This is a genomic window from Thioalkalivibrio sp. ALJ2, from assembly GCF_000378325.1.
Lineage (GTDB): Bacteria > Pseudomonadota > Gammaproteobacteria > Ectothiorhodospirales > Ectothiorhodospiraceae > Thioalkalivibrio.
On record NZ_KB899556.1, the window covers coordinates 1 to 57671 of the forward strand.

Sequence of the window (57671 nt, forward strand, 5' to 3'; positions counted from 1 at the left end):
ATGCGAGCGCGGTTGCGGCTCAGGCGCGGCCCTTCGATGGTGAATCGGCCTGCGGAGTCGCCAGAGAAGGCCGTATCCATCCGGCTCGCGCGATCACCGTGTTCATGGACCCAGGCTGCCTCGGCGTAGGGGGCCACCCAGCCACCTGTGGTGTCGAAGGTCTGGTCGAAACGTACGCCCGCCTGGCTGCGGAGGGAGTATTCGCTTTCGCTGTCGACATCGAGATTGGCGGCTCCCGCGCCGGATTCGCTGAAGCTGCTGCGGCGCAGATACTCGTAGTCGAGGCCGCCAAAGGGGGTCACCCGCGCGACGTCCGTGACTTCGAAGACATAGCCCACTTCGATGCCGGTCCCGATGCCTCGGGCCGAGTAGTCGGCGGTGGCGGTCTCGTTCAGCGTGGCAACAGAGCGTTCGGAATCCGCCCGGTGGTATCCGACGCCCAGACTGCCGCGTGCGTACAGGGCATCCTGCTGCCAGCCACCGTAACCGGCCAGATGGAACGAATCGACGTCAAGGTCTCCGCTTGCGGTGGAGGCACGGTTGCGGGTGTATCCCATGGCCGCGCCGACGAAGACGTTGTCCGAGACCGGCGTATCGAACCCGACACTGATCCCCCCGAAATCGTAATCGGCTCCGGAGGCATTGGACGTGTCGTCGATGTCGCCTCGACCCCCCTCGGCGGTCACCCACCAACCGCGGTTGGGACCCGATTCACCCTCCACGAGGTCGCGTGCCTGCCCGGCGGAGGCCAGCTGCAGGCCCATCAATTGATCGAGGCTTGCCATTTCGCCGAACGCCGGGCCACTCGAGCGACCCGACATGCGGCCATTGAGGCCGGAGCGGAAGCGCTGGGCACCGCGCAGACCGATCTGTTGAACATGCGTATGTTCGACGCCGGACAGGTCATCCAGCGCGGCGCGTGCCTGATCTTCGTCCATCGACAAGATCGCGCTGGTGATGGTGTTGGCGCCCTGATCTTTGACTTGCGTATCCAGGGCAGTGCCGACCGCCCGCTGGTTGGGCGTGCGGGCGACGTCCCCAAGATCGGCCACCTGGGTGAGGGTGAGGAATACCGCGTCCTCGCCGTATTCCAGGGAAGGGGACAGGAAGGCGAAATCGTCGGTCACTTCGGAGAACTCGCCCTGCACCTCCTGTTCCGCGCTGAGGATGTTGTAGGTGGTCTCCGGTGCATAGGTCGATCCGTCATCGGTGCCGCTCTCCGATGTCACGTGGAGGGAAGCATCCTCGGAAATGACAATGTTTCCCTCGACCGTGACGAAGTCGTTGTTCACACCGGCCTCGTCACCACCGTCATTGACCTCTACCCGGTAGACCGATCCCCCGGCAAATTCAAGATCACCGTTGCCCACGGCGAGGCTTCCGATCGAATTACCCGGGGCCAGCATGCCCTCGACCACGGTGTCCCCGCTGACCACACCGTCGCCTCGCAGCACCCCGCCGGTGCCGACACGGATAACGTCATCGCTGGACATGAAGCCATTGACAACCGCTTCTGCAGAAGACCCCTCGTTCCGTGCAATCCAGATTCCGCTGCCGGCCTGGACTTCTGCGTCGTCGCCCACATGCAGCAGGGCATCGCCATTCAAGCCTACGGTCAGTTCGTTCGATACTGACCAACTGCTGTTTCCCCCTGACAGGCGTACCTCGCCTACGCCCCCTTCGTTGAAGCCAATCCAGCCTGAATTACTGTTAACGGCGCCACCATCCTGGATATCCAGCTCGGCCTCGCCCTCGCTTCCGATGCGGATGCTGCTAGCGGCGCTCCATCTGGAGCCAGTTCCGGCCACACTCACTGAGGCCGAGGATCCGGACTGAACGCCGGCAAAGCTTAGGCCATCGCTCTCGACGCTTCCCCCTTCTGTAATTTGGAGTTCGGCTTTGCCGGAGCGGCCGATTCGGAGGGTGTCGGTGTTCCACGACGAGCCTTCTCCGCTGACCGTTACCGAACCTGAGGAGCCATCTTCCCGTGCTACGTGACTTTCTTCCTGCACGGTTACGCTGCCGCCAGACTCGATGACCATCGAGCCTACGCCTTCCTGGCTGACGGCAAGCATATCGGTTTCCATCTCTGAATCATCTCCCGTCACGATGATCGTGCCGGTACCCGTCTCTTGAGTCCCAATGATCGTGGTGGCTTCGCCGTCATCGTCGTTTACTTCTACGGTGGCGCCGTCCTCTATGCGCATTTCTGCGCTGCCAAGCTGTCCTACTGACAGTGCTTCAGTTTCCCAGCGGGCGCCATCTTTAACCGTCACTTCGGCGCTCCCCGCTTGGCCTAAAAATGAGGAGGCGAAAACACTCTCCTCCGCGGTTACCTCGCCGTCACCCTGTACCGTCACGGTGGCTTCGCCTTGCCTCCCGACTGTCAGCTCTCCTGCGTTGGTCCACTCCCCTTCAACAGTGACCTCTGCTTCGGAGCCGTCCTCCAGGGCAAGGATGGCGAAGCCGTCATTCGTGAACGTGGCGCCACTTTCGACCTCCAGGCGCGCCAGTTTTCCTTCGCCGAATCCTGCCCCGAGGCCATCGACGTTTAGCTCGCCTTCGCTTTCAATCGTCACCGTTCCGTAGCCCTGGGTTTCTTCGAACACCGAAGTCCCGATCCGCAAGGCTTGTTCGGTTTCCAGCGTGCCTTCAACCTGGAGAGTCGTGTCCTCGTGGCCGGCAACGCCAACGGTGTCGGCCACCGCATTTTCTCCAGAGTCGGGTATGTGAACCTCGTCGGCATCGGTCAGGAGGTCAACATAGGTCTCGTTGTCCGGAACAGCCTCCGGATCCCAGTTTTCCTCAGTAAACCAATCATCATCGGTTGCTCCGGTCCAGACGGTGGTTTCCTCGTTTGCCCAAACGCCGCCGCTACCGATCACCAGGACCGCTGGTGCAATTACGCCTGCTGCGAACGACTGCCGAGGCAATGGGTTCGACCGCTGCACAGCAGTTTGAATGGCACGATGTACGGGATTACGGCGGAAAGAGGGCATCAGGGTTCTCCTTGCGAAAGCGATGGCTTGGGCAATGGTTCCGGGACCCCTCGCGGGGCGTTGCGCCTCAAGATGCCAATGGCACTGGCAGCATGCCCCCTTCAAATAGACGGGGAACACGAAAGATTCGGTGTGGAGAGCGGGGGCTAGCGGCTGTAGGACGTTGAGTAGCGATCGGTGAAGTCGCAGCGGCCTTCGGGGAGCCAGGCGGGGATAGCGTAGTAGTCGGCCAGGACCTCGCTCAGCACCTGCTCGTGGTAGGCGTCATAGCGAAAGCCGTGCCCCTCGGCGATCTCCCAGTCGATCCCGCGGATCGCCTGGCGGCGGACCACGACCTCGTCGAAGAAGGGTTCCAGGTCGTCGGGGTCGACCTCGCCGCGGGTCGCAACGTAGAGCAGGTTGGCGCCGTCCAGGGCGCGGAAGTCGGTCAGCAGATCGTCCTGGCGGCCGTAGTGCGAGCCGGAGCCGAACACCCCGACGTCGCGTCCGGCGTAGTAGGCAAGGACCGCGGAGCGTGAATAGCTGCGCGTGAACACGTGCCAGTCCGGCTCGTATTCGTTCACGGCCGCGGCCACGGATTCCGGGGCGAGGTAGTAGACCGCATCGGCGTAACGGTCGTGGTTCTCGAGCCATTCCACGGGCATCAGCGCGATCATCAGGAGCACCACCGCATGTACGCCGGCCAGGAGGGCCGAGAGCCAGGCGCTGACGTTGAGCGCGCGGGTGCTCAGGAACAGGGCGGGCAGCAGCAGGAAGGGCACGAACACCGCCAGCCAGTGCAGGCCGATGCTCTTGAACGGCGCCAGCAGGGCGAACACCGCGAGCGGGATCAGCCCGGCGCTCAGGAAGACCCCGAAGCGATGTTCACGGATGCCGGGCCCCAGTACGCGGAACTCGCGGGCGATGAACCACAGCAGCCAGGGGGTGAACACATAGACCAGCATCGCCGCGTAGGCGAGCAGGTTGGTCAGGTCGATCCCGTCGCCGCCATGCCGGTTCACGATGTTGAACATCACGTTGTACCAGCAGTTGTCCCAGTTCCAGTACAGGTTCAGGGCCACCGCCGGCACCACGCCGAGGATGATCAACAGCAGTCCGCGCCAGTGGCGCGGCGCGAACAGCAGGATGTGCAGCCCCAGCGCGATCCCGAGCAGCACCGCGAAGTACTTCGACAGGAAGGCCAGCCCCAGCGCGATCCCGGCCAGCAGGAACCAGCCCGGACGCCCGGTGCGCAGCGCGTGCCAGGTCAGGCCGGTGGCCAGCAGGCCGAACAGGAGCAGCGGCGTGTCCGTGGCGGTCAGCACCGCGATGAACAGCAGCGGCATGAACAGGGCGATCAGCGAGACCAGACGCGCCCGGACCGGGTCCTGCCGGTGCCACAGTGCAAGGATCAGCAGGGCGGGGGCCATGGATACGGCGATCCCCAGTGACCGGATCGCGAGCGGGTGGTCCGAGATCGCGAGCACCAGGCTCAGCCACCAGCCGACCATCGGGGGGTGGTCGTAGTAGCCGAGATCGGGATTCTGCCCCCAGATCAGGAAGTACGCCTCGTCGCCCGTGATCGGCAGGGTCCAGGCGATCAGGATCTTGGCGGCCAGGGCGGTCAGCAGCGCCGCACCGTAGTGGCGCGCGAGCCAGGGCGCGCCGGGAGGCAGCCGATCTGCACTCATGCCGACGACGTGCCCGTCTGGACCGGCTCGAACCGGCCGCCCCGCAGCCGATAACCCGTGGTCACCATCTGCAGCATGGGCTCGTCCCCCGCGGTGTCGCCATAGGCGGCGTAGAGATCCACAGGGGTATCCGGATCGAAGCGCCCCAGCCAGCTGGCGATCGCGGCGGGCTTGGCCGCGCCCTGGCAGTTGGTTCCGTCCAGATGCCCGCTGACGCGGCCGTGCTCGTCGACCGCCAGGCGCGAGCAGATCACGTCGGCCAGGCCATGGCGCTCGGCCCAGGGCTGCAGCCACAGATCCAGCGAGGCCGAGACCAGCACGCAGGTGTCGCCGGCCGCCTGATGGTGTTGCAGGCGTTCCATGCCGGCCGGTCGCAGCAGGCGGTCCAGCACGCGATCCGCGAAGGCATGGCCCCGGGCCTGCAGATCGTCCAGGGATGCGCCGCCGATCATCCGCTGGAGCACGGCCTCCTTGGCGACCTGGTTGGCGATGCGCCCGCGCGCGAAGCCCGCCAGTGTCGGCAGGCACCCGGGCAGGGACGCGAGAAAGCGCGGCGTACCCAGCGTGAAGCGCAGGAACGGGAACAGGCTGTCGCGTCGGGTCAGGGTCCCGTCGAAGTCGAACAGCACGATGCGTTGCGGAGCCGTCATTACAGCTTCAGGCGTTTGAACAGGTACTCGGGGATCAGGCGGATCACGGTCATGATGCCCCACCAGATCCAGGGCAGGTAGGCGACATCGCGGCCGCGGCGCATGGCCTTGACGATCCCGCGCGCGACCGTCTCGGGCTCTGCCCACAGCGCGCCGGCGCGATTGAAGCCCTCGGTCATCGGGGTGCGCACGAAACCCGGCTTGATCGTGACCACATCCACGCCGCTGAAGAACAGCCGGTTGCGCAGCCCCTGGAGATAGGTGGCCAGCATGCCCTTGGCGGTGCCGTAGACGTAGTTGCTCTGGCGCCCGCGGTCGCCGGCGACCGACCCGATGGCGGCGATCACGCCACGGCCGCGCTGTTCGAAGTCGGGCGCTATATGGGCCAGGAAGGCGATGGCGCTGGTGCCGTTCACATGGATTGCCTCCAGCGTGGTCGCGACCGACGCGTTGCACGCGTCCTGATCCGGCAGCGTGCCCCAGGCCAGCAGCACCGCATCAATGTTGTCGCCCAGCGCCTCCTGGGCCTGTGTCCACACGTCCGCGTGGGCGTCGACGTCCGCCAGGTCGGCCGTTGCGCCGAGGATGCGCGTGCAGGAGGCATCGTCGCCGCGTACGCGCAGATCCTGCAGCAGGGGCTCCAGCCGCTCGCCGTCGCGCGCGACCAGGAAGAGCCGGGCCCCGTGCTCGGCGAGTTCGCGCGCGACGGCGGTGGCGATCGCCGAGGTGGCGCCGAGGATCACGACGGATTGCAAACGGTTCATTTGGTTACCCTGCGCCAGAAGCCGGAGGAGAATTCGGGGTCGACAAAGCTAGCGAACTCCTCCCAGCGGGGAAAGCCGCTGCGGAACAGGTCGGGTGACATGCGCGCATCCTTGGCCGGGTACAGCGCGCCGCCGGCCTCCTGCACGATGTGGTCCAGGCGCCGGAACAGGTGCTCGGTCTCGTTGCCGCGTTCGGGGAAGTCCAGCGCCAGGGTCGCCCCAGGACGGGGGAATGACAGCATGCCCGGCCCCGCGCGATCCCCGAAGCGCTTGAGCACGGCGAGGAACGAGCCCTGGCCGCTGGCGGCCACGGCGTCGAGCAACGCCTGCATGCCGTCCTTTTGCGCATGCGGGGGCAGCACGCACTGGTACTGGTAAAAGCCCTTGTACCCGTAGATGCGGTTCCAGTGGCGGATCGCGTCCAGCGGAAAAAGCCAGGGCAGGTGATGGACGGCGCGGGCGGTCGGGTGTACGGATTGGCGGTAATAGAGCTGGTTGAACAGCCGCAGGGTCACCCGGTTCACCAGTGAAACCGGCGGGTCCAGCGGTATGGCACGGCGGGGCTCCCGGTATTGGCTGCGCGCCGGTGCGGTGGTGGCGTGGCGCGCCCCGCTGTAGATGCCGCGCCCGACCTCGCCGCGCGGGCCCGGGTTCAGGCAGTCGATCCAGGCGACGGTGTAGGGCCATTCGCGCTCGGCCCGGGCGTCCAGCTCCCAGAACTCGTCCAGGCTGTCGAAGCGCTGCGACCACGCGCGCATCCAGGGCGTGCGTACGGGCACGAGCTGCAGCGTGACCGTCTCGATCAGGCCCGTCAGCCCGAGCCCGCCGACGGTCGCGGCGAACCAGTCCGGGGTGTCGTCGGGGGTCACCTCGAGGCATTCGCCGTTCGAGCGGCGCAGGGTCATGGCGCGGACGTGCTCGCCGAAGCTGCCGGCATGGTGGTGGTTCTTGCCGTGCACGTCGTTGGCCACCGCGCCCCCGAGCGTTACAAAGCGCGTGCCGGGTACCACCGGCACGAACCAGCCGCGCGGGACCGCGAAGCGCAGCAAGTCGTCCAGGGTCAGGCCGGCCTCGGCGGTAATGCGGCCCGTGTCCGGGTCGAAGGCGATGAAGCGGTCGAGGTCGCGGGTATGCAGCAGGCTCCCGCCGGGATTCAGGCAGACGTCGCCGTAGCTGCGGCCGAGGCCGTAGGCCAGCAGTGGGTGTGAAGCCCCGGGCAGGGGCTGGCCGCGCCGGTTCAGCGTGACCTCGGCGGCGTGCGCGACACGCGGGATGCGGTTCCAGCTCGTGGTCATGCCGTGGCCTCCGGTTGTTCGCGGCCGCGAGCCTCGGGGTTGGTGCCCAGGGCCATCAGGCCCAGGATGACCGCGAACCACAGGGTGGTGAAGCGGATCAGCATGGTGGCGGCGACCGCATCGGCCGCGGGCATGTCGTGCAGCAGCAACAGGCCGACCATCACGGCCTCGGTCCCGCCGAGCCCGCCGGGCAGGAAGCTCAGCGCGCCGGCCAGCATCGCCAGCGCAAACACGAATGCGGCGAAGGCAAAGCTGGCCTCGAAGCCCATTGCGTTGAGGATCCACCAGAAGGCGAGCGCCTCCGCGCTCCAGGCGACCACACTCAGAATGGTCGCCCCGGCCAGCAGGGTGGGGCGGTGGCAGCGCCGGGCCTGCAGCAGGATAGTCGCCAGGTGATGAACGGTCCGCCACAGGCGCTGGCCGGGCCGGTCCGTCCACGTCTGCAGTCGTGCGAGTGGTCGGCGCCACGACAGGATGACCAGCGCGAGCGCCACCGCACTGGCCCCGGCGAGGATCAGCCAGCCACCCTGGGCCACCAGGGTGAAGCCCAGCATCGACAGCAGCACGACCGCGATCAGATCGGACAGACGCTCGCTGACGAAGGCCGCGAAGCTGTCGGTATAGGGAACATGGCGTCGCTTCAGCAATACGCCGCGCAGGGCCTCGCCGGCCTTTCCGGGTGTGGTGGTCAGGGCAAAGCCCGCCAGGTAGATGTGGGCGCTCCTGCGCAGGGGCACGTGGTGACCCAGCCGGCGCAGATAGAGCTGCCAGCGTGTGAAACGCAGCGAGTAGTTCACCAATGAGAGCGACAGGGCCAGCAGCAGGCCCCCGATCCCCACCAGCGCGAGGGCATGCCAGACCTCGGCGGCCCCCGCCCACAGCGCAACCCCGAGATACAGCACAACGGCCGCGATGACGGATAGCATCACGGCCCGCATGCGCCAGCCGGACAGCAGGACCGCACTCATGCGAGTACGGCGATGGTGACGCCCAGCCAGACGGCAACCGTTGCGAGCAGGTGCGGGTCGGTGACCAGGTCGCGCGAGGTGTCGTTGCCGCCACCACGGGCGTGCAGCAGGAACAGGTAGCGGAAGATGCCGTAGATCACGAACGGCAGCGTGTAGATCAGTCCATCCGTGCCGTGCAGGTCGATCGTCTGGGCACTGACCGTGTAGAGCCCGTACGACAGGACTGTGCAGGCCGCGCTGATCGCGATGAACTGGTCCACCAGGCCCACGCTGTAGTCATTGAGTACGCGGCGCGGGCCTTCCCGTTCGGGAGAGCGCTCGATTGCGGTATCCGCCAGTTCCGCGCGGCGCTTGGCGAAGCCGAGAAACAGTGTGAGCATCAGGCCGCACAGCAGCAGCCACTGCGAGGGCTCGATCCCGAGCCCGAGCGTGCCGGCCAGGATGCGCAGCATGAAGCCCGCCGAGATGCTGAACACATCCAGGATGACGACATGCTTCAGCCACCAGGAGTAGGCGACGTTCAGCACCAGGTAGGCAAGCACTAGGGCGGTCACGCCGGTGCTGACCATGGCCGCCAGTATGAGGGCGACCACCACCAGTGTGGCGAAGATCGCCCAGGCCGTCCCGACCGGGATTGCCCCGCTGGCGATGGGCCGGTTGCACTTGACCGGGTGTTGGCGGTCGGCCTCGACATCGACGATGTCGTTCAGCACATACACCGCACTCGCAATCGCACAGAAGGCGATAAAGGCGACCCCCGCGGCCAGCAGCATCGCCGGTTCCCACTCGTGGGCGAATACGACGCCCAGCAGGACAAACCCGTTCTTGATGTACTGGTGCGGCCGCAGCAGTTTGATCAGTGGCTGAAGCATCGAGGGGTTCCGGGGCATTTGCTCTGGGAAACACGGACCAACGCGAGTGGGTACATGGGTCGGCGAGTCCGTGAAGTCTACTGGGGCCAGGGATGCGTTACCATCGGCGGCGTTTGCCGCGAACGACCGACCGTTCACGGCGCGCATTGTTTCACAGCCCTGGAGGAACCCCCATGAACCGACTGTCCGCACTCCTGCTCGCCGCGCTAGTGGCGACTTCCACTCTGTTCCTCGCGGCTTGCGATGGCGGTGCCAACGCCTCGGCCGACGAAGTGGCCGAAGGCGAGGCCTTCCCCGAGCGCACGCTGAATGACCAGCACGGCAACCCGCTGCAGATCCCGGGTGATGCGCGCGTGATCCTCAAGACGGTGGAGATGGCCCCGGCCGATATCGCCAACGCCGTGCTCGGCGAGATGACCGAGGAAGAGCGCAACGAGATCGGTGTGATCTACATCGCGGATATCCACCAGATGCCGCCGCACGTGATGGAGAACGTCGTGCTGCCGCGCATGCAGGCACGTGAATATCCGACGGTGGTGACCCAGTCCGAACAGGACGCGGGCTTCATGCCGCACACACCGGAAGAGGTCACCGTGATCCTGCTGGACGGTGACGGCACCGTTACCGGTATTCATAGCGCCGCGAACGAGGACCGGCTGAAGGAGTTGCTCGAACAGGCGGGTGAATAAGCCCCTGAAGCGGCGAGCGCCGGTTTCGCGGCGGCGTCGCTGATGGCCTTTTTCCTCGGACTCCTGACGGCGCTCGGGTTTGGCGCTGGGGATTTCTTTGGTGGCCTGGCCTCGCGCCGAATCCCCGCGCTCGTGGTGGCCTGCTATTCGCAGTTCCTGGCCACCGGCGCGCTGCTGCTGATCGCCGTTCCGCTTGCGGGGCTGCCGGGCCCGCAGGCGTTGATCTGGGGGGGTGCCTCCGGGCTGGCGCTGGCGCTGGGCCTTCTCGCCTATTATCGCGGGCTGGCCGAGGGCTCGATGGGCCTGGTGGCGGCGATTACTGGTGTGATCTCCGCTCTGGTGCCGCTGGGGGTGGGCCTGGCCCTTGGTGAGCGGCCGGGTGTGCTGGCGCTGGTCGGCATTGCCGCCATCGTGGTGGCCATCGGCATGATCTCGGGCGGGGCGCGCAAGGCCAGCCCGCGGCGTCTGGATCAACCCGTTCGTGGCCTGATTGCGCTGGCGCGGGGTGAGCATCCGGTCAAGGGGCTGCTGGACGCCGTGATCGCCGGGGTCTGCTTCGGCCTGGTCTTCGTGTTTCTCGATCAGGCCCAGGCCGGATCACCGTTGTGGCCCGTGGTGGCCACCTCGGCGGTCGGGGCCCTGACGCTTGCCCTTGTCATGCTGGTCTTGCGGCCCGAACGCGGGATGAGCCGCTCCACCTTCGTGCTGCTGGCGCTGGCGGGGCTGTTCCAGGCGGCAGCGACCCTGGCCTTTGTCGTGGCCGTACGCATGGGACTGCTGTCGATCATTGCGGTGGCCGGGGCGCTGTCGCCCGCGCCGACCGCGCTGATGGCCCGCCTGTTTCAGGCCGAGCGTATGTCGCGTGTGCAACTGGCAGGCTTCGTGTTCGCCCTGCTCGGGATCGTGCTGATCGTCTGGGCGGGTCCAGCGTAGGGGGGCTTGCGCCTGTCACTGGGTCAGTAGCAGAAGTGCTAGTCTCGGCGAACAGGCTCGCAATGAGCATGACCATGCCGACAGGAGGTGCAAGGTGAGCGAAGGAACACGACCGGAAGTCGAACCGAGCGATGTGAGCCGCCCCGTGCCGGGTCCGCGCAAGGAGCGCACGATGGTGACTGTGGTGTACGTACTGTATCTGGTCAGCTTTCTGACCGCGCTCACCGCGATCGCCGGTTTGATTATTGCTTACATCAAGCGCAACGACGGGGACGCGGTCAGCGACACGCATTTTACCTACCAGATTCGTACATTCTGGATTGGCTTGCTCGGCGTGATCGTAGGGGCTGTTTTGACCCCGATCGGTATTGGATTCCTGGTCTTGCTGTTCATGATCGTCTGGCTTTTGGTGCGTTGCATCAAGGGTCTGCTGGCGAATAACGAAGACCGGTCGATCGAGCAGCCGGAGACCTGGCTGTGGTGACATTGGTTAGTGATGCTCAGGAATTGTCTCGTGTTTGAGACGTAGTGTCCCCGTATCATACGGTCGGGGATTTTAAATGCATCACAAAAAGGGCCGCTCTCGAGCGGCCCTTTTTATTTTCGGGCGAATCTGGTTTCGGGAATATTAATGCCCTTCATTAAAATAAATTGTAAGTCTTTTTGGTGGTTAATTTCGCGCTCCTTGTTTAATGTTGCGATCGTTCTTTTCCCCTATATTCCGGCAGAGACAACGCTGAACTTCCAGCGATGGGTCGGTTGCGTCGAACCGGCAAGTAAATCTGGATCTGAACAATAGGGACGGGCATGGCCGGATCGCGAAGGTTGAATGGTTCCTTTTTGCGGTCGGTGGATGGCGGGACTTTCCTGCCCCGGGGGGATTCCGACGAATCGCGTTATGCACTGCAGCGCGCCTGTGCGACTGCGATGGTGCGCGAGGTGGCATGGGTAGACGGTGGCGGCGGCGCGGGGGAATCGATGCCGAGCTTCTCCGATGCCTGGACGCTGTGGCGCGTCCCGGGGCGGGGTGGGGTAACGGAGGGGACACTCAGCAAGGTGCGTGTTGGGCTTGTCGACCTGGGCAGCCCCATCCCGAACTGGGTGACCGAGTTTGTACACACTCATCAGCATGTGAAGTGGATCGCGCTCGTTCACCCGGATCTATTACTGCGCGACGACGTTCGCGAGCTGATCCGGGAGTCCTGTTACGACTTTCATACCCTGCCATTCGACCAGGCGCGCCTTGAAATCACGCTGGGACGGGCATGCGGCATGGCGGCGCTGGAAGCGCGGCCCACTCGTCCCAATCAGGATGCCGAGTCGGACCATATTCCCATCGTTGGGCATAGCCCGGCGATGCAGGGACTGGCCCGCCAGATCGAGCGCGTCGCGGGCTCCGAGGCACCGGTGCTCTTTCAGGGCGAGAGCGGCACCGGCAAGGAACTGGCTGCGCTGGCGGTGCACCGACATTCACGAAGGGCGAACGGGCCTTTTGTGGCAGTGAACTGCGGGGCATTGCCGGCGCAGCTGATCCAGTCGGAACTGTTTGGCCACGAGGCAGGCGCCTTTACCGGGGCGGGTCGACGCAAGATCGGGCAGTTCGAGCTGGCGCATGGCGGCACGCTGCTGCTGGACGAGATTGGCGATCTCAGCCTGGAGCTACAGGTCAATCTGCTGCGTTTCCTGCAAGAGGGAACGCTGGTGCGGCTCGGCGGGTTGCAGCCCATCAAGGTGGATGTGCGCGTGCTCGCGGCGACCCATGTCGCGCTGGACGAGGCCGTCGAGCGCGGTCGTTTCCGCGAGGACCTCTACTACCGCCTGAATGTCATCCAGCTGGATGTGCCCCCGTTGCGAGAGCGGGGCACGGATCTGAAAGAACTCGCGCGCTTCTATTTCGAGCAGTTCCGCAGCCAGAACCCTCGGCTGCGCGGCTTTACCCAGGCCGCGTGGCAGGCGATGTATGCCCATGCCTGGCCCGGAAACGTACGCGAGCTGGTGAACCGGGTGCGGCGGGCGGTGACGATGGCGGAGGGACGCCTGATTCGGCCGGAGGATCTGGGACTGGCCGCTTCGGGCAATGCCGAGAAGCCGCAAACGCTGGCCCAGGCGCGCTCGACCGCCGAACGGGAATTGCTGATCAAGGTGCTGGGCCAGTGCGACAACAATGTCTCGCGGGCCGCGCGCCAGTTGGGGGTGGGCCGGATGACGCTCTACCGCCTGCTCGACAAGTACGGGCTGCGTTCCAATGCGCCCTGAATCTTGTGACGGGGAAGAGAGTGGCCCTTGCGTAACAGTTCGGCCCCTGGGGCCATGGAGAACGACGGTGGACAAGCGATGGGTCAGGAGAAGTGGGTTGGGGATCGTACCGTTTTGTATCGGGCTGGCCGGGCCGGCCGTGGGCCAGGAGGCTCGCGAGGCGGTCGGGGACGCCCCGGTGGATTCGGGCCCCGAGGTGACGGTCTTCGAGGAACGTGGTGTGCTCACACCGAAGGGGCAGTGGGTAGTGGAGCCGTCGTTGTCGTACGTGCACAGCAGTTCGCTGGATGTGTCGATCGAGGGGTTCACCATCATCCCGGCCCTGGCGATCGGGCTGATTGATGTCAGCGAGACGGAGCGCGACACGCTGACCGCGGCGGTGAGCTTTCGCTATGGCCTGACCGAGCGGCTGGAGGTCGGGATGAAGATCCCGTATGTCTACCGCGAGCAGCAGGTGCGCCGGCGCGACATCCTCGAGGCGACCGCGCTGGAGCGTGTGACGGGCTCCACCGGGCAGGGACTGGGCGATATCGAGTTCGGCGTGTCTTACCAGTTCAACATGGCGGATCGAGGTCGGCCGTTCTTTATTGGCAACCTCAAGGCGAAGAGCACGACTGGTAAGGGGCCCTTCGATGTCGCCCGCCGCGAGATCCTGGACGATGAGAACAATCGCCTGGGCGAGATCTTCCTCGAGCAGCCCACCGGCTCCGGGTTCTGGAGCATCCAGCCCAGCGTGACGATGATCTATCCGACCGACCCGGCCGTGATCTTTGCGAACGTCAGCTATCTCTGGAACATCGAGCGCGATGTGGGCGATGGCTATGGCAAGGTCAATCCCGGCGACGCGGTCGGCATGAGCCTGGGGATGGCCATCAGCCTGAACGACCGCACCTCGATGAGCTTTGGCTACGACCACAGCACGGTATTCCGCACGCGGGTGGAGAACGAAAGCGGGCTGGAGCCCGTGTTCGGGCGGCGCCAGGTGGGGACCGTACTGTGGGGGATCTCGCACCGGCTGACGGACCGCACCAGTGTGAATTTCTCGCTTGGTGTCGGGGCGACCGAGGCCGCACCGGATGTGCAGGCCACGCTGCGGGTGCCGATCCGTTTTTGAGGGGCGTTGCCGTGGCGGAGGGTTCAGAAGCCTCCGCCACGCTCGAGCATGTGCTGTTCCAGTGCCCGACCCAGGTCCCCGCGCGGCATCTGCAGATTGCCCAGCTCCAGTTGCAGGATGGTCTGGTGGCGGATGTCCTGTCCGTCGAGTTCGTTCTGGATCGCAGTGACCCAGCCCATGCCCGAGGTCCAGCTTTCCGCCGGCATCGCGCCCCCGGTCTGGATGACGACCGAACGCAGGTCGGTGCCGGGCCAGTGGGAGCCGCTGGTGATATCGCTCAGGGGGCGCAGGGTGGAGTGGTTGATCACTTCGCCATTGAGTGACGTGATCTGTTCCAGCCCGATCGAGATCTCCAGACCATCGCGCCCGAAGAAGCCGCCGCGCTGGGCCTCCAGTACCGAATCCGGTACTACGCGCTCGTCGCCGAGGGGGGGCAGGACATCCAGGGCATGAGCCGTTGTAGCCCATGTCGCGCTGGCCAGGATGACGCCCAGGATGCAGCAGGGCAGGCGTTTCATCATGGCGCTCACCAGTCGCTCGCGCGGGGCAGATGCAGGGTGAAGCTCGCCAGGTCGCTGCGCACGACACCCGACTCGATCGGCGCGCGGGTCACGGCGGCCCAGGTTTCGGAGGCATTGAAGCGATGCCGGGCGAGGTCCACGTCCTCGCGAATGATGAACAGGATGTCGTTGACCCAGATCTGCTGGAACTCGTTACGGGTGTAGCTGTTGACCCCGAGAGCCGGATCTCCCACCAGTACCCGTCCGCCTTCGAGCCCCTTGATTACCACGAAGTGGCGATAGCCCCGAGTCTCGATCATCGCGATCGCCGGCACCCCGAGATTGTCGAGGTCATCCAGCCCGATGCGAAAGCCGTCGGCGGGCATGCCCTGTTCGGCCTCCAGGTAGTGCTTCATGTCGAGCATGGAGAAGCCCTGTTCGCGGATCAGGTCTTGGTCGCCGCGTCGGAACATGCTGTCGAAGGTCTCGACCTCTGTGGTGGGGCGGTCGTAGTGGTACGTGAGCAGCGTAGCCAGGGCGGCGGAGCCGCAGCTGAAGTCGTATCGCTGCGGGACGATGGAGCGAAAGCGCAGGTCTTTCAGGCTCTCCACCGGCACGTTCATGCTGCCGATCATGCCGGGGAACTGGGCCCCGCCGGCCCATGCGGACAGGGCAGGCGAAAGCATCAGCGCGGTGGTTATGACTACGCAGAGGAACCAACGGCGGATGGGCATTGGTGATTCCTCAGGGGTTGATCGTGATGTTCACGATCATCGATTCCTGTATGGCGACGTTGTTGCCGCTGTTCTGAATGACCGTGGAGATCCCGCGGGCATTGTCGAAGGCCCCGGCCGCCACGAAGTTCTTGCCGGTGGTGGAGTTCACGGCGTGGTTGTTCGCGAGGTCAATGCGCGAGTGGATCTGACCGAGCTGAATATTGGTCACGCCCTGGCGTGCCCGTTGCGCGTCCAGTGTGGCCAGATCGACCACCTCATAGGCGTCGGGAGCCGAGCCGAACAGCAGTGCATCGCCGGCCGACGGGACTTCGGCATGGGCGATGGCTGTCACCAGCAGCATGCCGGCGGACAGAAAGGCAGCAGAACCGATGCCGCCCCGGTGGGCTGACGGATTACACATGACCGGACCCTCTTGCATGGCAGGGAGAATGCGGCGGGGATGGCCCCCGCCGCACACCGTTCCGACAGCGCGTGTCGGTTAGTTGCCCAGGTTCAGGTGCGCCTGCACCGAGACCTGCTGCTGGGTCAGGCTGTTTGCGCCGCTGTTCTGCGACACCTGGGTAATCCCCGCCGGGGCTACGAAGGAATCCGAGCCGATGTAGTTGTGGCTCTCCTGGTTGGCACGACCGGCGATGTCGACGTAGTTCCCGGTCACAGTACCCGACAGTTCGTTCTGGCTGACCACGGCGTTCACCTGCAGCGACGTGTTGAAGCTGTCAGTTGCGGTGTAGTTGCCGGAATCCATGATGGCCGAGCTGTTGTCGGAGTTGTCGCTCTGATCACGGGTCACCGAGGCAGTGGAACCGTTGTTGGCGGCTGCACTGTTGTCGTCCGCGTGGGCCATGCTGTTGTCGGAGTTGTCGTTGCCCGAGTCGGAGATGTTCAGGCTGTTGTCGGAGCTGTCATTCCCGGAGTCGGAGACATTCGTGCTGTTATCGGAGCTGTCATTGCCCGAATCCGAGACATTCAGGCTGTTGTCCGAATTGTCGTTCCCCGAATCCGAGACTGTGGTGTTGCCGGAGTCGGAGATCGCGGTGCTGTTGTCGGAGCTGTCGTTGCCCGAGTCGGAGATGCTCGTGCTGTTGTCGGAGCTGTCATTGCCCGAGTCCGAGATCGCGGTGCTGTTGTCCGAGCTGTTCGACAGGTCGGAGTCATTGATTGCGAACGCCTGGGAATACTCGTTCGCCGAGGCGCCGCCGCCATCGGCCGAGGAGGTGGCGGTGGCGGTCTGATCACCGACTTCGCCTTCGGCGGTATTGGTCGGGTTGGCCAGGGCCAGGCCCGAGCTCAGGCCGAAGGCCAGGGCGATAGCGGAAGCAATCAGGGTCTTTTTGAAGTTCATGGCTTTGTCTCCATTGGCTAGCCAGCAATAGACGGTTGTCGTAGCCCCGGTGCACGTGGCCCGTGCTACGCAACAACCCAACTAGCAGGACTTGGGCCAGCGGACGGTTTGTCCGGGAGAACAATGACTTATAGAGTCAAGGGATATCGCGATCGGACCCAATCTGCGCCATCCGCGATACAGTGCGTGCGCTCGGGCGCGGCCATTCGAGGTTGAACCTATTGAAATCACGAGGGAATCGGGTTTCGCGTGAGTGACTCAACGAGGAGACACCGGGTACCCCAGCTACGGTTGCCGCGGGCTGACTTGCAGGGACGAGGAGGGTGGGTGGTGGTCGGGAAGAAGGCCGTTGCAGCGCATCGGGAGATGCAGAGGGGGGCGCCTGGCCAGGCGGATGCAGCGAGATTGTGGGGCTGCCTGGCAGCCCCATTGATGCGGACTTAGCGTTCCAGATGCTTCAGCTTGCCCTCGACGCCGTCCCACTCCTCGGCGTCTTCCGGCGGATCCTTGCGCGCGGTGATCACCGGCCAGGTGCGCGAGAGCTCGGCGTTCAGCTCGATAAACTGGAGCTGGTCTTCCGGGACATCATCCTCCGGCACAATCGCCTCGGCCGGGCACTCCGGCTCGCAGAGCGTGCAGTCGATGCACTCGTCAGGGTCGATCGCGAGGAAGTTGGGGCCTTCGTGGAAGCAGTCGACCGGGCAGACCTCGACGCAATCGGTGTACTTGCACTTGATGCAGTTCTCGAGAACGATGAACGCCATTGGTTTCTCCCTGAAATCAGTTAATTGCGGTCCCGCCTTCCGGTGGTCTGGCGAGCGCCGCCGCGCGTGCCCCCGGGGCCTGCGCATGGGCTGCAGCGCGCATTGTAACGTCAGGCGAGGGGCGAGACACGTGAATCCCCGCACCCTGCGGGATTACCCTTTGCGGCTGCCATGGGTCACGACGGACTCGATGCGCTGGGCGCGTTCCAGGTCCATGCCATCGACCTCGGCCAGTTGCTCGGCATCCGTGTTCAGCACGTCGCGCACGCTGCCGAACTGGCGCAGCAGGTCGCGGGCCAGATCGGGTTCCACACCGGGCAGGCCGCTGACAATGAACTCCGCCGCTGCACGGCGCTTTTCGGGCTTGGCGGGGCGTGCGATTGGGTCGGGGTCCACCTGGGCGTTCATGCCTAGCAGGTAGATCAGCATGCCGCTGGTGTCTTCGTCATTGGAGGGCAGCACACTGATCCCGAGCGCGATCGTCAGATGCGTCAGGGCGCGGTGGATGTCCAGCGCCTGCTGGTGGAAGCGTGGTTCGTAGAGGTCCCCCTCGACTACGTAGATCACCTTGTCGTGCGTCGCCTTAAGCTTGGCGGCGTTCTCCCACAGGGTCTGGTCCACGACGCTCAGCACCATGTCGGTGGCGGACTTGCGCTCCACGACGACCCCACCGGGGAGTTCATAGTCGCCGACATCGAGATCGACGAACTCCAATTCCACGCCCTCCAGGCGCTCGAGGCGCTGGATGATCTTGCCCTGCTCGCGGCGATCCACGCGGATCGGGAGATGCAACTGACTCATGCGGTGTACTCCATTGCAGTGAATGCGCCGAGTGTAGGGGGCTCGGGGCCGGCGCCCAAAAGGCCCGATCTTCCCCATGTCTCCGCAAACATCGTTCAGGCGTGCGAAAGCGAGCATGTCCCCTATACTCGGATGGGCATGCCGAACGATGCATGCCGGATATAACGAAAACCAAGGAGGGAGTGATGGCGATTCAGATCGCGATTGTTGGGCTGGGCCGTGTGGGGGGCCGTTTTCTGGAACTGCTGCTGGACAGCGATACGCCGGGAATGGAGATTTGCGCGGTATCGGAGCAGGGCGAAACCGAGGGCTGCAAACTGGCGCAGGCGCGCGGGATTCCGCTGGAATCGGTCGAGGACATCCTGGCCCGTGGCGATCAGGTGGATGTGATCTACGACCTCACGGGGCAGGCCGAGGTTCGCCAGCGCCTGCGCGAGGGGATGCAGCACGGGGGCAATCGCCACACCGTGGTGGCGCCCGAGGTCATGGCGCATCTGACCTGGTCGCTGCTAACGCACGAGGCCCCGCCGGATGTCCACGCGAACATGGGCTACTGACCGGGGGTTAACCAGGCGGTCGGGATTCGTTCCCGGCCGCACCGGTCTTTCCCGGTATTCAGCCGGCGACCGACCCGGAACGTCGCTTTTCCGCTACCGGAACAGGGCATGGTTCCAGGGGCTTCGGCACATGGATTCCATCAGGCTCTCGTGCGAGACGCGCTCCGCGACCGTCTTGACCCCGATCACGCGGCCAATGTGGTGGATGCTCTCGACCATCGCGCGGCTGACCCGATCCTCCGCCATGTCGCGCACAAAGCTGCCATCGATCTTCAGTGTCTTTTGAGGTAGCCGGTGGGACACGCTTGCGAGGGGCTGGTTGTAGGCGGACGCCTGGTTCCATCCCGTCAGGTGCTCGGCGACCGGGTTGAGGTAGTTGAGCCGCCCCTCGAGGTCCGTGGTGATCACGCCATCGCCAATGGCATGCGCAGCCAGCAGGGCGAGCCTCAGGCATCCAGTTGAGAGTGGACGGTGGCACGGAATTCTTCCACCGACAGCGCGGGCGAGTAGAACCATCCCTGGTACAGGTCGCAGCCTTCTCGGCGCAGGAAGGCGAGTTGCTCGGCGGTCTCCACGCCTTCGGCCACCAGCTTCAGGTGCAGGCTGTGGCCGAGGCCCATCACCGAGCGCAGGATCATCTCGGCGTCGCGGTCGTGGCCGATCCCCGCGATGAACGAGCGGTCAATCTTGATCTTGTCGATCGGCAGCGACTTCAGATAGGCGAGCGAGGAATACCCAGTACCGAAATCATCCAGCGATACGCGCACACCGAGCGCCTTGAGCCCGGAGAGGTGCTCGCGCGTCAGGGCGACATCGGCCATGGCCACGGTCTCGGTCACCTCGATCTCGAGGCGTTCGGGCGAAGCACCGGCCTCCTTCAGTGCCGCTTCGAGTCGGGAGACGAGATCCGGCTGGCGGAACTGAAGCGCCGAGACGTTGATGCAAATGGACGTGTCGACACCCTGTTGTGCCCAGTCGGCCAGTTGCTGGCAGGCGCGACGGATCACCCAGTCACCGAGTGGCAGGATCAACCCGTTGGCCTCGGCGCTGGGGATAAAGCGCGATGGTGGTACGGCACCCAGTTCCCGATCGTTCCAGCGAAGCAGGGCCTCGGCGGCGGTCACGGCCCCGGTGCGGGCATCGATCAACGGCTGGAAATGAAGTGCCAGCTGGTCATGTTCCAGCGCGTGTTTCAGGCGCTCCTGGAGCTGCTGTTCCGCCCGTACCTGGGCATCCAGGTGTTCGGAATAGAACGCGTAGGTATTGCGCCCGGAGCGCTTGGCCTCGTACATCGCCATGTCGGCATAGCGCACCAGCGTGTTCGCGTCCCGCGCATCCTGCGGGAACAGCGCGATCCCGAGACTGGCACTGGAGCTGAACTGGCGCGTGGGGCCGGTCTGAAACGGCCGGTCAAACTGCGCCAGAATCTCCTGGGCCAGCTCCCCGATCTGCAGCTCATCCGTAATCTCGGGGACCAGGATCATGAACTCGTCGCCGCCAAAACGCCCGATCGTGGCGTCGTTGCCCGCTGCGTCCTTCAGGCGTTGAGCGACTTCGCGCAGCAGTTCGTCACCCTCGTGGTGGCCGAAGGTGTCGTTGATCATCTTGAAGTGGTCGAGATCGAGCAGCATCACCGCGATGCGATGGTCGTGACGGCTGGCGTGGGCAATGCTCTGGGCAAGCCGGTCGTGCAGGAGCCAGCGGTTGGGAAGGCCGGTCAGGCTGTCGTGGGTCGCCTGGTGCTGAATGCGGGCCTCGCGGCGCTGGCGGTCGGAAATGTCCCGGATAAAGGCGGTGATGCGCCGCCCGCCCTGGTCCTCGAAGGCATTCAGGCTGATGTCGACCGGAAACTCGGTGCCGTCGAGCCGGCGTCCCCGCAGGTCGGGGGCCTGGCCCATGGTCCGTTCCGAGATGTCGTCGCTCTGCTGCTCGCGGACCGATTGGTGGTGTTCGCGCAGGCGCTCGGGGATCAGGGTCTCCACGGGCTGGCCAATCAGATGCCGTCGCGGGTAACCAAACAGGCGTTCGAGGTTGCGATTGGCCATCAGAATGGTGCCGTCGCCGTCGGTCACCAGTACCCCGTCCGGCGCCGTGTCGATCAGTTGCTCGTAGCGCTGCTGGCGGAGCTCGACATCCCGGTGGGCGGCCCGGAGTTGTGCCATGGGCGCGCGTACGCTTTCGATGAAAACCGCCCAGTAAATCAGCGCATAGGCCGCCACCTTGTAGATGTGGCCGAGCACAAAGAAGCCGTCGGACAGGTTATCGTACAGGGTGAAAAATACCTCGCTGGCCATCAGGACCATCAGCGCGGCGGCCACCAGCGGCATACCGGGGCGCTGCATGAGCTGAGGGCGCAGCAGCAGGACCAGGAGGGTGGCGGCGTGCAGCACCACCACCACGCCCTCCAGCGCGATCTTGAACGGCGTCAGTCCCTCGCCCGGGACGAACAGTGCCGGAATGCGCTGTTCGTGCCATAGCCCCACCCAGGCAAGCACTGCGACTAGCGCCAAAGCACCCACCAGCATGCCCCTGGGAACGGGTTCCTGGCTTCTTGGCATCAAGGGGAGTGCCACATACAGGAGGAGCGCCGTTGCGGCGACGAGCCGCGCGGCCAGCCAGAAGAAGATGGTCTGTTGCGAGGAATTGGGCGTGATGAAATCCGGCATCTGCGGATAGGTCATCAGGTGCAGGAAATCCAGCAGGCCTACGGCGAGAAACCCAGTGGCGAGGACCAGTGTGGCCATTACCCGACGGCGGTCGCGCACATGATAGGCGACTGCGAACACCCCGATCGCCACGACCACCGCGAACAGTTCGGTCGCGGTGTGGAATGCGGTCATATGCTCCAGCGGCACCAGCGGCGGGACCGGGATGCCGACCATCCAGAGCAGTACAGGCAGCATGAACAGTGCCAGCAGTACCAGCCACATCAGGGGCACATAGCGTGAAGCCGGGGAGCGGGGAAGGGCGTTCATCGGGGCCCCTGAGCGAAATCAGTCATGTGCACGCTCGGGATCGGAAATGGCGACCCATTGCTCGGGCGGCTGCCCCGGACGTACTCATCATCGTGCTCCTCCACAGTCGGCAACGGACGATCGAACTACCAGATGTATGCCGTAACCGTGAGGCACGCGCGTCTGACCCTGGGTGCCACACGGATCCGCATCGCTGGACCTGCGTCACCCGGCCATCCCTGGCGCGTTTATTCTTATAATCCGTGCATTATACGAGCGTTTGTGGAATCGGCCCAGAGTCTTTACCGCGTGAATCAGGTATTAAGCGAAAAAACCGCGGAGAATCACTTGCTTTCACCTTCCGACCCGGTATAGTGGCCTCACCGAACGCCCCGCCCGTCAGCGTCCGTTCACTGATCCGGAACCTTCTCGGTTCCCGTCCCCCCGATTTCGTCATACCCCGATGGGTGCCCCTCGATTGCGAGCGGCGGGTAGCCGTTGGAGTATTGCATGTCTTCTGTTTCTTCCTTTGCCGACCTTGGGTTGGCCGAATCCCTTTTGCGTGCGCTGGACCAGGCCGGCTACAAAACGCCGACCCCGATCCAGACCCAGGCGATCCCCGAAGTCCTGAAAGGCGGTGACCTGCTGGCCGCCGCCCAGACTGGGACGGGCAAGACCGCCGGTTTTACCCTGCCGATCCTGCAGCGACTGACCGATGGCCCGGCGCCCGAGCGCAAGCCGGGGCGTCCGCGGGCGCTGATCCTGACGCCGACCCGCGAGCTGGCCGCTCAGGTCCATGATTCCGTCCGTACCTACGGCCGCCACCTGTCGCTGAAGTCGATGACCATCTTTGGCGGCGTGAACATGAACCCACAGATCAAGGCGCTGCGGGGCCCGATGGATATCGTCGTGGCTACGCCGGGTCGCCTGCTGGACCATGCCAACCAGAAGACGATTGACCTCTCCGGTATCGAGATCCTGGTGCTGGACGAGGCCGATCGCATGCTGGACATGGGCTTCATCCGCGATATTCGCCGCCTGATTGGCCTGATGCCGAAAAAGCGCCAGAACCTGATGTTCTCGGCGACCTTCTCCGGCGAGATCCGCACGCTGGCGTCGAGCCTGCTGAACAAGCCGGCCGAGGTCGACGTGGCCCCGCGCAATACGGCTGCCGAGACCGTGCAGCAGACGGTACACCTGGTGGAAACCAGCCGGAAGCGTGAGCTGCTCAGTCATCTGATTCGTACCAACGACTGGGGGCAGGTGCTGGTATTTACCCGCACCAAGCACGGCGCCAACCGTCTCGCGCAGAAGTTGACGCAGGACGGCGTGCCCTCCGAGGCGATTCACGGCAACAAGAGCCAGGCGGCGCGTACCAAGGCGCTCAAGCAGTTCAAGACCGGGTCCGTGCCGGTGCTCGTTGCGACCGATATTGCGGCTCGAGGCCTGGATATCGACCAGCTGCCGCAGGTCGTCAACTTCGAGCTGCCGAACGTGCCGGAAGACTACGTGCACCGCATTGGTCGAACCGGTCGCGCCGGAGCTGCGGGTGCCGCGCTGTCGCTGGTCGATGGCGAAGAGTTGAAGCTCCTGAAGGGTATCGAGCGCCTGATCCAGCGCCCGATCGAGCGGATCGAGACCGAAGGGTTCGACGCGCCGAAGCCGGCGGCGAACGATGGCAACGGCCATCGCCGTGGCGCCAAGCCGGGCGGTGGTGCGCGTAATGGCAAGCCGCGCCAGGGTCGTGGCGGCAAGCCTGGCGGTAACCGCGGGGCTGGACAGGGTCGTGCGGCCCAGGGCAATCGGGCTGCGCGCAGCCGCTAGATTCCCGGCCGTCCTGACCGCATCCGCCCGCGTCCTCCATTGGGACGCGGGTTTTTTTGTGTCCGCGAACCCGCGTTCGACTTGATCCGGATCACCTGCTCTTGGTGACCCCTGCGCGAAGATGGGCCCGCTATCAAGAAGCGGCCACCCTGGCCGTTATAGCGGGGAAAGGAGGGACCCCATGAACCGGCTTCTGAAGATCGGCGGACTGCGCCTCAAGCTTGTGATCCTTGTGATTCTCGTCAGTACCATCCCCCTCTCGATCATGGGTGGGGTGACCTTCCACACGATGAAGGGTGACCTGGCGGCGAATGTCGACGCGGCGCTGGTCGATCAGTTGTGGTGGCTCCTTTGGGGGCTTTGGGTGGTGGCCTTTCTGGTCGCGCTGGCCATCGGCTGGTTTGCGGCCAACATGCTGGTGCGCCCGCTGGAGCGGCTGGCCTCGGGGCTGGAAGCGATCGCCTCCGGTCAGGCGGACCTTGGCCATCGGGTCGAGGTCACCACTGACGATGAGATTGGCCGCACCAGTAACGCATTCAACGCGGTCATGGACCGTCTCTCGGGCCTGATTGCACAGGTCGCGGACGCGGCCGACGGGATCGCCGCTTCCGCGCGCCAGCTGGAGGGCCGCAGCAACGAGTTGAGTCGCGAGACCGATGACCAGCGCTCGGATGTCGAGCAGGTGGTCGCCGCCATGAACCAGATGTCCGCGACCGTGCAGGAGGTCGCCAACAACACCCAGAGCACGGCGGAGAGCGCCGGGCAGGCCACCCGCGCGGCCGAAGGTGGGCGTAATGTGGTCCAGGCGACCCAGGGGTCGATCAACGCCCTGGCCAGCGAGATTCGCAAGGCCAGCACGGTGATCGACGAGCTCAAGGGTGACTCCGACAATATCGGGTCCATCCTCGAGGTGATCGAGGAGATCGCCGAGAAGACCAACCTGCTGGCGCTTAATGCCGCGATCGAGGCCGCCCGGGCGGGCGAGGCGGGGCGCGGCTTTGCCGTGGTCGCCGACGAGGTGCGCCACCTGGCGCAGCGTACCAATGACTCGACCGGCGAGATCCGCGAGATCATCCAGCGCCTGCAGGGTGCGGCCGGCAAGGCCGTGCAGGCAATGGAGGTCAGTCAGCAGCAGGCCGAGTCCTCGGTCAGCAAGGCCGGCGAGGCCGAAGAGACGCTGGAGTACATCCACGACTCCGTGACCACCATCGACGACATGACGCGCCAGGTCGCCTCGGCGACCGAGCAGCAGAGCCAGGTCGCCGAGGAGATCAACCGCAACGTACACCACATCAACGACATCGCGGTACGCAGCGCCGACGGCGCCCGCGAGATGCAGGAGGCCGTCGAGGCCCTGGAAGGCCTGGCCGAACGCCTGCAGGCCGAGGTAGCCGGCTTCCGCCAGCAACCCGCCTGACACCCGGGGCCTGCCCTCTACTAGCGTCCTTGAGGCTGGCCCTGGTTCGGCATCCGGTGTTTACGGTGGCTTCGGCCGGCCGCCTGCCTGCGCTCACTCGCGAGCGCGCCGCGAGGTGCTTTCTTGCTTGCCCAAGAAAGTACCCAAAGAAGGGCACCCGGATTCCGCCCGGGGACCTTGCTCCAGGGCCCTCGGGCCGGCGGCGCTGAAACTCGCTACGCCTTTGGCTTCGCTCAGACAGTCAGCGCCTCTCTTCCGTCCCGAGAACCCTTCCGCAAGGGGCTTCATACGGGGGGGTGGAGGTTAAAACAGAAGGTATCCCCGCGCCTGTTTCCAACTCCAGCGCCGTAGGGTGCGGTTGAGCGAAGCGAAACGCACCGTTCCGACGTCGGGGCAACCCCTGATGCGATTCGCGGCGCTCATCACATCCTACGATGGGGTCTGGCGCCCGCCAGCGGGCGCGGCACGCAGGGCCGAAGGCCGAGCGTGCCCAGGATGTCGGAATACCTAGCCTCCATCCGTGAGCACAATCGTCGGGACAGCTGTTGTCTTGACCTTCCCCCCGTTGTCGTCGCGCCGAGTGGAGAGGGTTTTCGCGGGACGATTCAAAATAGAAACGGGGGCGCTGACTGTTTGAGCGAAGCCGAAGGCGCAGCGAGTTTCAGCGCCGCCCGCGAAAACCCTCGGAGCGAGGGAAACCCCGGCCCGCCCAGCGGGCCGGGGTCGCGGCAGTCGGGCGTGTTTCTTGGGTACTTCTTTGCACGAGCAAAGAAGCCAGTTGTTGATCAAAAACGGGCGCGGTGCGCTGGCGAGACAGCGCAGGCAGGCGGCCGGACGAAGCCACCGTAGACTCCAGATGCCGAACCCGGCCCAGCCAATACGAAGTGCCGGCTAGAGCCACGAGCGCCGGAGCCCGCTAGAAACGGTTAGCCAGCCCCAAGCTCACGCGCGGTCGCCGCAGTCCAGCCAACGTAGACGTCGTCGCCACGCTCGACGACCGGGCGCTTGATCAGCGTCGGATGTTCGAGCATCAGGGCGATTGCACGCTCCTGGTCGATGGCCTCACGCGTATCCTCGGGGAGCTGGCGCCAGGTAGTACCGCGCCGGTTCACCAGGGTCTCCCAGCCAGCGGCATCCACCCAGTGGCGCAACTGCGCCTCCTCGAGCCCGTCCTTGCGAAAGTCCACAAAGCGGAAGTCCACGCCGGCCGCATCCAGCGCCCGGCGTGCCTTGCGCACGGTGTCGCAGTTGGCGATCCCGTAGAGGACGAGATCAGACATCGCGCAGCAGGGCGTTCAGCCCGACCTTGGCCTTGGTCTTCTCGTCTACGCGCTTCACGATCACCGCGCAGTACAGCGAGTACTTGCCATCCTTCGAGGGCAGGTTGCCCGGCACCACCACCGCGCCTGCCGGCACGCGGCCGTACAGGATCTCGTCGTTTTCGCGGTCGTAGATGCGGGTCGACTGGCCGAGGTACACGCCCATCGAGATCACGGCGCCTTCCTCGACGATCACGCCCTCGACCACCTCGGAGCGCGCACCGATAAAGCAGTTGTCTTCGATGATGGTCGGGGCGGCCTGCAGTGGCTCCAGCACGCCACCGATGCCGACGCCGCCGGACAGGTGCACGTTCTTGCCGATCTGCGCGCAGGAGCCGACGGTGGCCCAGGTATCGACCATCGTGCCTTCGTCGACGTAGGCGCCGATGTTCACGTAGGAGGGCATCAGCACCACGTTGGGAGCGATGTAGCTGCCGCGACGGGCGGTGGCCGGCGGCACGACGCGCACGCCGCCCTCCCGGAAGTCGCGGCTGGAGGTGTCGGCGTACTTGGACGGTACCTTGTCGTAGTAGTTGGTGAAGCCGCCCTTGATGAACTCGTTCTCGGCAATGCGGAACGACAGCAGCACGGCCTTCTTCAGCCACTCGTTGACGACCCAGTCGCCACCCTTTTTCTCGGCAACGCGGGCCTGGCCGCTGTCCAGCATCTCCATGGCCTCGTTCACGGCGTCACGCACGTTGGTTTCCACGTTGCGCGGATTGATCTCGGCGCGGCTTTCGAAGGCGGTCTCGATGATGCTCTTGATGTCCGACATGAAACAGTCCTTTTAAGTGTTTAAAAATTCGTTATTTGTATAGTTCGGCGATGCGTTCGGCCGCCTCGATGCAGGCCGCCGGTTCGGCGACCAGCGCCATGCGCACGTGTCCGGCCCCGGGATTGTGCCCGGTCTCGGGGTCGCTGCGGGAGAGGTAACGTCCGGCCAGCACCGTGACGCCGGCTTCGGCATACAGGCGACGGGCGAAGGCCTCGTCGTCGCCATCCGGCACGCGTGGCCAGAGATAGAAGCCCGCGGCGGGCGGTTCCACGTCCAGGACCTCCTGCAGGATCGGCACGACCGCGGCGAATTTTTCGGCGTACAGCGCGCGATTATCGGCGACATGGGCCTCGTCCGCCCAGGCCGCCCGACTGACCGCCTGCGTGGGCGGCGGCAGGGTGCAGCCGTGATAGGTGCGGTACAGCGCGAAGCGGTCGAGCAGCTCGGCATCGCCGGCGACGAACCCCGAGCGCAGGCCCGGCAGGTTGGAGCGCTTGGACAGGCTGTGGAACACGATACAGCGCTCGAAGCCGGTACGGCCCATGCGGGCCGCCGCGCCGAGTAGTCCGCCCGGGGGTTCGGCATCCGGGTGGTAGATCTCGGAGTAGCACTCGTCCGCCGCAATCACGAAGTCGTGCCGGTCGGCGAGGCCGATCAGCTCCTGCATTGCCGACTCGGACATGCAGGCCCCGGCCGGATTGCCCGGGTTGCAGATATAGACCAGTTGCACCGCATCCCAGGTCGCGGCATCGACCGCGGAGAAATCGGGCAGATAGCCGTTCTCCGGCGCCAGGTCGTAGAAGGCCGGCTCCGCCCCGGCCAGCAGGGCCGCACCTTCGTAGATCTGATAGAAGGGGTTCGGCATCAGCACGCGCGCCCTGGGCTTCTCTGCGACGACGGCCTGGGCGATCGCGAACAGGGCCTCGCGGGTACCGCTGACGGGTAGTACCTGCCGGTTGGCGTCCACTCCGTCCAGCTGGAACCGCCGTTGCAGCCACGCGGCGATGGTCTCGCGCAGCGCGGGCTCGCCGCGGGTGGTGGGGTAGTGGTTGTAGCCCTGGAGGGTGTCGCGCAGCACCGGTTCGACAAACCCCGGCAGCGCATGACGCGGCTCGCCGATCGACAGGGCGATCGGCTCCCGGTCGGCGGGTTGTTGCAGATCCGCGAACAGCCGGCGCAGGCGTTCAAACGGATAGGGCTGTAGCCGGTCCAGGCGCGGGTTCATGGCGGCTCGGGCGTCGTGTTCGAGGGAAACGAAAGACCGCGCAGTATACCGGAGCCAAACACCAATGGGAGATCCACTCGCTTCCTGTGCGGCCAGTGTGGATGCACTGGTTTTGCTCTCGCGCTGGCCATGCGGCAGGCTTGGCCGTTTCCGATCGGGAGCGATGCATGGCGTGCAGCCACGACCACACGACGCAGGGGAAGCGGGGCCCAAGTGCCTACCGTAAGGGATTGCATGACTTGGGGAACGGCGCCTGGGCCTATCTGCAACCCGATGGCGGCTGGGGCTGGAGCAATGCCGGGTTGATCCGCGATGGCGAAGAGGCGCTGCTGGTCGACACCTTGTTCGACGAGCGCCTGACGGCCGAGATGCTCGCGCAAATGGATGCCGCGACCGGGATCGCCGCGGGGGATATCAATCTCCTGGTCAATACGCATGCCAATGGTGACCACACCTTTGGCAACCGCCTGGTGCACCAGGCCGAGATCATTGCTTCACAGGCCAGTGCCGACGAGATGCCGGAGCTGCCGCCGGCGATGCTGGCCGGCCTGATGGCGCAAAGCGGCGCGATGGGCGAGGTAGGGCAGTACCTGCAGCGCTCGTTCGGTGCGTTCGATTTCGGTGGAGTGGAGTTGACACTCCCGACCCGCACCTTTTCCGGGCGGCTCGATCTGACGGTAGGCGACAAGGCCGTGGAGCTGATCGAGGTGGGTCCCGCTCACACCCAGGGGGATGTGCTGGTGCATGTGCCGGCTGACCGGGTCGTCTACACCGGCGATATCCTGTTCATCGAAGGGACACCCATCATGTGGGCTGGCCCGGTGGGCAACTGGATCGCCGCGATCGACCGGATCCTGGCGATGGATGTCGAGCTGATTGTGCCCGGCCACGGGCCCATCACCGACAAGGCCGGTGCCCGGCGCGTGCGTGACTATCTGGTGTACATCGATGCGCAGGCGCGGGCGCGTTTCGAAGCCGGAATGCCGGCGGAGGAGGCCGCGTTCGACATCGCGCTGGGCGACTACGCCAACTGGGGGGATGCCGAGCGGATCGCGGTCAACGTGGACACGCTGTACCGCGAGTATCGCGGCGATACCGCACCGCCGGACATCATGCGCCTGCTCACGTTAATGGCGCGTCTCGACGCCGCCCGTCGCCAGTAGCGCTCAACGGGCGCTCATCATCCCTTCGGGCGCGTGTACCAGAACCAGGCCAGCCGGCGCGAGCGCAGGCTCCAGGGCAGTAGCAGGGCCTGCAGCACCACCAGGATGTGCTGGGCGGGGCTGAACCAGTCCGCCTTGCGTCCCGAGGTCAACACGGGTGTCTCCAGCATCCGGAACCGCTGCCCGTGGTGGCGGCCCCAGCGCGCCATCGCGCGCGACAGGAACACCTCCTCGCCCGCATAAACCCGCTCGCTGAACCCCCCGACTGCCTCGAAGGCCTCGCGGGTGCAGAAGACGTAGCAGCCGGCGGCGAGTCCCAGCCGCGCCGACAGGGTGTTCCAGGCCGCCGCACCCCAGCGGTAGATGCGATGGGTCAGGTGATCGAACGCGACGCGTGCGCCGCCGCCGCAGACCTTGCCGCTGTCCAGGGCGTCGAGTGTCGTGCGGATCAGATCGGCGTCCGGCCAGGTATCGGCATCAACGAACAGCAGGTAATCGCCGCAGGCGGCCCGGGCACCCGCGTTGCGGGCGCGGCTTATGCGCCGCTCCGGCTCGAACACGACGCGACAGCCGGCTTGCTGTGCGATCTGCGGGGTGGAATCCGTGGAGGCGTTGTCGACTACGATGATCTCGGTTCGTCGATCCACGTCCGCGAGGGCTTGCTGCAGGGCTGCCAGGGTGTGCGGAAGCCACTGTGCCTCGTTCCAGGCCGGGACGATGACCGACAGCGCCGGGAGCCCGCGCACGGGGTATCAGTAGGTCGCCATATGCGGGTCGACGTCACGCGCCCAGGCGTCGATGCCGCCGGACAGATTGATCACCTTGCTGAAGCCGGCCCGCTGAAGAAACCAGCACACCTGCTGGCTGCGAACTCCGTGGTGACAGATCACCACGATCTCGTCGTCCGGGTTCAGCTCCTGGTACGCCGCCGGAATCTCGCCCATCGGGAGCAGCTTCGAGCCGTCGATGCGACAGCGCTGGTATTCCCAGGGCTCGCGTACATCCAGCAGGACCGGCGGCTGGTCCGTCTCGGCAAGGTGATCCTGCAATTCCCGGGGGGACATCTGGCGCATACGATTGACCGTCTAGTGTGTTGCGTGTGACATGAAAAGCACCGCCCCGGACGATCGGGGCGGTCGGTTCGGGACCCAGACCAGGTCCGGCGGCTCGATCAGATTGTGGCTAGGTCATATTGTAACGATGCATCTTGCGCCAGAGTGTGGTGCGGTCGATCCCCAGGGCGCGAGCGGCCCGGGTGCGGTTTCCGGAATTCGCAACCAGGGCTTCGCGCAGCCGTCGCGCTTCGGGGTGTTCCATCCGGGACGAGGGGGCAGGGGCATAGTCCTGTGCCGCTGCGTTCAGGTTGGAGGTGGCCTCCCGCATTCCGGCCAGGCCGGGGGCCAGAGGGTCGGAGAGTGGGAAGTCATGTATGACCCCATTTTTGGCGCGCAAGCACATGCACTGGAAGACATTTTCCATCTCGCGGAAGTTGCCGGGCCAGGAATAGTTCAGCAGCTTGTTGCGCAACGCGTCGGCCACAACCACCTGGTGCCTCTGCTCGAACTGGGAAATGGCTTCGGCGAGATCGAGCGGGCGTTCCCGTAGTGGCGGCAGGTACACACTGGCCACCGCCAGGCGATAGAACAGGTCGGTGCGGAACTGGTTGTTCGCGGCCATGGCCGTCAGGTCGCGATTGGATGCGGATATGACCCTGACGTTTACCGAACGCGGCTGATTCTCCCCCACACGTTCGAACGTACCGTCCTGCACCGCGCGCAGAAGCTTGGCTTGCAGCTTCGGGCTCATCTCGCCGATTTCGTCGAGAAAAAGCGTGCCCCCGTCTGCGGCTTCGAAACGCCCCACCCGGTCGCTGATGGCGCCGGAGAATGCCCCCCGAATGTGACCGAAGAGCTCGGACTCCAGGAGTTCCTCGGGGATGGCCGCACAGTTCACCTCGATGAACGGTTCGGATGCCCTCGGGCTGTGGGCATGCATCGCCCGCGCGACGTGCGTCTTGCCCGTACCCGATTCGCCCAGCAACACGACCCGCACGTCACTCGACGCCACCTTGCGGGCGAAGTGCAGGGCTTTGCGGCATTCGGGGTCCCGGGAAACCAGCGGATGCACTGGATCCACAACCGCCGACGCAGCCTCCGGGGCCTCCTCTCTGGAGGTCAGGGGTTCGCAGTTCTCGTCGGGGCGCCTGCGCAGCGGCTGAAGGGTCAACAGGCGGAGACGTTCGTCCCGTTGCATGCGGATCGACTGCGTGATCACGCGCACCGGCAGGGTTTCGCCGTGCAGTTCGAGTCGGGTGCTGAAGTCGAGGTGAGGCGGGACTTCGGTGGCGGTCATGGGCGAAGCCGCATGCAATTCGGCAAGCAGGTTGACGGGGCCCAAATGCTCCAGGGAAAGGGGTATGTCTTCGGATAGTCGGAATAGCTGGAAGAAGGCGGGATTTCCGTAAAGGACCTGATTCTGATGGTCGACGATCAGGTGGGGATCGCGGCTGTGCCGTATGCAGATCTTCGCCAACTCCGTACCGGTCATGTCTCCTCCCGCCCCGCTTTGTTTGTGCGAGGTCTTGTCTCGAGCATACGGCCAGTGAAGTAAAGGTGGCAATGGTCCCGGCAGCAAATGCAAGGCCTTTTCTGATTGCAGCAGAACGTTGCGCGTACGTTGCAGGATCGTTGCATTGCTGTTGCAACACCATGTTTAAAAAATAAGAAAATATCGATGAACTTATTGATAAATAAGTAGTTTCGTATATTGGCATAGACTCTGCTTCCTCCGCCCGGCATGAAGCGGGCCTGCTGTCGAACTGGTGCGGTGTCATCTCTCCCTGTCTCTCCAGGCGTCCAGGCCGCCAAAAGGCCCGTTTCTTCGAAATTGGGCTATTTATAAAGAACGTCGAGCTCGCCGGAGCCCCGGGGTCCGGCGTAGGAGGGAGAACGTGACAAGGTCATCGAGGGCTGCTCTTGTGGTCCTGTCCCTGCTCGCCACGATATTGGCGAGTGCCTATGGTACGGCTGCCGCCAGCAGTCAAATGGTCGAGGTCCGGGCGGCGGCTCCTGAATACCGCACGGTCAGTGGCACCGTTATTCCGTTTCGCGAGGTCACCCTGAGCGCCCAGACCGCGGGGCGGGTCGTGGAACTCACCGGTGCCGAAGGCGATCGCTTCGAGCAGGACGAGCTCCTGGCACGTATTTCCGACGACCGTCTGCTGGCCCAGCGGCGCGCGGCCATGTCCGAGATGCGGGTGGCCGAGGCCGCGATCAACGAAGCGCGCATGCAGTACGGGCGCGAGATGATCTCGCCTCAGTCGCGCAGCCTGGGGCAGATGCCCGGCATGGGTATGCCCTCGATGTTCGACCAGATGTTCACCCGGCCCATGGGGCAGTTCATGGGGTTCGGTGATCCTTCGCTGGATCGGCATACCGACCTGTACTCCCGTTACGTCGGCGTCGATCAGGCCCAGGCCCGCTGGGAGCAGGCGCGGGCGCGAGTGGAGGAACTGGATGCGGCCATTCGCGAGACGCGTTCGGAGGCCCCGTTCGACGGATTGCTGATGCGCAAGCATGTGGAACCGGGCGACACCGTTCAGCCCGGGCATCCGTTGGTCACGTTTGGCTATGTCGATTACCTGCGGATTGAAGCGCAGGTACCGGTGCGCCTGGTTGCCGCCTTTTCCGAGGGCGATGTGGTGCCCGCCCGCCTGGATGCCGGGGGCACGGTCCAGGCACGGGTGTCCCGGATCTTCCCCATGGCTGACCCGCGTCGGCATACCGTGACCGTGCAGTTCGATCTGCCACGAGGCGTCTCCGGAGGCCCGGGTATGCACGTTTCGGTCGGTCTGCCGTCAGCCGACAGCGCACCCGGCCATGCGCTGATCCCTCAGAGCGCGCTGATTCCGGGCGGGGCGCTGCCGCGCGTCGCGGTGGTCGACGGCGAAGGCCAGTCCCGGATCCGGGCCGTCCGGCTCGGTGCGGTGCGGGATGGCGAGGTGGTCGTGACCTCGGGTCTGGAGCCTGGCGAGTACGTCCTGCTGCAGGGCGAGCGTCAGCGGCCTTCTCATGCCCCTGCGACGCCTGGCGCCTCCGGCTACCACCACCCTCCCGCTACTCCGGGCCTCGCGCCCGGGGCGCAGATGTAGGTGAGGAAGGAACCGACACCGACGCATGGCTGAACACACCAACAATCCCTCCGGATCGTCGCCGGAAGACGGTGGTGACAACCACCACCATCAGCCCGGCATCGCCGGTCGCATGGCGGCCGCGTTTATCCATTCGCCGCTGTCGCCATTGCTGCTGCTGGCCAGTATCGCGATCGGGATCCTCGGGCTCATCGTCACGCCGCGACAGGAAGACCCGCAGATCTCGGTGCCGATGGTCGACATCATGGTGACCTATCCCGGCGTGCCGTCGGAGCAGGTAGCCAGCCTGGTCGCCCGGCCGCTGGAGCGCCTGATGAGCGAGCTTTCGGGCGTGGACAACGTGTACTCCGTCTCTCACCGGGGCGAGGCGATGGTCACCGTGCAGTTCGACGTCGGCGAGGATATGGAATCGTCGATCGTCAAGGTGCATGACAAGCTGCTGGCCCATCGCGATCTGACCCCTCCCGGGGCCAGCGAGCCACTGGTTCGGGCCAAGGGTGCGGATGACGTGCCGATCGTGAACCTGACCTTCTGGTCGCACGAGGTGGACGATGCATTGCTGCGGCAGATTGCGCTGGAGGCCAAACAGCAGCTGAATGAGGTCCCCGATACCAGCCAGAGCTTTGTCGTCAGCGGTCGCAAAGAGACGCTTCGGGTAGAGGTGCAGCCCGATCGCCTGACCGGGTTCGGGGTGAGCCTGGATCAGGTCGAGCAAGCGATCCAGGCGGCCAATCTGGAAGACACCGCTGGACGCATCGAGAGCGGCGGCCTCAGCACGCCGGTGTATACGGGGCGCTTTTTCACCGGGGCACAGGACCTGGAAAGACTGCTGGTGGCGGTGGACGACGGGCAGCCGGTCTACCTGCGCGACGTGGCCGAGGTGATCTACGGCCCGGGCGAGGTTGATCAGTTCGTGCGCCACTACTCCGGCGCCGCCGCCGCGGACCCGGATGCAGCGGCGAATGGTGCTGCCGCTGTGACGCTCGCGATTGCGAAGAAGCCAGGCAGTAACGGGGTAACGGTGGCGAACGGCGTACTGGAGCGCCTCGAGCAGCTCAAGGGCGACACCATCCCCGACAACGTCGAGGTCGCCGTCTCGCGCGATTATGGCAAGACCGCCAACGACAAGGTCAACGAGCTGATCTTCAAGCTCTTCATCGCGACGTTTGCGGTGACCATCCTGGTGGGGCTTTTCCTCGGGGTGCGTGCGGCCATCGTGGTGCTGGTGGTCATCCCCGTGGTCATCCTGTTCACGGTCTTCAGTGCATGGGTGCTGGGATACACCATCGACCGCGTAAGCCTGTTTGCCCTGATCTTTGCCATCGGGATCCTGGTCGACGATGCCATCGTGGTGGTGGAAAACATCTATCGCCGCTGGCTGATGAAACGCGGGATCGATGCCGAGACCTCGGTTGATGCGGTCCGCGAGGTGGGCAATCCCACGATTCTGGCCACGTTTACCGTAATCGCAGCGCTTCTGCCCATGGGCTTCGTGTCCGGAATGATGGGCCCGTACATGCAGCCGATCCCGGTGCTGGGGTCGGTGGCGATGCTGTTCTCTCTGGTGGCCGCGTTTGTCTTTACCCCCTGGCTGACTCAACGGCTGCGACCCAGCATGGGCTATCTCGCCAAGGCGACGGAGAAGGAGCACCGCCAGGCCGAACGACTGGGTGGGTTCTTTCGCTGGGCGATCCCCGGGCTGGCCGATCACCGCTGGCGCGGCTACGCGTTTCTGATCGGGATTGTGTTGGTGTTTTTCCTGGTCGTCAGCCTGTTCTTCACCACTGACGTGCGCGTGAAGATGCTGCCGCTGGACAACAAGCCCGAGTTCCAGGTGATGGTCAACTTCCCGGAGGGGACGGCGCTGACCGAGACCGCCACGCTGAGCGAGGAAATGGCCGGTGTGCTGCGCGGCTTCGACGAAGTCACCGGCGTGCAAAGCTACGTCGGGACTGCTTCGCCGTTCAACTTTAACGGTCTTGTGCGGCACTACTACCTGAGGGACAAGCCCTGGCAGGGCGATCTGCAGGTGCAGCTGGTGGACAAAGGAGATCGCCGCCGCTCCAGCCACGAGATCGCCACGGAGGCGCGCGAGCGGCTCGCACCGCTCGCGGCAGCCGCGGGTGCTCGCATCCAGGTGGTCGAGATGCCGCCGGGCCCCCCGGTGCTCCAGTCGGTGGTCGCCGAGGTCTACGGGCCGGATGCCAGTACGCGGCGGACGGTTGCCCGCGATCTGGAGCAGATGTTCGCCGGTGCCGAGCACATCGACGACGTGGACACCTTCCTGCAGGCGCCGCACAACGTTTGGCACTTCGAAGTCGACCGAGACAAGGCGCTGCGTCGCGGTGTGACGGTGGAGGCGGTCAACCGCACCCTGCAGACCGCGCTCGACGGTCGGATCGTGGGCGACGTGAAAGCCCAGTCCCTGGTCGAGCCACACCTGATCCAGCTGCGGCTGCCACACGAACAGCGGGTAGACGTGCGGCAGATGGAGCTGCTCCCGGTAGCGTCGCGCAATGGTGATCTGATCCCGCTGGTCGAGCTGGGTGGCTTCGTCCAGCGCCCGCAGGACGAGCCGATCTACCACAAGAACCTGCGCCCGGTGGAGTATGTGACGGGCGAGGTCGTGGGGCGCCTGGCTGCGCCGGTGTACGGCATGCTCGAGGTCCAGCAGCAGCTCGCGGACTACACGGCACCGGACGGCAGCGAAGTGCAGCCGCACTGGATCGGGCCCCCAGCCAACGACGGATCGGTGGCATTCGAGTGGGGCGGCGAGTGGACGGTCACCTACGAGACTTTCCGCGATATGGGCATCGCCTTCGCGATCGCGCTGATCCTGATCTACATGCTGGTCGTCTGGGAGTTCGGCAACTTTGTTTTGCCGGGCATCATCATGGCGCCGATCCCGTTGACGCTGATCGGGATCATCCCCGGCCATTGGCTGCTCAACGCTGAGTTCACGGCGACCTCGATGATCGGGTTTATCGCCCTCGCGGGGATCATCGTGCGCAACTCCATACTGCTGGTGGACTTCGGCCGTCAGGCCGTCGATCAGGGCCATGACGTGCGCGAGGCCATGATCATGGCCTGCCAGGCCCGTACGCGCCCGATCATCATCACCGCCTTCGCGCTTCTGGCCGGGTCCAGCGTGATCTTGTTCGATCCCATCTTCCAGGGCATGGCGATCTCGCTGATGTTCGGCACCGTGGTGGCCACGCTGCTGACCCTGCTAGTGATCCCGCTGGGCTGTATATCCGGTCGGCGGGCTTTCTGTCCCTCAACGGTCGATGCCGACGGTGGTAACGCCGCGTATTCCGCCGGCCCTGGGCAGGCGCCCCTGGGTTCGGGTCAGCAGAAGGACCTGTTTGGTCCGCGCGATGGTGGTCCGGTTACTCAGGCGGTCCAGTTGGCCGGCCTGTATCTGAAGAGCCTCGTGCTGGCATTCCTCGAAGGGATGCGGGACCTGGCGCTGGCGATCTTCCGCCTGCTGCGTAACTGGTGGCGCGGGGGCGGTGGGCCGGGGGGCCCGAGTGGCGGCGCGGGTCCGCAACCGGGTGGTTCCGGTTCTGGCCCGCAGGGCTCGGGCCCGGCCCACACATCGGGTGGGTCGACCGTCGAAGCCCCCAATGGGGCCGATTCCTCCGTCGGTCCGGAACACCCCGAGGCCCCCGCGGAACCACCGCCGAAATCCAGTCGCACGAAGTCGAAGAACGAGGACACCTCCCCCGCTGCGAAAGCGCAGTCAGGTTCCGGGCAGGGTTCTTCCCGGCGTACGAGCGCCGCGCCGGCCACAAAGCAGAAAACAGTGCGCAAGACCAGTACGAAACCGACGCAAGCGGGGAAGAGCGGTGGCCGGTCTGCAAAGACCTCTTCCAGGTCCTCGTCCAGCCGGTCCGGTACTACGGCCTCCGGCCAGCCGGCGGGCAAGACCCCATCCAGTTCCGAGTCCAGCAAGAAGAAGGCGACCAGCCAGTCGTCCGCATCAGAAGGAGGCAAGACCTCCAGTACGGCGGGCCGTTCGAGCGGTGCGCGCAAGGGTACAGGGGGCAGCAGTGGCGGATCCGCCAAAGGCCGCGGGCGACGCGGGATCCGTCTGAAATGAACGATCTCGATTCTCTATTCAATCTGGAGGTACGCAATGAAGAAAACATTTGAAAAACCGTTGATCACGGGGCTGACCGGACTCGCCATGGCCACGGCCCTGGCGTTGGGTGCGGCCCAGGCCGACGACTATGCCAATGACCAGGACGGCGCCAGTGGCCAGATGGCCCAGCAGGGCGCACCCATGGGTCCCTATGGCCACGGGCCTCAGGGCGGACACGGCTGGGGCGGTCATCCCGGCGGCGGGATGATGCAGCAGCGGCAGTTCTCCGGCGACATGGGCTTCGGCATGTCCGGTCGCAGTCATGGTCACGGCTATGGCCGCGGCTACGGCCAGGGTCATGGACAGGGTTATGGCCACGGCTACGGCCAGGGCTATCCGGGCTACGGGCCGGGATACGGACACGGCTACGGACACGGCTACGGCCCGCAGCCGCAATACGGCATGCCGGGCCCGATGCACGGGCCGGGATATGGCTCCATGCCCGAGTTCGATCCGGATGACCTGCCCGAGGACATGCCGGAAGAAATGCGCGAGCGCATCAAGAAGCAGCACGCCGAGCGCCAGGAGTACATGGAAGAGATGCAGGCCATGCACGAAGCCCGAATGAAAGCCATGGAAAAGGGCCGCGAGGCGTACATGGAAGAGATGGAACGCCAGCGCGAAAAACGCATGGAGGCCATGCGCGAGCGCCGCGAGGCTATGGAAGAGCAGGGCGGCTACTGAGCGACCGATGGTGAACGCCGTGCACATCGGTTCATGCGCTCGCGGGCTGGCAGCCGGAAGGGGCAAGCCTGTCCTCGGGCTGCTCGTGGCCGTCGTTCTGGCCTGGGGGGTCTCCGGTGCCAGTGTCGAGGCGCGCGAGCGTGTGAACCCCTGGGCCGGCGTGGCGCCGGCGCCGGAGTTCCCAGCCGCGGAGGCGGCGCAGCCCAGGTTGCAGTTCCCGGACCCGGACTACGACCCCACCAGAACTCGGGAGCGTGCCGACGTGCTGGCACCACGGACTCACCCCGGTCAACCCCAATGGGGTTACCACGGACATGGAGGTCCGTATTCCGGGTATCCGGGCCCTTACGGGGCGTACCCCGGACCTTTCGGGCCCGGTGGATGGGGAGGCCCAGCTGGTGGGCCATTCCCCTGGATGATGCCGTGGGGTATGGGCGGGTTTCCGTTCACACCCTGAGGGCATAAGTAAAGCGCCGGTGCGGGACCGCCCTCTTCGTCCCGGCGTCACGAATATCGAGGGCAACACACTCCAAATGGAGGGAACACCATGAAGACTTTCATTAAAGCAGCCGTTCTTGCGGTTTCCATGGGCGGCCTGGCCGTTCCGATGATGGCATCTGCCCAGTGGGGCGGGCCCGGTTATGGCCCGGGTTACGGCTATGGTCCTGGTCCTGGGCATTTCGGCCCGGGGCACTACGGCCCGGGTTACGGCACGCCGTTCTTCGGCGGCCCGGGCTACGGCCGTGGCTGGGGCATGGGCGACATGATGAGCGACATGATGGGCGACTTTGACTTCTCCGCCCGCGGTCGCGGTCACGGCCATGGCTATGGTCACGGTCACGGCCGCGGTCATGGCTATGGTCACGGGCATGGTTATGGCCCGGGTTACTACGGCCATCCTGGCTACGGCTGGGGCCCGGGCTATGGCGGCCCGATGCAGCAGCAGATGCCGCAGCAAATGCCGCAGCAGCAGATGCCGCAGGGCGAGGGTGACCGCAACTGAGGTTGCCGGTCATCCGTGGGGCCCGTCCACCAGGGGCGGGCCCATTTTTCCCCAGGCAACACGCTGAACCGCGGGAGTATGCATGCGCACCGTCGTAGCCAATCTGAAAGGCGGTACGGGCAAGAGCACCGTTACCTTCAATCTCGCACTCTGGCTGCTCGAGCAGGGGCGCTCGGTATGCACGGTTGATCTGGATCCCCAGGGGACCCTTACCGATGTCCTGGAGGTTCGCGAGGAAGAGGGCTACATACCTGCGCTGGAGCATGCAACTTCGCTCAAGGCGGTTGCGGAACAGGGTCAGCAGGCTTGGCAGGAGATCCTCGTCGATGTGGGTGCATCCGACATGGGGTCCTTGTTCGAGGCTTTGGAGAGTGCGGATCGCTTGTTGATCCCCGTCCCCCCGAGTCAGGCCGATGTCTGGTCCACCCAGCGTTTCGTGCGCCGGGTACAGGAGTCACACCAGACGGACGGACGTCCGCAAATCCTGGTGTTCATTAACCGAGCGGATACGCACCAGGCGGTCCGTGAAACCGACGAGACCTTTGACGCACTGGGGCAGATCCCGGGCGTGAAACGACTCGCTCCCCGATTGAAACAACGCATGGCGTTTCGTCGTTCGTTCAGCGAAGGACTGTCCGTGCGCGAATTGGAACCCCGTGGCAAGGCTTCACGGGAACTGGAGGCCCTGGCGATCGCGTTATTCGGCAAGCCCGGGCGGCGGCGCCGGAAGTAGAGCCGGACGACCAACAGTGCAAGCGAGACCGCGAATACGAACAACAAGACGCGCCGCTCTCACAACAAGCCTGACAAGGCACCAAAGGAGGATAGAGGCATGCGAGTGATCTGGAATGTACTGGCCATTATCGGCCTGCTGGCCGTGATCGCTGTCGGCTATGCGATCTACGTTCTTCAACCCTACGCCGGGGGCGCTCGGGCCCTCGATTCACAGGCCACGACGGTCTACGCGCGCATGGCGCGCACGGTGCTGGAAACCGGCGATATGGCCGAGGCCACGGTATACAAGAGAAAGGTCGAAGAAGGCCTGGACGTTGGCGAGGTGGAAGACACGCTGAGGATGGTCGCCAACGAACTGAATATTGCCAACGTTGGCGAAATGCCGATGAGCGAGGAGGTGCGTAACGTTACTGGTGAAGACTTCCCGTTCCTGAAGATCTACATGTTCTGCGACGCGAGAATCGCCGCGCAGATGGTGCGGCACAGCCAGGCCATGGCGGCCTATCTCCCCTGCCGCATCGTGCTCCAGGAAGACGAAGAGGGCCAGCTCTGGCTGATGACGCTGAACCTCGATCCGATGATCCACGGTGGCCGGCCGTTGCCGGAAGAACTCTACGAACAGGCGCTGTTTGTCCAAGAGTCGCTCGAGACCATCATCGATCGCGCCGCACGGGGTGAGTTCTGATGGCGACTGAGGACCCCTATGCGAGAACGTCCCATGGGCCCGGCGTTGATCCGCCGGAGTACGAACGTATTGCGGAGGAGGCGGATGAGGCCTATCTGAGGGCCCGACGACTGGAGCTTGTCGTGTACTCGGCCCTGACGGCCTTCATCATCCTGGCGATTTACGGGTTCTGGCTGATCACCAGTCTCACCAACGACGTCAGCCGGCTGACCGAGGAGATTAGCAAGATGACGCGTGTGGTCGATCGCGATCTCTCCGTGATCGCGGGGCACATGTCGGATGTAGACGAACGAATGCAGCAGATCGCCGCCAGCATGGAACGGGTGGACAGCCATGTCGGGACCATCAGCGAGGACACCGCGGCGATGCAGCTCAGCATTGCCTCGATGACGCGCGATACCGAGCTGATGGCCGCCTCCACGTCCGGCATGCAGCGGGACATGTGGAACCTGAACCGAAACGTGGGCGGACCGATGGGCACGATGAACATGTTCAACCCGTTTCAGGGTGGCGGGCCCCCGGGGCCCTGGATGCCCCACTGACCGACCGGCTTCCAGGGAGCCGAGGAGAAAACAATGACCGTGATGGCCTGGGTTCTTTTTGTACTGGCGATGGTGATGGTCCCCATATCCATCTGGGGCACGCTGGCGGCCCTCGGCTTGTGCGTGGGCTGCACCATGATCCGCGACTGGAATCGAACGCGCCGCGCGAAAGCGGACGGGGGCAACCGAGGACCCATGTAGGCGAGGGTCTGCTTTTTACGAAATCGAAGGAAGTCTCTTATGAGCGAACAGAAGAAGCTGGCGATTATCGCCACCAAGGGCAGTCTGGACTGGGGTTATCCCCCGTTCATCCTGGCCTCGACGGCGGCCGCGCTCGGCTATGAAGTGGAAGTGTTCTTCACCTTTTACGGGCTGCAGCTGCTGCGCAAGAAGATGGACCTGCAGGTCACGTCGCTGGGCAACCCGGGGATGCCGATGCCCATGCCCATGCCGGTGATGCTCCAGGGGCTGCCGGGCATGCAGCGCATGATGACGACCATGATGAAAAAGAAGATGGCCGCGAAGGGGGTCTCCGATCTCGAGGACCTGCGCGAGATGTGTCTGGAGGCCGACGTGCGCATGATCGCGTGCCAGATGACCGTAGACCTCTTCGACATGGACACCGACGAGTTCATCGACGGACTGGAATACGCGGGTGCGGCGGCTTTTTTTGAGTTCGCCGGGGACTCCGATATCTGCCTGTTCATATGACAATCTCCCGCGGAAACATCGTCTTTCATTCTGAAGAAGTAATGGATGTATATATTCGAACGTTTGGGAGTGCTGTTGCAAAAGCGTTGCAACAACGATGCGATCTGCAACGCCTGTCCGCTTCCACATAACCTGTAACTCACGGATTAAGAGTTGTTTATTAAGCTGGCGTGAAGTTTGCTGTCGGCCCCAAGGACAAGGCCGAGACCCTTGGCCCGCGAATTCATCACCGCGAATGGACCCCCTGCCATTGAAGCGTTGGTGGCACCCTCCCTCCTGGAGAGGGGCGTGCAGCGTTCGTGCGGAAACAAGGGTCAGTGGCCGGCTTGAGTTTTGCGGACAAGCCGGCTGTCGGAAGGAAGCATGTTGTCCGGCCAGGATGCCGGCGGTTCCGCTGCGAACCGGCAACATGATTGTTCTCCGTCGCTTGGGTCGGGTATGCATGCCCGACCCTTTTTTGGCGGGGTGTTCAGGGAATGTCCGGTCCCTGTGAGTGCAGGGACAGAGGCCGGATAAGGAATGTCAGACCATTCAACCCGGGGCCAACACCGGGATCGAGGAGGAAGGCAGCCCCAGAAGGCGGCCGACAAAGTGGCTATTCACATCAAGTGGAGGAGTTTGTTCAATGATGACGCGTACATACATGGCGGGGTTTGCGGCCTCGCTGCTGATGGCCGCCGCGGTGCCCGGCACTGTGCTGGCGGATAACGACGAAGTGACTCGAGGGCAGCTAATGGCGGCGTCGTGCAAGGCATGTCACAACGCCGCGGGTGCCGAAGAAGGCGTACCGGATCTCGCTCGTCTGTCACCGGAGTTGATTGCCAATCAGATGCGGGCATTCCGTGATGGCGATCGTGACGCGACGATCATGGATCGTCACGCCAAGGGTTACACCGACGAAGAAATCGACGCCATGGCGTCGTACTTCGCCCGATTCTGAACAGGGGGTCCATCATGCAACAGTTCAATCGACGCCGCTTCTTGCAGGCGTTCGGCATTACGAGTCTGGCTTCCGTCACAGGGGTCAGTGGCGCGATCGCCGGTGGTTATTCCAATGGCGCACGTATCGTCGTGGTCGGCGGCGGTTCGGGTGGGGCTACGGCCGCCAAGTACCTGAAGACGTTTTCTCCGGGGCTGGACGTGACCCTTATCGAGCCCAATTCGACCTACCACACCTGTTACGGCAGTAACTGGGTGATCGCGGGGTTCGAGGACATGGACAATATCGCCCAGACGTACGACGCCCTGCGTGACCGGCACGGGATCAAGGTCGTCGCGGACTCGGTGACGGCTGTGGATGCGGACAAGCGTCGCGTCCATCTGGCCGGAGGCGACGAGGTCAAGTACGACAAGCTGGTGATGTCGCCGGGTATCGACTTTCGCTATGACGCGGTCGAAGGGATTTCCGAAGACGACGCCGAGGCGATCCCGCACGCCTGGAAGGCCGGGGAGCAGACCCGCATCTTGCGTTCGCAACTGACCGACATGCCGGATGGCGGCGTGTTCGTGATGGTCGCCCCACCAAACCCGTTCCGCTGCCCGCCGGGGCCGTACGAACGTGTCTCGCTGATCGCACATTACTTCAAACAGGAAAAGCCCAAATCCAAGATCATCGTGCTCGACGCCAAGGACAACTTCTCCAAGCAGGGCCTGTTCGAGGAAGGCTGGGAAGAGCACTACGGCGACATGATCGAGTGGCGTGGTGCGTCCGACGGTGGCAACGTCCAGGAGATCGACGTTGGCGAGAAGATGGCGATCACCGAAGAGGGCTTCGAGCGGGTGAAGGCCGACGTGATGAACTTCATACCGCATCAGCATGCGGCGAAGATTGCCCACGATGTCGGCCTGACCAATGACGAGGGCTGGGTCCCGGTGGATCAGCGCACCTTCAAGTCGGAGATGGACGGCAACATCTACGTACTGGGGGATTCGAGCGTGGCCGGTGCCATGCCGAAGTCCGGTCATTCGGCCAACAACCAGGGCAAGATCGTCGCCGCGGCGATCGTGCGCGAACTGATGGATCAGGAGCCCTTCGATCCCTCGTCCGCCAACACCTGCTACAGCCTGATCACGCCCGATCATGGGGTCAGTGTTGCGGCTGTGTATCAATACAAGGATGGAGCTCAGGCGGGTGTGGACGGTTCAGGGGGCGTGAGTCCCTCCGGCGAGAGCGCGGATTTCAGGAAGCGGGAAGCCGAATACACCCGAGGTTGGTACAAGGGCATCACCTACGACATCTGGGGCTAGCCCGCCTCGGCTGTTCGATTGCGCCGGGCATCCCCTTGACGGGGTGTCCGGCTTTTTTGTGCTTGCGGTTTCGGCTACGCGTTCGCCAGGGGATCTTCAGCTCCAGCTCCAGCTCCAGGGGCGTCCGGAGATCGACCCGCCAATTTCGGTGCTTTGAACCGTGCCAGATGGTTCCAGGGGAGCTCGTCACGTGACTGGCTGCTGGCTGGCCTGGCCTGGCCTGGCCTGGCCTGGCGGGGCGGGAAAGGTGCCCGTGCTGATCAGGTGCGGCGCAGGCGGTCCTCTTCGCGGCTGCGGCGCTCCAGCCAGCGGCTGCCTTCCTCGGGGCCTAACAGTGTGGCCGCCAGGGCGATCAAGGCGAACACGGTCGCCGGTGCGACGGCCCCGGCCAAACCCAGGATGTAGGCGGCATAGGCGGTGGGTACGGCGACGGCCACCGCCAGTACGACCACGCCCGGATAGGCCATGCGGTAGAGCCAGCGCGGATCGACCGAGAGGGCCAGCACCGCGACTGAGCCCAGCAGGCCGAGCAGGATCCAGCCCGCCGCCGCGGCTTCAAGCTCCGCGGCCAGCAGGGCGATCGCCAGCACCAGGCCCAGGGCGACGTGCCGCAGGCGGGTAGAGGCCTTTGGTGTGATCAGCGCATCCATCCAGCAGGGACGGAGGCCGGGGATGGAGTCGGGAGCGGGGGCAGTGGTCTGGTACATGAGGGGCTGTTTGCTTGGTCGGCCGGGCCGCCGCGTTCATCCGGCGGTTCGGTTTCTTGGGGCTTCCTGCAAATGAAAAAGGGCACCCGGATCTGGATGCCCTCTCTCTGAAATATGGCGCGCCCGGAAGGATAGCGGCGGCGCTGCGCGCCTGGCCCTTTCGGGTGTCGGCCCGTGTCCGACACGTTCCTCGCTGCGCTCGGGATCGAACCAACGAATTTATCGGAGGTTCGAGTCCTTTGAGATCGGACAAATGAAAAAGGGCCACCCGATGTGGGGGCCCTTTCTCTGGAATATGGCGCGCCCGGAAGGATTCGAACCTCCGACCACCTGGTTCGTAGCCAGGTACTCTATCCAGCTGAGCTACGGGCGCATCGACTGAAGGCGCGCATTATCGCGATTGGTCCCGAGGGATGCAAGCGCCATGAGCGATTTGCCTCAGTCGCGCGGGATGGGATGGTAGGGCGTGGAGCGCACCCGGTCGTGTTCGTGCATGCGGTAGTGGACGAATTCGTCCTGGTCGTGGAAGTGCAGAAACGGGTTGCCCTCGTCCTGTTCCGCCAGGGTGGATTCGGCCTTCTCCGCATAGTTGTGGCCCGGGTGGATGCAGGTATGCGCCGGGAGCCCCTCGCGCAGCCCGTTCAGCGTATGGAACATCTGCTCGGGGTCGCCCCCGGACAGGTCGCAGCGGCCGCAGCCGAACACAAACAGCGTGTCACCGGTAATCAGGTCGTCGCCGGCCGGCATGTGGAAGCAGGCGGAGCCGGGGGTGTGGCCGGGCGTGTGCAGGAAGCGGATTTCGGTATCGCCCAGCTTCATCGTGTCGCCGCCGTGGTGGAGTTCAGGGCGCTCCAGCTCCTTGCCCCAGAACTCGGCCTCGGGCTTGAGGATATGCAGTCGGGCATTGGGGTACTGCTCCAGGATCGCCTCGACGCCGTTGATGTGGTCGTGGTGGCTGTGGGTCAGCAGGATGTCGGAGATGGTCACGTCCTGCTCGCGCGCCTGGTTGAGGATCGCGTCCGGCTCCCAGGCCGGGTCCACCACCGCCGCGCGGCGGCTCGCCATGTCCTCGATCAGGTAGACGAAGTTCTCCATCGGCCCGAGTTCCTGGCGGTGGATGCGGTAGGGCAGGTCGTTGCGGTCCATTGCGGCCTCCATTGAGTCGTTTCCAGTTTGGTAGGGTCCGTTCATTACTGGTTCCATCGTCCGCAGGGAAGGAGAGAGATGCAAAATTCCGAAGAGTCGTCGACCGTTAACGCCGCCCTGGATGCGGAGGCCGACTGGGAGTCCCGCTATCAGGAGGGCTCCACGCGCTGGGATCGCGGTGGCCCCAGCCCGTCGCTGGAAGCGTGGCTGGCGATCACCGATCTGGCGAAAGGCGCACGGATCGTGGTGCCGGGCTGCGGTTTCGGACACGAGGTCCCGGCCCTGGCCCGCCACGGATATTACCCGATCGGTCTGGATGTGGCGCCCACGCCAGTGCGGCATCTGCGCGAACAGCTGGAGCGGGAGGGGCTGGAGGCGGAGGTCGTCCAGGCCGACATGCTGGCATGGCAGCCGGAGACGCCGGTGGATGGCGTCTACGAGCAGACCTCCCTGTGCGCGATCCCGCCCGAGCAGTGGCCCGCCTACGAGCAGCAGCTGCATGCCTGGCTGCGTCCGGACGGCGAGCTGTTCGCGTGCTTCATGCAGACCGGGCGCGAGGGCGGGCCGCCGTTTCACTGCGAGATGGCGGACATGCGGGCGTTGTTCCCGGACAATCGCTGGGAGTGGCGCAACGACGCCGGGCGGACCGAACACACCAATGGCAAGTTCGAGTTGCTTCATCGCCTGATTCGGCGTTGAATCGGGTAAAGGGCACACCCGTGCCCCGAGTCGGGACCCATGGGTCCCGGCCGGATACCGCGTGAAGTGCCGCGGCAAGGGGGATACTCATGCTTAACTCTATGCCGGAGGGAATGGAGCAGGTTCGCGCGCTGTTGCTGGACCTCTCCGGTGTGCTGTACGTGGGCGGCGAGGCCCTCCCGGGCGCCATCGAGGCCGTGCAGCGGGCACAGGCCGCCGGGCTCCCGATCCGTCTGATCACCAACACCACGCGCGAGCCACGCGCGGCTCGAGTCCGAGTCCCGCAGCCCGCTGCTGCTGGTGCACCCGGCGCTGGAACCCGAGTTCGAGGGCGTGCCCACGGGCGATCCGGATGTGGTTGTGCTGGGGGATATGGGCGCCGCGTTCGACTACGCCGTGCTCAACCGCGCGTTTCGGGTGTTGATGGAGGGCGCACCGCTGTGGGTGATGGGGACCAACCGCTATTTTCGCGAGGCGGATGGCCTGTCGCTGGATATCGGCCCGTTCGTGCGTGCGCTGGAGTACGCCGCCGATCTGAAGGCCGAGAACTTCGGCAAGCCGGATGCCCGGCTGTTCCATGCGGCGATTGCGGATCTGGATCTGCCACCGGAGCAGGTGCTGATGGTGGGCGACGATGTGTCGGGGGATGTGGACGGCGCACGCGCCGCGGGTCTGACCGCCTGTCTGGTGCGCACCGGCAAGTATCAGGACGGCGACGAACAGCGGGCACAACACCGCGGTGCCGGCCTGGCGGATCGCCTGGCCGACATCGTGGATGCGCTATTGAGTTGACGTAACCGTGCGCCGGCCGTTGTTGACCGGCGCACGGGTCCTGGCGGGGATCAGGCCGAGCGGCGCTTGACCGACAGGGTGCCGTCACCGCGGCTGGCGTTGGCCTTGCGGCCCGGCGCCTTGCGCGGCTTTCCGGCGGCCGCATAGGCCGGGCGCTTGCCGTTGGCCGGGGCCGGGCCACGCCGCTTGGCGGCCGGCTTGCCGGGGCCGTGGGGCTTGCGCGCAGCCGGGGCGTGGCGCTCGGTCGCACGCGAGTCGCGAGTCGGGACAGAGCGCGCCATTTCCAGGCGACGGTTGGCGATATGGATATTGCCCAGGCGGCGCACCGCGGCCTCGTCCAGCGCGGCCGGCAGGTCCACATGGCTGTGGTCGTCCTGCAGGCCGATCCGGCCGATGTCGCGGCCGTTCAGGCCACCCTCGTTGGCCAGCGCCCCGACAATGGCGCCGGGGGCGATGCCGTGGTTACGCCCGACCGGCATGTAGTAGCGCACCATGTCCGCTTCCGGCCCGCGGTCCTTGCCGCGGCTGGGGCGGGGGGCGCGGTCACGGTTGCGATCCGCACGATGACTGTCGCGTTCGGGGCGGCTGGCGGCCGCCGTCACGGGATCGTGCGCGTTGGGCGTGCCATCCAGCGGCGTGCCCTGGGTCGCCAGGGCGAGCAGGGCGCGGGCGAGATCGCGTTCGCCCATCTGGCCGTTGGCCAGCAGCCGGTCCAGCAGGGCGTCGAGCTGCGGCGACGCTTCGCCGGCCAGCTCGGCCTGCAGACGCTCGGCCAGGCGCTCCTCGCGGCGGGCGATCACGGCGGCGCGATCCGGGACCTTCTGCTCGCGCACGGGCTTGCCGGTCAGGCGTTCGATATCGCGTAGCATGCGCCGCTTGCGCGGCTCCAGGAACAGGATCGCGCGGCCCTTGCGCCCGGCGCGGCCGGTACGGCCGATGCGGTGCACGTACACCTCGGCATCGCCCGGGGCGTCGTAGTTGAAGACATGGGTGATGCGCGGGACGTCGATGCCGCGGGCGGCCACGTCGGTGGCCACGATCACGTCCAGATGACCATCGCGCAGGTCGGCGACCACGCGCTCGCGTTCGCCCTGTTCCATGTCGCCATTGAGCGGGGAGGACTGCACGCCCTGTGCGTTCAGGGCCTCGGCGATCTCGGCGGTGGCGGCCTTGGTACGGGCGAATACGATCGCCGCGTCCAGTTCCGGCTCCACCTCGATCATCCGGCCCAGGGCCTCGGTCTTGTGGCGCTGGTCCACCAGGCAGTAGCTCTGATCGATGTCGGTGCCGGCCTCGTTGCCCGCGCCAATGCGGATCTCCTGCGGCTCGCGCATGTGGCGGTGCGCGATGCGGCGAATCGGCGCCGGCATGGTCGCGGAGAACAGCGTGGTCTGGCGTTCGGCCGGGGTCTGTTCGAGGATCCATTCGATCTCCTCGACAAAGCCCATGCGCAGCATCTCGTCCGCCTCGTCCAGCACCACCATGCTCAGCGCATCCAGTGTCAGCGTGCCGCGCTTGATGTGGTCGACCACGCGGCCGGGCGTTCCGACCACGACCTGCGCACCATCGCGCAGGGCGCGGATCTGCACGCCCATGGGCTGTCCGCCGTAGACCGGCAGGATCTCGAGCCCGTCGATACTGGCTGCGAAGCCCTCCAGGGCGGTGGCGACCTGGCCGGCCAGCTCGCGGGTCGGCGCCAGGATCAGCGCCTGCACGCGACGCTGCGCGGGATCGATCGAGTCGATCAGCGGCAGGCCGAAGGCGCCGGTCTTGCCGGTGCCGGTCTGGGCCTCGCCCAGCACGTCGTCGCCGGCCAGCAGGGCCGGGATACACGCGGCCTGGACCGGGGTCGGGGTGGTAAAGCCCAGTTGCAACAGGGCACGGGCCAACGACTCGGAAAGGCCGAGTTCGGCGAAGGAGGGGGATTCGGACATTTCAGGGGGTACTCGGGCGGGCCGGAACAAGGCCCGGCGAAAATCGGATGAATCTACTCAGCGCGCATCATACACGAATTGCGAAACGAAATACGTCTGCGCATATGCAATAAAACTCTTGCCCGCGAACAAACGCGGGCATTACGAGGGCTTGGGGTCTGCTACTTCCCCAGCCCGGTCAGTCGCGCCGGCTCCAGGATCTCGATCCAGTAGCCGTCCACGTCCTTCACGAAGGCGATGTCCTTCAGCCCGCCTTCGTCCGGGCGCTTCACGAACTCGACATCGTTCTCGTCGAACCAGTGCACGGCCGCGTCCAGGTCGGGTACCGAGAAGCAGATGTGGCCGAAGCCCTGCGGCTCCTCGTTGCCGTCGTGGTAGTGGAAGTCGGCGTCCTTTTCGGTGCCGTAGTTGTAGGTCAGCTCCAGGATGCCGCGCTGGCTGAACATCCAGCGGGTGGCCTCCCCGCCATCCTTGGGCGGGTGCGGCTCGTCCTCGCCGATTTGCGCCAGGAAGTAGAGCGTGAACTCGAACTCCGGGAAGTCCAGCGTCTTGACCAGCTGCATGCCGAACACCCGCTGGTAGAAGTCCAGCGCCTTCTGCGGATCCTTCACGCGCAGCATGGTGTGGTTCAAGCGAAAGCCTGCGGTGGGATTGTCGCTCATGGTGCGTCCTTGTATCGGCTAAAGGGGGGTGTCCCGGAAGACTGGAACACAGGGGCCGAGGTTCCCTCAAGTACCACCATCGCGTCGTCCGCGATCCCCCGTCACTGCGAGGAGGCGCAGCCGACGCGGCAGTCTGCCGAGTCAGCCCCAACGTCGGTGCCTGCGTTGGGAGATCGCTTCGCTCGGCTCGCGATGACGGCTGTGTGGACGCGCCGGGCTTGCCCACCCCCGTCACTGCGAGGAGGCGCAGCCGACGCGGCAGCCTGTCGGGTCTGCCCCAGCATCGGTGCCTGCGTTGGGAGATCGCTTCGCTCGGCTCGCGATGCCGGCTGTGTGGACGCGCCGGGCTTACCCACCCCCGTCACTGCGAGGAGGCGCAGCCGACGCGGCAGCCTGCCGAGTCAGCCCCAACGTTGGTGCCTGCGTTGGGAGATCGCTTCGCTCGGCTCGCGATGACGGGCTGTGTGGACGCGCCGGGCTTGCCCACCCCCGTCACTGCGAGGAGGCGCAGCCGACGCGGCAGTCTGTCGGGTCTGCCCCAACGTTGGTGCCTGCGTTGGGAGATCGCTTCGCTCGGCTCGCGATGACGGGGGTTGAGCGCGTTCCGTTCGGCTATGGCTACTGCCGGCAGAACGGCCCGAACTGGTAGAAGCGGCGGCAGCGGAACTCGGACTCGCAGCTTTGCAACTGGGAGTCGTAGCGGTTGGCGCGCTGGGCGACCTGGCGCGCGGCCGCCTGGACCTGCGGTTTACTGCGGTAACTGCCGCGGTTATAGCCGCCCTGGCCCTCGTGATAGGCGAGGTAGAGGTGCTCGGGGTTGTTCAATGAGACCCCGGTGATGCGCTGGGTGCGTGCGTTGTACCAGCCGATAAAGTCGGTCGCGTGCTTCATGTGCGTGCGCCGTGCCATCCGGCTGCCGGCATCCTCGCGGTATTCGCCCCAGACCGGGTCCTGCGCCTGGGCATAGCCGTAGGCAGAGGAGGGCCGGCGCCACGGGATGACACCGAGCAGGCGTTCGCGATCCGGGCGCACATGGCTGCGGAACGAGGACTCCTGCTGGATGAACGACATCTGCGTGGCGATGGGCGTGCCCCATTCGCGTTCGGAGTCGCGGGCGTAGTCGTACCAGCGCGGCTGCTCGCGGAAGATCTCGCAGATATTGCTCTGATCCGACGGCGGCGATGGCGCCAGCGTCGCACAGCCCGCCGTGATTGCGGCCAGCGCCAGCAGCAGGCCCGCGCGCAGCCCATTGAGCGCCATGGCCCGCCAGTCCCCCTGATATGCCTTGCACACCCCAAATCTCCCGTTCGGTTCCCCAATGGCCGGGAGTATAAAGCACCCCCAACGGGGGCCAAGGGCGCGCCGGGTGACGTGCCCGGTTTCGGAGGCTGCCCCGGCCCCTGCGGCGCCTCGCAGTGACGCGCATACGGTTCCCCGGCCATCCAACATCCCGTCATTGCGAGCATCGCGAAGCAATCGCCCAATGCAGTCCTCGGCGCCGGGATACCCCCAACCGACTGCCACGTCGGCTGCGCCTCCTCGCAGTGACGGGGGCGGGGGCTGTGGCAGTGGCCTGTGGGAGCGGGCTTGCCCGCGGAGCCTCTGCCCGCGTCGGAACTGGGTAAAAGCCATTCGCGGGCAAGCCCGCTCCCACAAGGGGCTTGGGCCACACTTGTGCTACGGGGTGGTGTTCCAGTCAGGGTCGAGTGGGCTCAGGGCAGGATCGACCCGCCAGGGCCCGGGTACTTCGGGCGCGTGCGCGATCTCGCGGATGCGTGCGATGAACTCGCGCCGGGGGAGGGTGATGGCGCCGAGGTTGCGCAGGTGCTCGGTCTCCATCTGCACGTCCACCAGGGGCCAGCCCCAGGCGACGAGGTGGCGGCACAGCCAGGCCAGCGCGATCTTGGAGGCATCACGCTCACGCGAGAACATCGATTCGCCGCAGAACAGCCGACCCACGGCGACGCCATAGAGCCCGCCGATCAGGCGCGGGCCGTCCCAGACCTCCACCGAATGCGCGTGCCCCGTGCGGTGCATCGCGATGTAGGCCTGTTGCATGCTCCCGGTGATCCAGGTGCCCGCGGCGTACTCGCGCGGCCCGGCGCAGGCCTCGATCACCGCCTCGAAGGCGCGATCGAAGCTGACCGTGTAGCCGCGATTGCGGATCGCCTTTTTCAGGCTGCGGTGCATCCGGAAGTGTCCCGGTTCCAGCACCGCGCGCGGGTCCGGGCTCCACCACAGGATCGGCTGCCCGGCCTCGAACCAGGGGAACACGCCGGAGCGATAGGCGTTCAGCAGCCGCGGCACGGAAAGATCGCCGCCGGCCGCGAGCAGGCCATTCGGGTCGCGCAGGGCATGCCCCGGGTCGGGGAACGGCGCCTCCGGGTGCTCGGGGTCCAGCCAGGGCAGCGTGATCTGCGGGCCGCCGGTCATGGGGTGGCGCTCCATCGGCCAGAGCGCTGGCCTCCTACCGGTTGGGTCCGGCGTGCGGGGTGATGTAGGAGCGCAGCCCCCTGCGCGATCGGGCGTGGGGATAGGCCCCATCGGCCAGGGGGCTGGCCTCCTACAGGTTGGGTCGGGCGTGCGGGATGTTGTAGGAGCGCAGCCCCCTGCGCGATCGGGCGAGGGGATAGGCCCCATCGGCCAGAGGGCTGGCCTCCTACAGGTTGGCTCGGCCGTAGGAGCGCAGCCCTCTGCGCGATCGGGCGCGGGGATAGGTTCCATCGGCCAGGGGGCTGGCCTCCTACAGGCTGGGCCGGACGTAGGAGCGCAGCCCTCTGCGCGATTGGGCGCGGGGATAGGCCCCATCGGTCAGGGGCCTGGCCTCCTACAGTGGGTGGTTCAGGGGCGGTCATCGTCGGGTTCGACGTGGCGGTAGGGCGAGTGTTCGTGCAGGCGTTCGCACTGGGTGCGCATCAGCTGGGCCTCGCGTTCGCAAAAGTCGCGCACGGGCTGGTCGAAGCCCTCGGTCAGGATCATGTGGGCGGAGTAGGTGGGCGTGGGCAGGAAACCGCGCGGGATCTTGTGCTCGCCCTGGGCGCCGGGCTCGAAGCGGGCCAGGCCTTCGCGGATGCAGAACGCGATGCCCTGGTAGTAGCAGGTCTCGAAGTGCAGATCGGCCAGCTCCTCGGTGCAGCCCCAGAAGCGCCCGTACAAGGTGTCGTGGCTGCGATAGCAAAGGGCCGCGGCGATGGTCTCGTCGTCCCCCGCCTCGCCGGGTCGCCGGGCCTCGAACAGCACCACCTGGTCGCCCAGCGCCGCCGCCGTCTCCACAAAAAAGGCCTCCGACAGCGTCGGGATGCCCATGTGCTTCTCGAAAGTGTCGACGTAGAAGCGGTGGAAGCGCGCCCAGTCTTCGGGCGAACCGGTGGCTCCCGTCAGCGTGCGGAACTCGATGCCGGCCTCGTTGACGCGGCGGCGTTCGCGCTTGATGTTCTTGCGCTTTTTCGAGCTGAGCGCGGCCAGGAAGTCGTCGAAGCTTCCGTAGTCCGCGTTGCTCCAGTGGTACTGGCAGCCCATGCGCTCGGCCAGCCCCATCTCGCGGGTCACGTCGAGGTCGTCCGCATTCGGGAACAGGATGTTTACGCCCGAGGCGTTCAGCTCGCGCCCGCGGGTGACCAGGGCGCGCACGAGCAGGGTGCGCAGGTGATCAAAGTCCGGCGCCTTCGGGTGCACCAGCAGGCGCGGCCCGGTGGCCGGGGTGTAGGGCACGGAGACGACCAGCTTGGGGTAGTAGTTGAGCCCGTGGCGGCTCCACGCGCTCTCCCAGGCGAAGTCGAACACGAACTCGCCGTAGTTGTTGGTCTTGGCGTAGGCGGGCGCGGCCGCGACCAGCTCGTCTTCGCGGAAGATCAGCACATGCTGCGGGAACCAGCCGAACTGTCGCCCCAGGCAGCCGTGGCGCTCCAGGCCCTCCAGGAAGGCATGACGCAGGAACGGCTCGGTGCCGCCGGTCAGGGCGTCCCAGGCGGCCGGGTCCACGTCGGCCAGGCCGTCGCGCAGCTCGATGCGCTCGGCGTGTTCTTCCGGCGGGGTTGCCTGGGTGTCGCCCTCGGCGCTCACGACTCAGCCGTTCTCTTCGAGGTACTTCTCCGCGTCCAGTGCGGCCATGCAGCCGGTGCCGGCGGAGGTGACCGCCTGGCGGTAGACATGGTCCATCACGTCGCCGGCGGCGAACACGCCCGGTACGGAGGTTGCGGTGGCGTTGCCTTCCAGGCCGCTTTGCACCTTGATGTAGCCGCCTTCCATGTCCAGCTGGCCCTTGAAGATGTCGGTGTTCGGCTTGTGGCCGATCGCGATGAACACGCCCATCAGCTCGACGTCCTTCGTATCGCCGCTTTGCGCGTGCTTGATGCGCATGCCGGTCACGCCGGAGTCGTCGCCGAGGATCTCGTCCAGGGTGTGGTTCCACTCGATGGTGACGTTGCCGTTCTTTTCCTTCTCGAACAGCTTGTCCTGCAGGATCTTCTCTGCCCGCAGCGCATCGCGGCGGTGCACCAGCACGACCTCGGAGGCGATGTTGGACAGGTACAGCGCCTCTTCGACCGCGGTGTTGCCGCCGCCGATCACCGCGACCTTCTGGTTGCGGTAGAAGAAGCCGTCGCAGGTGGCGCAGGCGGAGACACCCTTGCCGGCAAAGGTGGTCTCGGACTCCAGCCCCAGATACTGTGCGGAGGCGCCGGTGCAGATGATCAGCGCATCGCAGGTGTACTCGCCGGAATCGCCGACCAGGCGATAGGGCTTGTCCTTCAGGTGCACCGTGTGGATGTGATCAAAGATCACTTCCGTATCAAAGCGTTCTGCATGCTTTTGCATGCGCTGCATGAGCTCCGGACCCTGCACGCCGTCGTTGTCGCCCGGCCAGTTGTCCACGTCGGTGGTGGTCATCAGCTGGCCGCCTTGCTCCAGGCCCGTGATCACGACCGGGTTCAGGTTGGCGCGCGCGGCGTAGACGGCCGCGGTCCAGCCGGCGGGGCCGGAGCCCAGGATCAGCAGCGGGCAGTGGCGCGGCTGCTTCTCGCCGCCCTTCTTTGTCTTGGGCGCGGTCTCGCCGCCACTGGAGAGCGATACGGCACCCGCGGCCGCCTGAACGGCCCCGGTGGCAACGGCGGCCTTGGGCGCGTCCTTCTTCTCGGCCTTCTTGCTCTTCTTGTCGGATGGGTCCTTGGCGTCGCTCATGCGGTACTCCCTGTCGATTCGATGAATACGGCTGGCGCGGCCGGTCGTCCCGGCCGCGCGGAATCTGGTTCGATAAGGCGGGGATTATTGGTACCCGGCGGGGCTTTGTCCAACACCGCCACCCCGCGCGAGGGTCCACCCGGAGTCGGCCTTGAGAAGACCCATCGACGGATACCGATTCGGTAATCGCGGGCCATAAAACATTTTCATGTTCGAGTTTGCTGATGATTGGCCCGAACGATCACAACAAGGCCGATTTATCCACCACCGGGCGAACGCGCAAAGAATGGCGACAGAGTGCCGGGTTGGCGTTTTTATCCACAGCTTGCCCACGGGTTGTCCGCGGGGTTATTCGGGTGGGAGGCACAAGATATTGTGTCTATGCACTTCCGGATCCCCGATCTATAGTACTTCACGTCCATTACCCACAGTTACGCGTGAGGCCGCCACCATGTACAGCGACACCCAGACCGCCGAAGCCCAAGAGGGCATCCAGTACCCGCCGCAAGCCGAGCCGTCGGCCGAGGTCCTGGCCACCAGCCCGGGCCAGCACCAGGTGATCCGCCGCAATGGCAAGGTCACCGGCTTCGACGCCTCGAAGATCGAGGTCGCGGTCACCAAGGCCTTCCTCGCGGTGGAGGGCGGCAATGCCGCGGCCAGCCGTCGCATCCACGACATCTCCAAGGAGGTCGCCGGGCAGGTGGTGGACAGCCTGTTCCGTCGCGCCGGCACCCAGGGCATGACGGTGCACATCGAGGATATTCAGGACCAGGTGGAACTGGCCCTGATGCGTGGCGGCCACCACAAGGTCGCGCGGGCCTATGTGATCTACCGCGAACAGCAGGCGCAAAAGCGCGCCGCCGAGGCCGCCGAGCAGGGCCTGGACGAGCAGGAGATTGCCCCGGCCCTGAACGTGACCCGCGCCGACGGCACCCAGGCCCCGCTGGACGAGGAGCGCCTGCAGGCGGTCGTCGCCGAGGCCTGTGACGGCATCGAGCAAGTCGATGGCGAGAAGATCCTGACCGAGGCGCGTCGCAACCTGTTCGACGGCGTCGCCGAGAAGGACGTCTCCACCGCGCTGGTGATGGCCGCCCGCGTGATGATCGAGAAAGAGCCGAACTACTCCGAGGTTACCGCGCGCCTGCTGATGGACGCGCTGCGCCGCGAGGCCCTGAGCTTCGTGCACGGCCGCCCGGAAGAGGCCACCCAGGCCCAGCTGGCCGAGCGCTACGCCGAGTACTTCGGCGCCTACATCAAGCGCGCCGCTGACCTGGAGCTGGTCGACAGCGAGCTGACCCGGTACAACCTCGACAAGCTGGGCGCGGCGATCAAGCCCGAGCGTGACCTGCAGTTCACCTACCTGGGCCTGCAGACCCTGTACGACCGCTACTTCATCCATTCTGACGGCACCCGCTTCGAGCTGCCGCAGGCGTTCTTCATGCGCGTGGCGATGGGCCTGGCGATCAACGAGATCGACCGCGAGGCGCGCGCGATCGAGTTCTACAACCTGCTGAGCTCGTTCGACTTCATGAGCTCCACGCCGACGCTGTTCAACTCCGGCACCCTGCGCCCGCAGCTCTCCAGCTGCTACCTGACCAGCGTCCCGGATGACCTGGACGGCATCTACAGCGCCATCCGCGACAACGCGCTGCTGTCCAAGTTTGCCGGCGGCCTGGGCAACGACTGGACCCGCGTGCGCGGCATGGGCGCCCACATCAAGGGCACTAACGGCAAGTCGCAGGGCGTGGTCCCGTTCCTGAAGGTGGCCAACGACACCGCCGTGGCCGTGAACCAGGGCGGCAAGCGCAAGGGTGCCGTGTGCGCCTACCTCGAGACCTGGCACATCGATGTCGAGGAGTTCATCGAGCTGCGCAAGAACACCGGCGACGACCGCCGCCGCACCCACGACATGAACAGCGCCAACTGGATCCCGGACCTGTTCATGAAGCGCGTGGCCGAGGACGGCGACTGGACCCTGTTCTCCCCGAACGAGGCCCCGGACCTGCACGACCTGGTCGGCGCCGAGTTCGAGAAGCGCTACTGCGAATACGAAGAGAAGGCCGC

General features: G+C 65.4%; 51 protein-coding genes, 1 tRNA gene and 1 pseudogene (1 of these 53 running past the window's edge). 23 read left to right on the plus strand and 30 right to left on the minus strand.

Annotated elements, in window-relative coordinates; genetic code table 11:
• From F468_RS14165 to F468_RS0107305, 7 genes are all read right to left on the minus strand, one after another.
• Positions 1–2999 (minus strand): autotransporter outer membrane beta-barrel domain-containing protein (locus F468_RS14165; RefSeq protein ID WP_231373174.1); only part of this gene is annotated, 2999 nt, incomplete at its 3' end.
• Positions 3000–3145: 146 nt separating this feature from the next.
• On the minus strand, positions 3146–4669 hold the full coding sequence (locus F468_RS0107280; protein WP_018994854.1) for a glycosyltransferase family 39 protein: 1524 nt from the start codon (positions 4667–4669) through the stop codon (positions 3146–3148).
• Entirely contained in the window at positions 4666–5319 is a 654-nt protein-coding gene (locus F468_RS0107285) for an HAD family hydrolase (protein ID WP_018994855.1), read from the minus strand. The genes F468_RS0107280 and F468_RS0107285 overlap by 4 nt, the downstream gene beginning before the upstream one ends.
• Complete coding sequence (locus F468_RS0107290; RefSeq protein WP_018994856.1) at positions 5319–6083, minus strand: SDR family oxidoreductase; 765 nt, start codon at positions 6081–6083, stop codon at positions 5319–5321. Before F468_RS0107290 ends, F468_RS0107285 begins: the two co-directional genes overlap by 1 nt.
• A complete protein-coding gene (locus F468_RS0107295) occupies positions 6080–7378 on the minus strand; it encodes an FAD-binding oxidoreductase (RefSeq protein ID WP_018994857.1) in 1299 nt (432 codons plus the stop codon). The genes F468_RS0107290 and F468_RS0107295 overlap by 4 nt, the downstream gene beginning before the upstream one ends.
• The gene (locus F468_RS0107300; protein WP_018994858.1) at positions 7375–8346 is read right to left on the minus strand and encodes a lysylphosphatidylglycerol synthase transmembrane domain-containing protein; all 972 of its coding nucleotides are present in this window, start codon (positions 8344–8346) and stop codon (positions 7375–7377) included. Before F468_RS0107300 ends, F468_RS0107295 begins: the two co-directional genes overlap by 4 nt.
• Positions 8343–9218, minus strand: a complete 876-nt coding sequence (locus tag F468_RS0107305; RefSeq protein ID WP_018137685.1) for a decaprenyl-phosphate phosphoribosyltransferase — start codon at positions 9216–9218, stop codon at positions 8343–8345. Before F468_RS0107305 ends, F468_RS0107300 begins: the two co-directional genes overlap by 4 nt.
• Before the next feature lie 173 nt (positions 9219–9391).
• Between F468_RS0107305 and F468_RS0107310 the strand changes: the two genes are divergently transcribed.
• The 5 genes from F468_RS0107310 (at position 9392) to F468_RS0107330 (ending at position 14210) form a co-directional block, all read left to right on the plus strand.
• Positions 9392–9907 (plus strand): hypothetical protein, encoded by a 516-nt coding sequence (locus F468_RS0107310; RefSeq protein WP_018137686.1) that lies wholly within the window; start codon positions 9392–9394, stop codon positions 9905–9907.
• A gap of 42 nt (positions 9908–9949) precedes the next feature.
• Entirely contained in the window at positions 9950–10840 is an 891-nt protein-coding gene (locus tag F468_RS0107315) for a DMT family transporter (protein WP_012982424.1), read from the plus strand.
• Positions 10841–10934: 94 nt separating this feature from the next.
• A complete protein-coding gene (locus F468_RS0107320) occupies positions 10935–11324 on the plus strand; it encodes a DUF4870 domain-containing protein (RefSeq protein WP_018174522.1) in 390 nt (129 codons plus the stop codon).
• Between the two features lie 341 nt (positions 11325–11665).
• On the plus strand, positions 11666–13096 hold the full coding sequence (locus tag F468_RS0107325) for a sigma-54 dependent transcriptional regulator (protein ID WP_018994859.1): 1431 nt from the start codon (positions 11666–11668) through the stop codon (positions 13094–13096).
• 97 nt (positions 13097–13193) lie between these two features.
• Positions 13194–14210: a transporter gene (locus F468_RS0107330; protein WP_018875331.1), complete on the plus strand. Its 1017-nt coding sequence runs from the start codon at positions 13194–13196 to the stop codon at positions 14208–14210.
• Positions 14211–14233: 23 nt separating this feature from the next.
• On the opposite strand, the gene F468_RS0107335 is transcribed toward F468_RS0107330, so the two are convergent.
• The 6 genes from F468_RS0107335 to F468_RS0107360 form a co-directional block, all read right to left on the minus strand.
• A complete protein-coding gene (locus F468_RS0107335) occupies positions 14234–14740 on the minus strand; it encodes a hypothetical protein (protein ID WP_018137690.1) in 507 nt (168 codons plus the stop codon).
• Positions 14737–15444: a C39 family peptidase gene (locus F468_RS0107340; RefSeq protein ID WP_012982429.1), complete on the minus strand. Its 708-nt coding sequence runs from the start codon at positions 15442–15444 to the stop codon at positions 14737–14739. Before F468_RS0107340 ends, F468_RS0107335 begins: the two co-directional genes overlap by 4 nt.
• A gap of 10 nt (positions 15445–15454) precedes the next feature.
• Entirely contained in the window at positions 15455–15787 is a 333-nt protein-coding gene (locus tag F468_RS0107345; RefSeq protein ID WP_018137692.1) for a hypothetical protein, read from the minus strand.
• Between the two features lie 138 nt (positions 15788–15925).
• Positions 15926–16789, minus strand: a complete 864-nt coding sequence (locus F468_RS0107350) for a hypothetical protein (RefSeq protein ID WP_018994860.1) — start codon at positions 16787–16789, stop codon at positions 15926–15928.
• 440 nt (positions 16790–17229) lie between these two features.
• Entirely contained in the window at positions 17230–17553 is a 324-nt protein-coding gene (gene fdxA / locus F468_RS0107355; RefSeq protein WP_012982432.1) for a ferredoxin FdxA, read from the minus strand.
• 153 nt (positions 17554–17706) lie between these two features.
• Positions 17707–18354, minus strand: a complete 648-nt coding sequence (locus tag F468_RS0107360) for an ERCC4 domain-containing protein (protein ID WP_018137694.1) — start codon at positions 18352–18354, stop codon at positions 17707–17709.
• A gap of 185 nt (positions 18355–18539) precedes the next feature.
• Here F468_RS0107360 and F468_RS0107365 point away from each other — a divergent pair, with 185 nt between their 5' ends.
• Positions 18540–18911: a hypothetical protein gene (locus F468_RS0107365; RefSeq protein WP_018137695.1), complete on the plus strand. Its 372-nt coding sequence runs from the start codon at positions 18540–18542 to the stop codon at positions 18909–18911.
• Between the two features lie 93 nt (positions 18912–19004).
• On the opposite strand, the gene F468_RS0107370 is transcribed toward F468_RS0107365, so the two are convergent.
• Entirely contained in the window at positions 19005–19427 is a 423-nt protein-coding gene (locus F468_RS0107370; protein WP_255325701.1) for an EAL domain-containing protein, read from the minus strand.
• Positions 19358–21886, minus strand: a complete 2529-nt coding sequence (locus F468_RS0107375; RefSeq protein WP_018137697.1) for an EAL domain-containing protein — start codon at positions 21884–21886, stop codon at positions 19358–19360. Before F468_RS0107375 ends, F468_RS0107370 begins: the two co-directional genes overlap by 70 nt.
• A gap of 489 nt (positions 21887–22375) precedes the next feature.
• On the opposite strand from F468_RS0107375, the gene F468_RS0107385 reads away from it, so the two are divergent.
• Together F468_RS0107385 and F468_RS0107390 are read left to right on the plus strand one after the other, a co-directional pair.
• Positions 22376–23689, plus strand: a complete 1314-nt coding sequence (locus F468_RS0107385; RefSeq protein WP_038049117.1) for a DEAD/DEAH box helicase — start codon at positions 22376–22378, stop codon at positions 23687–23689.
• A gap of 181 nt (positions 23690–23870) precedes the next feature.
• A complete protein-coding gene (locus tag F468_RS0107390) occupies positions 23871–25106 on the plus strand; it encodes a methyl-accepting chemotaxis protein (protein WP_018994861.1) in 1236 nt (411 codons plus the stop codon).
• 926 nt (positions 25107–26032) lie between these two features.
• On the opposite strand, the gene F468_RS0107395 is transcribed toward F468_RS0107390, so the two are convergent.
• Genes F468_RS0107395 through dapC form a run of 3 tightly spaced genes read right to left on the minus strand, consistent with a single transcriptional unit; the run spans position 26033 to position 28425 of the window.
• Positions 26033–26386, minus strand: coding sequence for an ArsC family reductase (locus F468_RS0107395; protein ID WP_018994862.1), 354 nt, complete (start codon positions 26384–26386; stop codon positions 26033–26035).
• Positions 26379–27200, minus strand: a complete 822-nt coding sequence (gene dapD, locus F468_RS0107400) for a 2,3,4,5-tetrahydropyridine-2,6-dicarboxylate N-succinyltransferase (protein WP_017925459.1) — start codon at positions 27198–27200, stop codon at positions 26379–26381. Before dapD ends, F468_RS0107395 begins: the two co-directional genes overlap by 8 nt.
• A 31-nt stretch (positions 27201–27231) precedes the next feature.
• On the minus strand, positions 27232–28425 hold the full coding sequence (gene dapC / locus F468_RS0107405) for a succinyldiaminopimelate transaminase (protein WP_018137702.1): 1194 nt from the start codon (positions 28423–28425) through the stop codon (positions 27232–27234).
• A gap of 239 nt (positions 28426–28664) precedes the next feature.
• On the opposite strand from dapC, the gene F468_RS0107410 reads away from it, so the two are divergent.
• Positions 28665–29588, plus strand: a complete 924-nt coding sequence (locus F468_RS0107410) for an MBL fold metallo-hydrolase (RefSeq protein WP_018137703.1) — start codon at positions 28665–28667, stop codon at positions 29586–29588.
• Between the two features lie 17 nt (positions 29589–29605).
• Here the strand turns inward: F468_RS0107410 and F468_RS0107415 are convergent, their stop codons facing one another.
• The 3 genes from F468_RS0107415 to F468_RS0107425 form a co-directional block, all read right to left on the minus strand.
• Positions 29606–30334 (minus strand): glycosyltransferase, encoded by a 729-nt coding sequence (locus F468_RS0107415; RefSeq protein ID WP_018137704.1) that lies wholly within the window; start codon positions 30332–30334, stop codon positions 29606–29608.
• A 6-nt stretch (positions 30335–30340) separates the two neighbouring features.
• Entirely contained in the window at positions 30341–30661 is a 321-nt protein-coding gene (locus tag F468_RS0107420; protein ID WP_018137705.1) for a rhodanese-like domain-containing protein, read from the minus strand.
• A 109-nt stretch (positions 30662–30770) separates the two neighbouring features.
• Positions 30771–32135, minus strand: a complete 1365-nt coding sequence (locus tag F468_RS0107425; RefSeq protein ID WP_018137706.1) for a sigma-54-dependent Fis family transcriptional regulator — start codon at positions 32133–32135, stop codon at positions 30771–30773.
• Between the two features lie 496 nt (positions 32136–32631).
• On the opposite strand from F468_RS0107425, the gene F468_RS0107430 reads away from it, so the two are divergent.
• The 11 genes from F468_RS0107430 to F468_RS0107480 all read left to right on the plus strand — a co-directional run bounded on the left by F468_RS0107430 (position 32632) and on the right by F468_RS0107480 (position 44489).
• Entirely contained in the window at positions 32632–33738 is a 1107-nt protein-coding gene (locus F468_RS0107430; RefSeq protein ID WP_051080571.1) for an efflux RND transporter periplasmic adaptor subunit, read from the plus strand.
• A gap of 25 nt (positions 33739–33763) precedes the next feature.
• Positions 33764–37840, plus strand: coding sequence for an efflux RND transporter permease subunit (locus F468_RS0107435; protein ID WP_018994864.1), 4077 nt, complete (start codon positions 33764–33766; stop codon positions 37838–37840).
• A gap of 36 nt (positions 37841–37876) precedes the next feature.
• Positions 37877–38566, plus strand: coding sequence for a hypothetical protein (locus F468_RS0107440; RefSeq protein ID WP_018137709.1), 690 nt, complete (start codon positions 37877–37879; stop codon positions 38564–38566).
• A gap of 586 nt (positions 38567–39152) precedes the next feature.
• Positions 39153–39569, plus strand: a complete 417-nt coding sequence (locus tag F468_RS0107445; protein ID WP_018994865.1) for a sulfur globule family protein — start codon at positions 39153–39155, stop codon at positions 39567–39569.
• Positions 39570–39651: 82 nt separating this feature from the next.
• Positions 39652–40302, plus strand: a complete 651-nt coding sequence (locus F468_RS0107450; protein ID WP_018137711.1) for a division plane positioning ATPase MipZ — start codon at positions 39652–39654, stop codon at positions 40300–40302.
• A gap of 99 nt (positions 40303–40401) precedes the next feature.
• Complete coding sequence (locus F468_RS0107455) at positions 40402–40989, plus strand: DUF302 domain-containing protein (protein ID WP_018137712.1); 588 nt, start codon at positions 40402–40404, stop codon at positions 40987–40989.
• A complete protein-coding gene (locus tag F468_RS0107460; RefSeq protein ID WP_018137713.1) occupies positions 40989–41531 on the plus strand; it encodes a methyl-accepting chemotaxis protein in 543 nt (180 codons plus the stop codon). The genes F468_RS0107455 and F468_RS0107460 overlap by 1 nt, the downstream gene beginning before the upstream one ends.
• Before the next feature lie 33 nt (positions 41532–41564).
• Complete coding sequence (locus F468_RS14580) at positions 41565–41732, plus strand: hypothetical protein (protein WP_018994866.1); 168 nt, start codon at positions 41565–41567, stop codon at positions 41730–41732.
• Positions 41733–41771: 39 nt separating this feature from the next.
• Positions 41772–42242: a DsrE/DsrF/DrsH-like family protein gene (locus F468_RS0107470; RefSeq protein WP_018994867.1), complete on the plus strand. Its 471-nt coding sequence runs from the start codon at positions 41772–41774 to the stop codon at positions 42240–42242.
• A gap of 625 nt (positions 42243–42867) precedes the next feature.
• A complete protein-coding gene (locus tag F468_RS0107475; RefSeq protein WP_018137716.1) occupies positions 42868–43182 on the plus strand; it encodes a c-type cytochrome in 315 nt (104 codons plus the stop codon).
• Positions 43183–43196: 14 nt separating this feature from the next.
• A complete protein-coding gene (locus F468_RS0107480) occupies positions 43197–44489 on the plus strand; it encodes an NAD(P)/FAD-dependent oxidoreductase (protein WP_018994868.1) in 1293 nt (430 codons plus the stop codon).
• A gap of 260 nt (positions 44490–44749) precedes the next feature.
• Here the strand turns inward: F468_RS0107480 and F468_RS0107485 are convergent, their stop codons facing one another.
• From F468_RS0107485 to F468_RS0107495, 3 genes are all read right to left on the minus strand, one after another.
• A complete protein-coding gene (locus F468_RS0107485) occupies positions 44750–45139 on the minus strand; it encodes a hypothetical protein (protein ID WP_018174391.1) in 390 nt (129 codons plus the stop codon).
• 353 nt (positions 45140–45492) lie between these two features.
• A tRNA-Arg gene (locus F468_RS0107490) sits at positions 45493–45569 on the minus strand.
• Between the two features lie 65 nt (positions 45570–45634).
• Positions 45635–46342, minus strand: coding sequence for an MBL fold metallo-hydrolase (locus F468_RS0107495; RefSeq protein ID WP_026296510.1), 708 nt, complete (start codon positions 46340–46342; stop codon positions 45635–45637).
• 78 nt (positions 46343–46420) lie between these two features.
• Here F468_RS0107495 and F468_RS0107500 point away from each other — a divergent pair, with 78 nt between their 5' ends.
• Together F468_RS0107500 and F468_RS13745 are read left to right on the plus strand one after the other, a co-directional pair.
• Positions 46421–47041, plus strand: a complete 621-nt coding sequence (locus F468_RS0107500; protein ID WP_018994870.1) for a methyltransferase domain-containing protein — start codon at positions 46421–46423, stop codon at positions 47039–47041.
• Positions 47042–47154: 113 nt separating this feature from the next.
• Positions 47155–47833: pseudogene (locus F468_RS13745) on the plus strand (HAD-IA family hydrolase).
• Between the two features lie 50 nt (positions 47834–47883).
• Here F468_RS13745 and F468_RS0107510 read toward each other — a convergent pair.
• From F468_RS0107510 to trxB, 6 genes are all read right to left on the minus strand, one after another.
• Positions 47884–49767 (minus strand): DEAD/DEAH box helicase, encoded by a 1884-nt coding sequence (locus F468_RS0107510; protein WP_018994872.1) that lies wholly within the window; start codon positions 49765–49767, stop codon positions 47884–47886.
• 161 nt (positions 49768–49928) lie between these two features.
• Positions 49929–50429: a lactoylglutathione lyase gene (gloA, locus tag F468_RS0107515; RefSeq protein WP_018174057.1), complete on the minus strand. Its 501-nt coding sequence runs from the start codon at positions 50427–50429 to the stop codon at positions 49929–49931.
• A gap of 618 nt (positions 50430–51047) precedes the next feature.
• Positions 51048–51722, minus strand: coding sequence for a hypothetical protein (locus tag F468_RS0107520; protein WP_020146619.1), 675 nt, complete (start codon positions 51720–51722; stop codon positions 51048–51050).
• Between the two features lie 384 nt (positions 51723–52106).
• The gene (gene aat, locus F468_RS0107525; RefSeq protein WP_018994874.1) at positions 52107–52862 is read right to left on the minus strand and encodes a leucyl/phenylalanyl-tRNA--protein transferase; all 756 of its coding nucleotides are present in this window, start codon (positions 52860–52862) and stop codon (positions 52107–52109) included.
• A gap of 408 nt (positions 52863–53270) precedes the next feature.
• Positions 53271–54491, minus strand: a complete 1221-nt coding sequence (locus F468_RS0107530; protein WP_018994875.1) for a GNAT family N-acetyltransferase — start codon at positions 54489–54491, stop codon at positions 53271–53273.
• 3 nt (positions 54492–54494) lie between these two features.
• A complete protein-coding gene (trxB, locus tag F468_RS0107535; protein WP_018649429.1) occupies positions 54495–55607 on the minus strand; it encodes a thioredoxin-disulfide reductase in 1113 nt (370 codons plus the stop codon).
• Positions 55608–56058: 451 nt separating this feature from the next.
• On the opposite strand from trxB, the gene F468_RS0107540 reads away from it, so the two are divergent.
• Positions 56059–57671, plus strand: the 5' portion of a protein-coding gene (locus F468_RS0107540; protein WP_018994876.1) for a ribonucleoside-diphosphate reductase subunit alpha. It continues 1282 nt past the right edge of the window; the window shows 1613 of its 2895 coding nt (coding positions 1–1613); it begins with the start codon at positions 56059–56061; the stop codon falls past the right edge of the window.

What these genes read in the sequence shown, in the direction of transcription:
- F468_RS0107475 (WP_018137716.1), top strand. Translation starts at nt 42,868, where the DNA reads ATGATGACGCGTACATACATGGCGGGGTTTGCGGCCTCGCTGCTGATG.
- F468_RS0107375 (WP_018137697.1), bottom strand. Translation starts at nt 21,886, where the DNA reads ATGAACGCCCTTCCCCGCTCCCCGGCTTCACGCTATGTGCCCCTGATG.
- F468_RS0107455 (WP_018137712.1), top strand. Translation starts at nt 40,402, where the DNA reads ATGCGAGTGATCTGGAATGTACTGGCCATTATCGGCCTGCTGGCCGTG.
- F468_RS0107385 (WP_038049117.1), top strand. Translation starts at nt 22,376, where the DNA reads ATGTCTTCTGTTTCTTCCTTTGCCGACCTTGGGTTGGCCGAATCCCTT.
- F468_RS0107450 (WP_018137711.1), top strand. Translation starts at nt 39,652, where the DNA reads ATGCGCACCGTCGTAGCCAATCTGAAAGGCGGTACGGGCAAGAGCACC.
- F468_RS0107460 (WP_018137713.1), top strand. Translation starts at nt 40,989, where the DNA reads ATGGCGACTGAGGACCCCTATGCGAGAACGTCCCATGGGCCCGGCGTT.
- fdxA (WP_012982432.1), bottom strand. Translation starts at nt 17,553, where the DNA reads ATGGCGTTCATCGTTCTCGAGAACTGCATCAAGTGCAAGTACACCGAT.
- F468_RS14580 (WP_018994866.1), top strand. Translation starts at nt 41,565, where the DNA reads ATGACCGTGATGGCCTGGGTTCTTTTTGTACTGGCGATGGTGATGGTC.
- F468_RS0107425 (WP_018137706.1), bottom strand. Translation starts at nt 32,135, where the DNA reads ATGACCGGTACGGAGTTGGCGAAGATCTGCATACGGCACAGCCGCGAT.
- F468_RS0107350 (WP_018994860.1), bottom strand. Translation starts at nt 16,789, where the DNA reads ATGAACTTCAAAAAGACCCTGATTGCTTCCGCTATCGCCCTGGCCTTC.
- F468_RS0107370 (WP_255325701.1), bottom strand. Translation starts at nt 19,427, where the DNA reads ATGGTTCTACTCGCCCGCGCTGTCGGTGGAAGAATTCCGTGCCACCGT.
- F468_RS0107305 (WP_018137685.1), bottom strand. Translation starts at nt 9,218, where the DNA reads ATGCTTCAGCCACTGATCAAACTGCTGCGGCCGCACCAGTACATCAAG.
- dapC (WP_018137702.1), bottom strand. Translation starts at nt 28,425, where the DNA reads ATGAACCCGCGCCTGGACCGGCTACAGCCCTATCCGTTTGAACGCCTG.
- trxB (WP_018649429.1), bottom strand. Translation starts at nt 55,607, where the DNA reads ATGAGCGACGCCAAGGACCCATCCGACAAGAAGAGCAAGAAGGCCGAG.
- F468_RS0107510 (WP_018994872.1), bottom strand. Translation starts at nt 49,767, where the DNA reads ATGTCCGAATCCCCCTCCTTCGCCGAACTCGGCCTTTCCGAGTCGTTG.
- F468_RS0107470 (WP_018994867.1), top strand. Translation starts at nt 41,772, where the DNA reads ATGAGCGAACAGAAGAAGCTGGCGATTATCGCCACCAAGGGCAGTCTG.
- F468_RS0107360 (WP_018137694.1), bottom strand. Translation starts at nt 18,354, where the DNA reads ATGAGTCAGTTGCATCTCCCGATCCGCGTGGATCGCCGCGAGCAGGGC.
- F468_RS0107480 (WP_018994868.1), top strand. Translation starts at nt 43,197, where the DNA reads ATGCAACAGTTCAATCGACGCCGCTTCTTGCAGGCGTTCGGCATTACG.
- F468_RS0107300 (WP_018994858.1), bottom strand. Translation starts at nt 8,346, where the DNA reads ATGAGTGCGGTCCTGCTGTCCGGCTGGCGCATGCGGGCCGTGATGCTA.
- F468_RS0107395 (WP_018994862.1), bottom strand. Translation starts at nt 26,386, where the DNA reads ATGTCTGATCTCGTCCTCTACGGGATCGCCAACTGCGACACCGTGCGC.
- F468_RS0107365 (WP_018137695.1), top strand. Translation starts at nt 18,540, where the DNA reads ATGGCGATTCAGATCGCGATTGTTGGGCTGGGCCGTGTGGGGGGCCGT.
- F468_RS0107440 (WP_018137709.1), top strand. Translation starts at nt 37,877, where the DNA reads ATGAAGAAAACATTTGAAAAACCGTTGATCACGGGGCTGACCGGACTC.
- F468_RS0107315 (WP_012982424.1), top strand. Translation starts at nt 9,950, where the DNA reads ATGGCCTTTTTCCTCGGACTCCTGACGGCGCTCGGGTTTGGCGCTGGG.
- F468_RS0107445 (WP_018994865.1), top strand. Translation starts at nt 39,153, where the DNA reads ATGGGCGGCCTGGCCGTTCCGATGATGGCATCTGCCCAGTGGGGCGGG.
- F468_RS0107390 (WP_018994861.1), top strand. Translation starts at nt 23,871, where the DNA reads ATGAACCGGCTTCTGAAGATCGGCGGACTGCGCCTCAAGCTTGTGATC.
- F468_RS0107310 (WP_018137686.1), top strand. Translation starts at nt 9,392, where the DNA reads ATGAACCGACTGTCCGCACTCCTGCTCGCCGCGCTAGTGGCGACTTCC.
- gloA (WP_018174057.1), bottom strand. Translation starts at nt 50,429, where the DNA reads ATGAGCGACAATCCCACCGCAGGCTTTCGCTTGAACCACACCATGCTG.
- F468_RS0107285 (WP_018994855.1), bottom strand. Translation starts at nt 5,319, where the DNA reads ATGACGGCTCCGCAACGCATCGTGCTGTTCGACTTCGACGGGACCCTG.
- F468_RS0107345 (WP_018137692.1), bottom strand. Translation starts at nt 15,787, where the DNA reads ATGCTGCTGGTGACAGCCATCGCCCATGCCGAAGTCCCGTCGGCCGGC.
- F468_RS0107280 (WP_018994854.1), bottom strand. Translation starts at nt 4,669, where the DNA reads ATGAGTGCAGATCGGCTGCCTCCCGGCGCGCCCTGGCTCGCGCGCCAC.
- dapD (WP_017925459.1), bottom strand. Translation starts at nt 27,200, where the DNA reads ATGTCGGACATCAAGAGCATCATCGAGACCGCCTTCGAAAGCCGCGCC.
- F468_RS0107495 (WP_026296510.1), bottom strand. Translation starts at nt 46,342, where the DNA reads ATGGACCGCAACGACCTGCCCTACCGCATCCACCGCCAGGAACTCGGG.
- F468_RS0107430 (WP_051080571.1), top strand. Translation starts at nt 32,632, where the DNA reads ATGGTCGAGGTCCGGGCGGCGGCTCCTGAATACCGCACGGTCAGTGGC.
- F468_RS0107435 (WP_018994864.1), top strand. Translation starts at nt 33,764, where the DNA reads ATGGCTGAACACACCAACAATCCCTCCGGATCGTCGCCGGAAGACGGT.
- F468_RS0107485 (WP_018174391.1), bottom strand. Translation starts at nt 45,139, where the DNA reads ATGGATGCGCTGATCACACCAAAGGCCTCTACCCGCCTGCGGCACGTC.
- F468_RS0107340 (WP_012982429.1), bottom strand. Translation starts at nt 15,444, where the DNA reads ATGCCCATCCGCCGTTGGTTCCTCTGCGTAGTCATAACCACCGCGCTG.
- F468_RS0107290 (WP_018994856.1), bottom strand. Translation starts at nt 6,083, where the DNA reads ATGAACCGTTTGCAATCCGTCGTGATCCTCGGCGCCACCTCGGCGATC.
- F468_RS0107295 (WP_018994857.1), bottom strand. Translation starts at nt 7,378, where the DNA reads ATGACCACGAGCTGGAACCGCATCCCGCGTGTCGCGCACGCCGCCGAG.
- F468_RS0107420 (WP_018137705.1), bottom strand. Translation starts at nt 30,661, where the DNA reads ATGCGCCAGATGTCCCCCCGGGAATTGCAGGATCACCTTGCCGAGACG.
- aat (WP_018994874.1), bottom strand. Translation starts at nt 52,862, where the DNA reads ATGACCGGCGGCCCGCAGATCACGCTGCCCTGGCTGGACCCCGAGCAC.
- F468_RS0107500 (WP_018994870.1), top strand. Translation starts at nt 46,421, where the DNA reads ATGCAAAATTCCGAAGAGTCGTCGACCGTTAACGCCGCCCTGGATGCG.